A 57320-nucleotide genomic window follows, 5' to 3' on the forward strand; every position below is an offset into this window, starting at 1 on the left:
TTGCGATCCAGCCGGCTCGACTTCGCGATCGGGAACCTGCCGTCCCTGCTGCCGCGCACGCGCCATAGCCTGCTGTTCGAAGAGTCATACGTATGCATGACGCGCAAGCGCCGCGACTTGCCGGCAGGGAACACGCTGAAGCTCGACCAGTTTCTTGCCGCGTCACACGTGCAGGTGCGCTCGCTCGAACACAGTCACCATGCGCTCGACGATGCGCTGCGAGCGCAAGGCGTCGGACGCAATATCGCGCTGGCACTGCCGCACTTCGTTGCCGTGCCGGGCGTGCTCGCTGCAACGGATCTGCTCGCCACGCTGCCCGAGCGGCTCGCGCACATCCTCAATCGAGGCGATGCGTTTCGCATCTATGCGCTGCCCGTGCCATTGCCGAAGGCTGCCGTGACGATGCACTGGCACGAGCACTTTCACGAAGATGAAGGCATCGCCTGGATGCGCGACCTGATGGCCGAGCTCCTGGCGAACTTCGAGAAGATGTGATTCAGAGGTCGAGGACCAGCACGGGCGAGCGCGAACGCGAGATGCAACAGCAGATCACGCTGTTGCTCGCGCGCTCGGCCTTGCTCAGACAGTGGTCGCGATGCTCCGGCTCGCCGCTCATGACATCGACCATGCAAGTCCCGCACACCCCTTCGCCGCACGAGGTGTCCACTTCGATGCCGATCGACGCGAGCGCTTCCACGATGGAGGTCTTCGCATCCACGCGCACGGTTTGGCCCGTGCTCGCGAGTTGCACGTCGAAGCTGTCGAGCGGGTTGTCGGTGGCGGGCGCCGGTTCGGCCTTGAAACGTTCGAGATGGATGGCCTCTGCCGGAAGACGCGCCTGCGCCCGGTCGACCACCAGGTCCATGAAAGGCGCGGGGCCACATGTGTAGACGTGCGCGCCCGGACCCGCTTCGCGCAGGCACGCATCGAGTTCTTCCGGAAAGCCGTCGCGCTGCACGCCGAAATGCAGCTTGACGTGCTGGTCGAATGGCGCGCGTGCGAGCAGCGTCATGAATGCGGCATGCGTTTCGCTGCGGGCGAAGTAATGCAGCGTGAAGCGCGCCTGGCGGGCGGCGAGCCGATAAGCCATCGAAAACAGCGGCGTGATGCCGATGCCCGCGCCGATCAGGATATGCTCGCTTGCGCTTTCCTCCAGCCGGAACAGATTTCGCGGTGCGCCGATGGACAACTCGGTGCCGACTTTCACTTCCTCGTGCAGCGAGCGCGAGCCGCCGCGCGATTCAGCCTCTTTCTTCACGGCGAAGATGTGCGAATCCAGACGTTCCGGATCGCCGCACAGCGAATATTGACGCGTAATGCCCGATGGACTCGTGACGTCGATATGCGCGCCCGGCTCATAGCGATCGAAGGGCCGCCCATCGAGGCGCGAGATGCTGAATGACCGGACGCCATGCGCTTCCTCGCGCAAAGCGTCCACCCGAACTTTCAGGGTCTGAGCTTGCATGATCAATTGCCTTCCGGTGTGTCTTTGGGGACGATGCGTCGAGGTTAGCGCCGTCGAGCGAATAAGTGAAATTGGTTAAAAAGCCTTGGACACATCAGCCGGATTTATTTCTCTGCCGTCTGACACGGCGATATCCGATGCTTCTGCCGTCACGCGCGACTCAAGCGCCTCGCGTTCGAGACTCGCGCGATAGTGTCTGCACCCACGGAAGAGCAGGACCACGGCGAGCGCGGTCGCGATGGCGTCGATGATCGTCATCGACTGCCCGACCGCGAGCGGCGAGCCGAACACCTTGTCGGTGATGAGCGCGACGGCCGTCGTGCCGAGGCCCAGCCCGATGAGGTTCGACACGAGCAGTAACATCGCGGAGATTTGCGCGCGCATCTGATTGGGCGCAAGCGATTGCATCGCGGCGGCCGAGGTCGCGAGCGGGAACGACGCAAAGAACATCGCAGCGACCAGCCATGCGAGCGATGCGTTGAGGCTCGCTGTCTGCGCGAACGCAATGGCCGGAACGAACATGCACGCGGCGCCGATGAACGCGGCTCGCATGGGCGCATCCGCGTGACCGCGACGTAGCAGACGATCGCTCAGCCAGCCACCGCAGAACACGCCCGCCGTGTTGGCGACCAGCATCACAGTGCCGAGCGTGTAGCCTGCTTCGACCGGCGTAAGTCCGAAGCGGCGCATGTAAAACGCGGGGCTCCAGCTCATCAGGCAATACAGCGTCATGGCATAGAAGGAGAAGCCAAGGTAATGGCAGAAAAACGTCTTGCGATGAGATGCTATGAAACGTACGGAGTCCGCCATCGACACGCGCCTGACACGGCCCGCGCCGTCCTGCGCGAGGCCTTTGCGCGCGGGGTCATGCACCGTCAGCTTGAAAAGTAGCGCGATGAGGAGGCCGGGCAGCCCGACGATGAAGAACGTGATCTGCCAGGCGCGAACCTCGCCGAGCAGCGGCAGCGTAAATACGCTCGCATGCTTGAGCAATGCAATCACATATCCGCCGACGAGAAACGCGATACCGCCTCCGATGAACGAGCCCAACGAATACACGCCTACCGCACACCCGAGTTTCGATTTGGGGAAAAGGTCCGCGAGCATCGAGTAGGCGCCGGGCGACAGCGCGGCCTCGCCGACACCCACGCTCATGCGCGAGATGAACATGTGCGCGAAGTTCTGGCTCATTCCGCACGCGGCGGTCGCCACGCTCCACAGCGCGATGCCGCTGGCGATGATGCGCGGACGCGCGAAGCGGTCGGCCAGATAAGCGATCGGCATGCCCATCACCGCGTAGAAGAGGGAGAAAGCAAAGCCGTGAAGAAGGCTGAATTGGGTATCGGTAAGATGCAGGTCTCGCTTGATCGGCTCGATCATCAACGCGAGCACTTGCCGGTCGATGAAGGAAAAGATGTACGCCAGCATGCAGATGAGGACGACATACCACTCATAGGTATAACGCTTGCCCGCGGGCTTCGTCAGGGGCGACGGGTTCATGCTGTCTCTCCGGTATGGATGTGCGAAAGCACTCGCGACGGCGCGGGCCGCGCGAATGCAGATCGATGTGTGTTGGATGAAAAGGGAAGCGGCGTTACTTCTGATGCGTTTCGCGCGTGAATTTCAACGTCACGACGGTGACGAGGCTGAGCGCGATCAGAAAGAGGGAGACAGGCCAGTAAGCGTGGTAACGCGAGAGCAGCGCTATAGCAATGAGGGGCGACAGGCCACCCGCGAAAATCGACGCCACTTCATGACCGAGCGCGACGCCGGAATAGCGCACCTCGGTGTCGAAAAGTTCGCCGACGAGGGCGGGCAGCGTGCCGATCATCGCGCCGTGACACACGGCCGTGCCGAGCACGAGCGCAAGCCAGACGAGCGGAGTGGAATGCGTGTCGAGCAGCCAGAAGAACGGGAACGCCATCAGTGCGAGCGAGATTGCGCCGATCATGTAGACGGGCTTGCGTCCGATGCGGTCCGAGAGTTTGCCCCATGCGAGCATCGCGCCCATTTCGACCACCATCGCCAGCATGACGCCGGTGAGCATCGTCGAGTTGGGAATGCCGGAGAACTTGCCGTATACGAGCGAGAACGCAAGGAAAATATACGCGCCGCCGTTTTCCGCGACCCGCAAACCCATCGCCATCAGAATCTCTTTGGGATGCCGGCGGATCGCTTCGAGCACGGGCATGTGCGACGTGGTCCCCGCTTTCTCCGCACTCGCGAACTCGCGGCTTTCCGGCAGCCTGCGGCGGATGTACACGCCGATCGCGAAGATCAGGATGCTGGCGAGAAACGGCAGACGCCATCCCCACGAAATGAACTGATCGTGCGGAAGCGCCTGCACAGCGAGAAACGCGGCCGAAGAAAGCACGAACCCGCCGCCCACTCCCAGTTGGCTCCACGCCGCGTAATAACCGCGCTTCTCGGGTGGTGCGCTCTCACTGATCATCAGCACACCGCCGCCCCATTCACCGCCGGACGCGATGCCTTGCAGCAATCGCAATGCAACCAGCGCGGCAGGCGCCCACAGGCCGACGTGGTCGTAGGTCGGCAACAGGCCGATGCCGAAGGTCGCAAAGCCCATGATGAGCAGCGTCCACACGAGCGAGGCGCGGCGTCCGTAGCGGTCGCCGATATGCCCGAACACGACGCCCCCGAGCGGTCGAGCGATGAAGCCCATTGCGAACGCGGCGAACGCGCCTAGCGTACCGATCAGCGGGTCTGCGTTGGCGGGAAAAAACAATTGTCCGAACACGAGCGCGGCCGCCGTGCCGTACACGAAGAAGTCGTACCACTCCATCGCATTGCCCGCGACAGACGCCACGACGATACGTTTGAGTGCGCGATCCGGCATCGCGGTGCCGTACTCGGCACGGGCGGAGGATTGAACCGTAGACATGTCTGCTCGCATTGGAAGAAGTAGGGCATGCGGCCTTTCAGAAGGCTTTTGCATGTCACGCAGTGTCGAGTCGACAGATATCGGCGTCAAATTGGCCGAAAAGACCTTCGGGTATCAGTGCGGCAAATGGGCGCTAGGCGGGCTGATCAAACATCGCGTGAATGGTTTCGCGCAGCCAGGTGATGCCGGCGTCCGATGCGAATTGCGTATGCGAGTGCACCTGAATTTCGATCGGCGGCAGCGCGAACGGCAGCGGCAGGATGCGAAACGCCTTGCCGCGATTGAAGCGCCGCGCGATGCTCTTCGGGAAGATCACGGCGAGATCGGTATTCATCACAATCTCCGGGGCGACGACGAAATGCGGCAAGCGTAGTACGACATCGCGCTTGAGGTTCAACTCGTCGAGCCACTGTTCGACCATTCGATGACCGGTTGCATTGGTGCTCGCATAGACATATCGCAACGCGGAAAGGTCTTCGCGGCTCGGCTTTGCCTTGCGCAGCGGATGACCCGCGCGCACCACGCACACGTGCTCATCGACGAAGAGCGTCTGGCTCACGCAGCCCGCATCGAGACCGGGAACGTAGCCGAGCGCGAGATCGATTTCGCCGGCGCGCATGGAGGCGCTCACCGATTCGACGGGAATATTGACAACGTCGATGCGAATACCGCGCGCTTCACGATCGAGCAGCGCGATGAGCGGCGGGAGGAAGTAGAACTCCGACATGTCCGACATCGACACGCGGAAGACGCGCTGCGCGGTCGCGGGATCGAACTTCGCGAGTTGCTGCATTGCTTCGTTGATGATGGCGATGGCTTGCGCGAGCGGCGGATAGAGACGAAACGCGGCATCGGTCGGCACCATGCCGTTCGGCGTGCGCACGAACAACGGGTCTTCGAAGAGATTGCGCAAACGGCGAAGCGCGTGGCTCACCGCGGGCTGAGTGAGACCCAGACGATCCCCGGCGGCGGTGAGGCTGCGCAAGTCCCAGATGGCGAGGAACACGCGCAGCAGGTTCAGATCGGCGATGCCGGGATTCGACTTGTTCATGCGCGTCTCTCGCGAACGTGGGGCATATCGCGTCATGCGCGACGGCCGGTCAGTGTGTCGCGAGATTAACGTAAGTGCTGCGCATTGCAAAATGCGGAGTCGCGCCGCTGTAGGGCGGCAGCGCCTGGAAGTCGCGCCGCATCGCGTCCCGCACGGGGGAGGCGAGTGCATCGGCGAGTGCGCTGAAGTCGTCGAAAACGACCTTGTTGCGCTGCATGGCTCGTGCCGGCTCGAACGGCAGGCAGTTCGCGCAGTCGATGTGCGTGTAAATTTCCAGTTCGCGCAACGCGGGCAATTGCAGCATCAGCGGCGGATGATGCCGCAGATAATGCGCGAGCCACGCATTGAAGTCGTCGGCGGGGCCTTCATAGGCGACGAGATAAGTGCACCGTTTCGCGTGCTCGCGCATCGGAGCGGCGTGCGGCGGCGCGAGCGTGCGCACGGCCATGATCTGCTGCGTGAAGAATGAAGTGCTCAGTGCCGTGTGCGCCGCGGAGTGCAACGCGCGATGAATCGCGCCATCGGCTTCGAGTGCGGCTTCGAGCGGTGCGAGTTCTTCGAAGTACCACTGCAGCACGCACGACGGCGCATCCTGCTTCTGCGTGATACGTGGATCGACCTCGCCGGCGACCGGTTCATGCACGATCAGCCGGCTCAGGCCGTCGATTCGAGCCGCGTTCTCCTGCAATGCAAAGATATCGAGCGAGCCTGCGGTATCGCGCTCGCTGAACAGAAAGAGACACGCTTGCATGATCAGGCGGCCTCGCGTGCGAGCTGATGAAACTGTCTGCCGAAGTAGACGAGTCCATCGCCGTCATCGCGTGTGGCGATGCTTTCGATCTGCACGAAAATCACCGAGTGCGATCCGACCGTCTTGCTGTCGATGATTTTGCCTTCGAGGTTTGCAATTGCATCGTCGAGGACCGGCGCGCCGAGCGGGCCGCGTTGCCACTCACATCGGTCGAACCTCTCGTCCATCGAGCATCCGGTCATGCCGGCGAACACGCGCGCCAGTTCCTGAGCGCGCGCGCCGAGTACGTTAATGCAGACACGCCCGTTGCCTTGCAGTACATCGTGAACATAGCTCGATTGATTGATGCACACGAGCATGATCGGCGGTGTGTCGGTCACCGAGCAGACCGCGCTCGCCGTGATGCCGCAGCGGCCGTGCGAACCGTCCGTCGTGATCACATTGACGGCCGCCCCGAGAGAGGCCATTGCGTTTCGAAACTGCGTGCGTGTGTCGTCGTGGTTCATGGCTGTTGCTCCTGGTCGATCAGGGATAGGGCGTCACCGGCGCAATGCCGACGAACAGCGCGCCCGAAGCGTCGTACGTGCCTTCGCCGAGAAACGCATGCTGCGTGACGACGATCGAGTCACGCACGAGCCGTTGCATGCGGCTCTCGCGATAGATGGCGCCGATGCCCGCCATCTTGTACGCCTGCATGACGACCTCGGCGCAGGTGTGCGCGGCGTGCGTCGCGGAGAGGCGAAGCAGATTGGCTTCGTCGGGCGTGACGGGATCGCCATTCAGCACCGTGCGCCATGAGGTTTCCGCGGAATCGAAGAAGAAAGCCCGCGCGCTGCGCAGGTTCGCTTCGGCTTGCGCGAGGCCGGTGCGATAGTAGGCGCGGTCGGCGAGCCGCGGTGCGCCCGTCGTGGTCGTGGTCACGCCGGACATGCCGGCAAGCAGGTCGAGCGCCGCACGCGCAAGGCCGATGTTCACCGCCGCATGCACCTGCGCCTGATAGGCGACGGCGGGATAGCGATAAAGCGGCTCATCGATCAACGGCACACCGCCCCGGATGAAGGTCCATTGCGCGTCGACGAACTTGTTCGCGAGGCGCAGATCGTGGCTGCCCGTGCCTTGCATGCCGACCACGTTCCAGTTGTCGACGATCTCCACTTCGCTTGCGGGAAAGACCGCGGTGAAAGGCTTGCCCGCATTTGAACCATCAGCGTTGCCCGGCGCCCCGCCGATGCCCACGCCGATCCAGTCCGCGCCTTTGCAGCCGCTAGCAAAGCGCCATTGTCCGGAGACCAGAAATCCGCCAGGCGCGCGTTCGGCTTTTTGCAGCGGATACAGGCCGCCTGAGAAGACCTGATCCGGCCCGGACGCATAGATGCGCGCCTGGGTTTCGACGGGCAGCGAGGCGAGATACGTGTTCGCGGAACCGAATGCGGCGACCCATGCGGCCGAGCCATCGGCGATCGCGATACGTTCGAGCATTTCCAGAAAGCGCGGCGGCGGCAGGGCATCGCCACCAAAGCGCTTCGGCGTGCTCGCGCGAAAAATCCCCGCCCGCTTCATCTTCGCGACCATGTCACGCGGCACGTGCGAGAGCCGATCGAATTCGTCGCGGCGACGCTCGACTTCGACGACGAGTTCGTCCAGAGAGAGCGGGCCCGCGTACTCGGGATAGTCGTCCTGCATATCGATGATTCGTGCGTTGGCGGCGCAAGCGCCGGCGCTTGCGGTATGAATGGCGTGCATGCGCGATACCTCTTGTTGGTGAATGGGAGTGGGCGATGTCATTTGGAAGCCTGGCGATCCGCGATACGCATCGATTTCGGATACGTCTCGCGGGCGAGCAGCGTGGCGACGACGGTGATCAAGCCGAGCGCGCCCAGATAAAGCGCAACCGGCACGGCACTGCGATAGTGCGCGAGCAGCGCGGTGGCGATCATCGGCGAGAGGCCGCCGCCGAGCACCGATGAAATCTCCCGCCCGACGCCGAGTCCCGAGAAGCGCAGATGCACCGGCAGCATCTCGCTGATGAAGGCAGGTTGCGCGCCTTCGAGAATGCCGAGCGTGATGCTGTTGGCGAGCACGAGCGCGGCGACGATCTTCCAGTATTCGCCGGAGCCGATAAGGGCGAAGTAAGGCCATGCGACGAGCACCATCGCTATTGCGCCGGCCAGGTAGACGGGCTTGCGTCCTACCTTGTCCGTCAGGTAACCGAAGAACAAGGAGACCGGGATCATCAGCAGCATCGAGAGCGTGAGCCCACTGAGTATCCAGTTCGATTTGATGCCGAGAAACTGGCCGTATGCGATAGAGAACGCGAAGAAGAGGTACGACGCGCCGCCTTCGCCGAAACGAAGACCAAAGATGGTCGCGACTTCACGGGGGCATTGCCGCAACACTTCGATAACGGGCATGCGGCTTTCATGGCGCGTCGCCTTCACTTCAGCGAATGCGGTGCTTTCGCCCACCGAACGGCGCATCCACAATCCGAGCGCGACCAGTGCGACGCTGCAAAGGAACGGAACGCGCCAGCCCCAGCTCAGGAAGTCAACGGACGATAGATTTTGAACCAGCAGGAACGCGCCTGTCGACAGCACGAAGCCGAGCGCTGCGCCGCACGGGCTCCAGGCCGCGAGCGCGCCGCGTCTCGACCGAGGCGCATTTTCATGAATCAGCAGGATGCTGCCGCTCCATTCGCCGCCCGCGGCAAGTCCCTGAAGGATGCGCAGCAACACCAGCAGGACGGGCGCTGCGATCCCGATCTGGTGATACGTGGGCAGCACGCCCATCAGCGCGGTGGCAGTGCCCATCGTGAGAAGCGTGAGCATCATGACGACCTTGCGGCCGTAACGATCGCCGATATGCCCGCACAGAACGCCACCGATAGGCCGGGCGATAAACCCTACGGTGAACCCGCCGAACGCGGCGATGGTCCCGGTCAGTGGATCGCTGCCGACAGGAAAGAACAGCTTGCCGAATACGAGCGCAGCGGCGGTTCCGTAGAGAAAAAAGTCGTACCACTCGAGTATTTGTCCGAGCACGGCGGTGGTGACCGCGCGACGTACGTTGCTCGCGGAACGAACGGTTCGTTGTGATGCGAGCGGCATGCTCAGATCGGAATTCACGGCGTCAGGATTCATGGAAGTGGGAAGCTCGAAAGTTGGATTCCCGCTTCCGATGAGCCGGAAGGAGCGGGGCGAATCACATCGACATGACATGGGTCGAACGATATGAGCCACGCCAAGGCCGGTCAAATTCGAGCCAAAAATGCCCGATATGAATGCCGTGAATGGAGCGTGCGTGCTAAGCCTGCATGAGCGCGTGCATGGGACGTCGCATCAGCGGCGCTTATCGACGCACACGCTTTTGGCTGATTTGCAGCGTGGAATATGGGATCGCAGACTTCGACGCCAACAGATTCCATCCCCGCAATGGCCTTTCATTGCGTCAATTCATCGAAAGACTCGTTAGAAGGAAGTTGCACGTATGAGACTCACCTTGAGCGCATCGCTAGCGCTGTTGGCAGTGGCAGGCACGGCCCAGGCACAGAGCGCGGTAACGATGTATGGCATCGTCGACGACGGTTTCAACTGGACCTCCAATTCCGGCGGCCACAATCTCTACAACATGTCGAGCGGTGTCCTCCAGGCGAGCCGCTGGGGTTTGCGCGGCAATGAGGATCTCGGGAGCGGGCTTGCGGCGGTGTTCGTGCTAGAGAACGGTTTCGACCTCAACAACGGCTCGCTTGCGCAAAAGAATCGCGGAAGCACGCAAGGCCTGATGTTCGGCCGTCAGGCCTACGTGGGTCTGGCGAGCGCGTACGGCTCGGTGTTGCTCGGCCGGCAATACGATTCGGTGGTCGACTACGTCGGTCCGTTCGAATCGGGCACTCAGTGGGCCGGCTATATCGGCGCGCATCCGGGTGACCTGGACAACCTCAACAACGCGTATCGCGTGAACAACGCCATCAAGTATGCGAGCAAGCCATATAACGGATTCAGGTTCGGTGGCGTGTACAGCCTCGGCGGCGTGGCGGGCGAAGCTTCGCGCAACCAACTGTGGTCGCTGGGCGCGGCTTATGCGAACGGACCGCTCACGCTCGGCGTCGGTTATCTGAACGCGCGCAATCCGAACGTCGGCTTCTTTGGTGACAACGGCGCGAGCACAGCGGCCACGGCCAGCGCGAACTTCATTTCGTCGCCGGTGTATAGCGGCTATGCATCGGCGCGCACTTACCAGGTGATGGCGGCGGGTGCGGCTTATGTGTTCGGCGCAGCGACGGTCGGCGCGACATATTCCAACGTGCAGTTCAAGAACCTCGGCGAAACCGTCGCTTCGGGCCCGAACCCGCGTGGCTATAGCGGCAATGCGAATTTCAACAACGCGGAAATCAACTTCAAGTATCAGCTCACGCCGGCGTTGCTACTCGGAGCGGCATTCGACTACACGAAGGGTGGCGACGTGGATTCGTCCACCGGCGTCAATCCGGGCGCGAAGTATTACCAGGGTGCGATCGGCGCGGATTATTACCTGTCCAAACGCACCGACGTTTATCTGATCGGTGTTTATCAAAAGGCGTCTGGAACCGATTCGACTGGCGCAACGGCGGTGGCGGCCATCAACAACCTCACGCCATCGACGAGCGATCGTCAGAGCACAGTGCGCGTGGGCATCCGGCACAAGTTCTGAAGCAGGCGAGAACGGTGCAAGGCTGTATTCCGCGCGTGTTTGCGCGGAGAGCAGCCTTGCCGGTCGCATGCGTCGATCAATGCGATGGATGACGACGGCCATATATGATTGATTTGACCGATAAGACAGCGTCCATTAATTTTGTCGAAACGCAGGGACGCACGGTGTAGCAAGCACTTGAGCGTCCCGCATCAACGAACCCCGGAGACGCATCTCGTGCATGCCCCACACGTCTCGATCGAAGCGATCGAAACCATTCTCGTCGATGTTCCGACCATCCGCCCGCATCGCCTGTCCGTGGCGACGATGAACTGCCAGACGCTCGTGCTCGTGCTCGTGCGTTGCGCGGATGGCATCGTCGGCGTCGGCGAAGGCACGACGATCGGCGGACTCGCCTATGGCGAGGAAAGCCCGGAGAGCATCAAGGTCAACATCGATACGTATTTCGCGCCCTTGCTCAAGGGCATGGACGCCACGCGTCCCGGCGCGGCGATGTCGAGGTTGCGCGATCTCTTCCAGGGCAACCGTTTCGCCAAATGCGCGGTGGAGACCGCGCTTTTCGACGCGCAGGCGCAGCGCATGAACGTGCCGCTCTCGGAACTCTTCGGCGGTCGCGTGCGCGATTCGGTCGATGTTGCATGGACGCTCGCGAGCGGCGATACGAAGCGTGATATCGAGGAAGCCGAGCAGATGCTGGAGATGAAGCGTCATCGCGTGTTCAAGCTGAAGATCGGCGCGCGTGCGCTGGCGGCGGATGTCGCGCATGTCATCGCCATCAGGCACGCGCTCAGCGATCGCGGCGAAGTGCGCGTCGACGTGAACCAGGCATGGAGCGAATGCGACACCGTCTGGGCCGCGAAGCGCTTCGCCGATGCAGGCGTCGGCCTGATCGAGCAGCCGATCGATGCAACGAATCACGCGGGCCTGAAGCGTCTCACTGAACTGGCGCTCGTGCCCGTCATGGCCGATGAAGCGCTGCACGGTCCCGCCGATGCCTTCTCGCTGGCGAGCGCGCGCGCTGCGAATGTATTCGCTGTGAAGATCGCGCAGTCCGGCGGGCTGGCCGGCGCGGCGAGCGTCGCGGCCATCGCGCGCGCGGCAAACATCGATCTCTATGGCGGCACGATGCTCGAAGGCGCGATCGGCACCATCGCTTCGGCGCAACTCTTCAGCACGTTCGATGAGCTCAAGTGGGGAACCGAACTGTTCGGCCCGCTGTTGTTGACCGAAGAGATCCTGACCGAACCGCTTCGCTACGAGAACTTTGCATTGCATCTGCCGCAAGGCCCGGGTCTGGGCGTCACGCTCGACTGGGAACGCATCGGGCGCTTGCGGCGCGATACGAAGCGCGGCGCGACCGTCGCAATGAATTGAGTCGTCTTACCCCCACATACACAGATTCACGGAGACACGGACATGAACAAGCAAACCATCGACGCGCTGCTGCAAAAGATCAACGACAGCGCGACGAGCGAAGGCAACGCCCGCACGAAAACCATCGTCAATCGCATTGTGCGCGATCTGTTTCATACGATCGAAGATCTCGACGTCACGCCGAGCGAGTTCTGGACCGCGCTGAATTATCTCGGCGAAACGGGACAGAGCGGCGAGTTCGGTCTGATCGCGGCGGGCCTGGGCTTCGAGCATTTTCTCGATGCGCGTCTCGACGAAAAGGAAGCGAAGGCCGGTCTCGAAGGCGGCACGCCCCGAACGATCGAAGGGCCGCTCTATGTGGCGGGCGCACCCGAATCAGTGGGTCACGCGCGCCTTGACAATGGCACCGATCCCGGCGAAACGCTCGTGATGCGTGGCCGTGTGCTGAGCGATGACGGCAAGCCGCTCGCGAATGCGCTGGTCGAGGTGTGGCACGCAAACCATCTCGGCAATTACTCGCACTTCGACAAGTCGCAGTCCGCGTTCAATCTGCGTCGCTCGATCCGCACCGACGCCGACGGCAAGTACGCTTTCACGAGCGTGGTGCCGGTGGGCTATAGCGTGCCGCCGGGCGGCAAGACGCAACAACTTCTGGATCTGCTGGGCCGTCATGGTCATCGGCCGGCGCATATCCACTTCTTCGTGTCGGCGCCGGGTTATCGCAAGCTGACGACCCAGATCAACATCGATGGCGACCCGTATCTGTGGGACGACTTCGCGTTCGCGACGCGTGAAGGGCTCGTGCCCGAAGTGAAGAAGGCAGAAGGTGCGGAGGGCAAGCCCTACGGCGTGCAGGGCAACTTTGCGCTGATCGACTTCGACTTCACGCTCGTCAGCGAACGCAGCGACGTGCCGACGACCGAAGTGGAACGGCCGCGCGCCGCGGCCTGACCGCTACCGACCAACCAGCCTCCGCTTCGACTGCGGAGGCTTTCACATTCAAGGATTACCGATGCTGTTTCATGTCGAGATGACGGTCATTCTGCCGCCGGAAATGGACGCCGCGCGGGCGGCGGCGTTGAAGGAAGAGGAGAAGGCCATGTCGCAGCAGTTGCAGCGCGAGGGCGTGTGGCGGCATTTGTGGCGTATTGCGGGGCGATATGCGAACGTCAGCCTTTTCGATGTCGAAAGTCCGGCGCATCTTCACGATGTCTTGAGCCGTTTGCCGCTCTTTCCGTACATGACGATGGAAGTGACGGCCCTTTGCCGTCATGGCTCCTCGATTCGGGAGAGCGACCAGTAGCGATTCTTCGTCCAGACCGATACAAGCCGCTGGTCTGGGGCGACGCAGACTCATCAACGCCGGCCCAACACTTACCCGATGCATTGGCGTTGTGCTGACTGATTTTATCCTAGGGGAAAACCCTTATCTCTGTTACAATTGCGGCGGAAATCAGGAAAACCGCCATGCCACACCGATATTTCATCCTCGAACGAATCGCTTTCGTGCTGTTCACGCTGTCCGCAGTCGTCGACGCCACCTACATCAGCTACGAGAAAAGTCCCAATTTCCGGGACAATCTCCAGGAAATCGTCCGCATCAGCAAGGACGTGTCCCGGCTGTACCCGGCGGCTGCCGTCGACCCGTGGATGCCGCTCGCGATCAGCTGAACCGGAACGCGCTTCACCTTTCGGTGCGCGCCACTCCGGCACGCCCGCGCGCCGTTTCGGCCTGACGTTCGCTTCATCCCCGCTTCATCCCATCCGGGCACGGTCGCCCCGGCGCCGCTTCGTCCCTTCATCTGATAGCCGGTATTCACGTCGCCATCGCCTGACTGGTGCGCGCTGGCTTATCCTTGCGGCTCGACTTCAGTGTCCTCACAGGCTGTCAGCCTGGCGAGCGGCGCTCTCCGCTCGGGTGCGCATCGCATGTCCGCAATTCTCCTTGCCGGTTCCGATACCAGCGAATCGCTGCGCGGCTTCGCGCGCAGTATCGGCCAGATCGTCCTGCAACGGCACGCCGCGACGGGTGCGCTGCTCGTGGCGGCCGTCTGTTCGTTCAGTCCACGTCTCGCCTGCGCGCTGCTGATCGGCGCGCTGACGGGCAATGTGATCGCCTACATCGTCGAGGACGCCGGTTCGCCCGCGATGCGCGAGGACCTCTACGGCTTCAACGGCGCGCTCGCGGCGCTCGCGGCCTTTGGATTCATCCGCGACGATTCGCAGGCGGGCGCTGTCGCCATCGTCTCGGCGATGCTCGCCACTGGCCTGTCGTTCCGGCTCGGCCGCGCGTTGGAGCACTGGCCGCTGCCGGCGTATTCGAGTCCGGCCGTGCTCGTGACGTGGTGCTGGCTGCCGCTTTTCGCCGATGCGCCATCGGGCGCGGCTGCGGCTGCCACGGTCTCAACGGCCGCGCCGGCCTCCTGGGCGTCCGCCATCGTGGCGGGCTTCTCGCCGATCGTCTTCACCACGGGTTTCGTCGCCGGCGCGCTGATCCTCGTCGGGCTCGTCGCGGCGCAACCGGCACGGCCGGTCAGCGCGGCGTGGGCGCTCACGGGCAGCACGCTCGGCGTCGCGCTCCACGCGCTCGCCGGAACGCCCGCCGCGGTCGTACTGAGCGGGGGCTGCGGCTTCAATGCGACACTTACGGCACTCGCCACATCAAAATTCGGCGTGAAAGGCGTGCTAGGCGGCGGCGTCGTGTGCGTGCTCGTCGAGCGCGTGGCTGCGGCGCTTGGAATTCCCGCGCTGACCGCGCCTTTTGTTCTCGCATCGTGGGCCGTGCAGGCGTTCGTCCAGCGCCTGGAGACGCCCGCCAACAATGGAGATTCGCATGTCGTTCACCCACCAGCCTGAGCGCCGTATCGCGGCCACCGGCGCCATGTCCGACGAAGAACGCGCGGTGCGCATCGATCTTGCCGCCGCGTATCGCCTGGTCGCGTTGAACGGCTGGGACGATGTCGTCTACACCCACATTTCCGCGAGCGTCCCCGGCGAGGCGGGCCGTTTTCTGATCAACCCGTTCGGTCTCGCGTTCGACGAGGTCTCTGCATCGAACCTCGTGAAGATCGACATCGACGGCAACGTGATCGGCGATAGCGAGCATCCCGTCAACGCGACCGGCTTCGCGCTGCACGGCGCGGTGCACCGCGCGCGCGAAGACGCGATGTGCGTGATGCATCTGCACGTCGCGCAGGCGATCGCGGTGTCGGCGCAACCGGCGGGTCTCTTGCCCGCTTCGCAGCACGCGATGCGCTTTCACGGCCATCTCGCGTATCACGATTACGAAGGCCTTGCGTTCACGCCGGACGAAGGCGGGCGGCTCGTCGCGAGTCTCGCGGACAAGCGCGCGATGCTCCTGCGCAATCACGGGCCGCTGACGCTCGGCAGGACGATCGCCGAGGCTTATGTGCTGATGGACATGCTCATCAAGGCATGCGACATTCAATTGCGCGCGCTTGCGGGCCAGACGCGGCTGGAAGTGCCTGCGGACGCGGTTGTCGAGCGCACGGCGCGCCAGCTTCACGATAACGACGCCATCGAAGGCGGCCTCGAATGGCCGGCACTGCTGCGCAAGCTCGATCGCATCGATCCTTCTTATCGCGACTGATTTCTCAACCCTCAACGACTGACATCATGCCGACTTTCAACATCCAGCTTTTCGAAGGCAGAACGCTCGAAGAAAAACGCAAGTTCGTCGAAGCGATCACGCGCACGACCTGCGAAACGCTCGGCTGCACGCCGGGTTCGGTGGACATCATCCTGACCGACGTGAAGCGCGAGAACTGGGCGACGGCGGGCAAGCTCTGGTCCGACGAGTAAGCGCAGCAAGCCGCTTCATTCGTCGCGCTGTCCGGTTCGCAGGCTCATCGGCAACTCTTCGGCGAGTTGCCGCTCGACTTCCTCGGCCGTCTCGCCGCGATTGAAGAACGCGTTCAGGCCGATCGAGAAGATCGCCGCGAGCGTGATGCCGCTGTGCGTGACGGGCCCCGCCCACGGCGGCATCTGATGGAAGAAGGTCGGCGCGACGAGCGGTATCGTGCCGACGCCGAGACTGATCGCCACGATCAGCAGGTTATTCTTGTTCTCGTAGTTCACCTTGCTGAGTATCTTCACGCCCGTCGCAGCGACCATCCCGAACATCGCGATTCCCGCGCCGCCGAGCACCACGACGGGAATCGACGCGATGAAATTCGACAGCTTCGGCAGAAGGCCGAGCAGCATCAGCAAAACGCCCGACACGACCACGACCCAGCGGCTTCGCACGCCCGTGATGCCGACGAGCCCGATGTTCTGCGAAAACGACGAGTGCGGAAACGTGTTGAAGATGCCGCCGATCAGCGTGCCGAGGCCGTCGGTGCGCAGGCCGCGCGAGGCGTCGTCCCGCGTGACCGGGCGGCGCGCGAGATCGCCGAGCGCGAGGAACATGCCGAGCGACTCGACCATGATCACCACCATCACGAGGCACAGCGAGGCGATCGCGGCGACGTCGAAGGTCGGCATGCCGAATGCGAACGGGCGCACCGGCGCGAACCACGCGGCGCGGCCGACGCCTGAGAAATCGACGAGACCGAGCGGCAGCGCGATCAGAAAGCCGATCACCATGCCGAGCAGCACGGAGATGTTCGCGAGAAAGCCCTTGAGGTACTTGTTGATGAGGAGGATGGCGAGCAGCACGACGGCGGCGATCATGAGGTTGTGCAGATCGCCGAAAGTGGGCGAGCCGCGCCCGCCGCCCGCCCAGTTGATCGCGACCGGAAACAGCGTGACGCCGATCGTCAGGATGATCGTGCCGGTAACGATCGGCGGAAAGAAGCGCATCAGCCGTCCGAAGAACGGCGCGATCAGGATCGCGAAGACGCCTGCCGCCATCGTCGCGCCGAAGATGCCGGTCAGGCCCGCGCCGGAATTCGCCATCGCCACCATCGGCCCGACGGGCGCGAAGCTCACGCCCATGATGACCGGCAGCCGGATGCCGAACTTCCAGATGCCGATGCACTGGATCAACGTGACGACGCCGCACGCGAAGAGATCGGAGCTGATGAGAAACGCGATCTGATCCTTCGGCAGCTTGAGCGCCGCGCCGATGATGAGCGGCACGGCAATCGCGCCCGCATACATGACGAGCACGTGCTGGATGCCGACCGCGAGCATTTGTCCGAAAGGCAGGACTTCGTCAACGGGATGCGTCGATGCAACCATGTTCCACTCCGTGCATTGGGCCGTCAGGGTGGAGCGAGTATTACATCGATGCGCGCCGGAAAAATATTGGGCGGCTGATGTGCGGGATCAGGTGTCCGGCATCAGCCGGCGAGTTCGTACGCAGTGCTGCGTCCGCCGCCGTGCGCCCGGCGCAGCACGCCGAGCGCGATCAGGTCGTTGATGTCGCGCAGCGCGGTATCGGGCGAACACTTCGCGATGGCGGCCCACTTGCTGCTGGTGAGCTTGCCGTCGAAACCGTCGAGCAGGCGGTCGAGCAGTTTCGTTTGCCGCTCGTTCAGCGGCGTGCCCGCTAGCCGCTGCCAGAAGCGCGTCTTCGCGAGCACGTTGTCCAGCACGCCGTGCGCGGTCTCCAGCGCACGCCGCAGGTTTTCGAGGAACCACGCGAGCCACGCCGTGACATCGAGCGATCCTTTTTGCGTGCGTTCGAGGATCTCGTAGTACTCGCGCCGTTCGCGCTGGATCTGTGCTGAAAGGCTATAGAAACGTTGCGGGCTCTGGTCGGCGCGCGCGAGCAGCAGGTCGCCGATCGCACGGGCGATGCGGCCGTTGCCGTCGTCGAAAGGGTGGAGCGTCACGAACCACAGATGCGCGAGGCCCGCTTTGATGACCGGATGATCGTCGTGATTTTCGTTGACCCACGCGATGAAGTGCGCCATTTCGGCGTCGAGCGCGCTGGCGGGCGGCGCCTCGAAATGGACACGCTGACGGCCGAGCGGCCCCGAGACGACCTGCATCGGGCCGTTCGCGTCGTCGCGAAAGCCGGCGACGCGAATCCGCGAAAGCCCGCTGTAGCCGGTAGGGAAGAGCGCCGCGTGCCAGCCCCAGAGACGTTGTTCGGTGAGCGTGTCTTCGCAGCGCAAGGTGGCGTCGAGCACCATCTCGACGACGCCTTCCACGTGCCGGTCCGCCGCGGCGAGCGCGCCGATGTCGACGCCCAGTCGCCGCGCGATCGACGATCGCACCGAGGCGGGGTTGAGCCTTTCGCCTTCGATTTCGCTTGTCCGGAGCACGTCTTCGGTCAGCGCGAGCAGGCTTGCTTGATCGCGCAGCGCAAAACCGACGTCCGCGAGCCGTCCGAGCAGCAAACCCTGCGCGCGCGCGACGTCCGCGAGCGCTGCGGTGAGCGTCGCGAGGTTGTAGTGCCAGTCCGGCCAGTCGCGCGACTGCCAGATATAAAGACAATCTCCGCTTTCCATGCGGAGATTGTGCGACGTATTCGTTGCAAAGACAAGCCTATTCGCCGCATTTCATGCGGCGAATAGGCGGTTCAAACTCCGCAAGCGCGGCTCAGACCTTCTTCGCCATCAGCCGGAACTTGTGCAGCAGCGGCTCGGTGTAGCCGCTCGGCTGCGTGCGTCCTTCGAACACGAGCGCGCACGCCGCCATGAACGCGAGCGACGAGTCGAACGCGGGCGCCATCGGCTTGTAGTACGGATCGGAGGCGTTCTGCTCGTCGACGACCACGGCCATGCGTTCGAGCGTCTTCCTCACCATCTCCTCGTCGACGACACCGTGACGCAGCCAGTTCGCAATGTGCTGGCTGGAAATGCGCAGCGTCGCGCGGTCTTCCATCAGGCCGACGTTGTGGATGTCCGGGACCTTCGAGCAGCCGACGCCCTGGTCGACCCAGCGCACCACGTACCCGAGAATGCCCTGCGCGTTGTTCTCGATTTCGCTCTTGCGCTCGTCGTCGCTCCACTCGGCTTTCGCTACAACCGGAATCGTGAGCAGCTTGTCGAGCAGTTCGTCGCGCACGGAGTTGTAGTCGATGCTCTCCATCTCCTGCTGGACCGACTGCACGTCGACCTGGTGATAATGCAGCGCGTGCAGCGTCGCCGCTGTGGGCGAGGGCACCCACGCGGTGTTCGCGCCGGCCTTCGGATGCGCGATCTTCTGTTCGAGCATCGCGTGCATCAGGTCGGGCATCGCCCACATGCCCTTGCCGATCTGCGCGCGGCCGCGCAGCGACGTGTCCAGCCCGACGAGCACGTTGTTGCGCTCATAAGCCGCGATCCACGCCGACGACTTCATGTCGCCCTTGCGCATCATCGGGCCGGCTTCCATCGACGAATGCATCTCGTCGCCGGTGCGATCGAGGAAGCCCGTGTTGATGAACGCCACCCGCGCCGATGCCGCCGCGATACACGCCTTGAGGTTCACGCTGGTGCGGCGCTCCTCGTCCATGATGCCCATCTTGAGCGTATGGCGCGGCAGTTTCAGCAGGTCTTCGACGCGCGTGAAGAGTTCGTCCGAGAACGCCACTTCGGCGGGACCGTGCATCTTCGGCTTCACGATGTAGATCGAGCCCGTGCGCGAATTGAGCTTGCGCTGCAGGTCGTGCAGGGCGCCGAGCGTGGTCATCACCGCATCGAGGATGCCTTCGGGAATCTCGTTGCCATCGCGATCGCGCACGGCGGGATTCGTCATCAGATGGCCGACATTGCGGATGAAGAGCAGCGAGCGTCCATGCAGCTTCAGCGTGCCGCCATCGGGCGTCGTGTATTCGCGGTCCGCGTTCAGCTTGCGCGTGAAGGTCTTGCCGCCCTTCGACACTTCTTCCGCGAGATCGCCCTTCATCAGGCCGAGCCAGTTGCGGTAGAGCAGGACCTTGTCGTTCGCATCGACCGCGGCAACCGAGTCCTCGCAGTCGATGATCGTGCTCACCGCCGCTTCCATCAGGATGTCCTTCACGTGCGCCGCATCGGTCTTGCCGATGGAATCGTTCGCGTCGATCTGGATCTCGAAATGCAGGTCGTTGTGCTTGAGCAGCACCGCCGACGGCGCGCTCGCGTCGCCCTGGAAGCCTGCGAGCTGCTCGGGATTCGAGAGCCCCGTGGGGCCGTCCTTCAGCGTGACGACCAGCTGGCCGTGCTCGACGCTGTAGCGCGTCGCATCGGCATGCGAGCCGTCCGCGAGCGGCGCGGAGTCGTCGAGGAACGCCCGCGCGTGGGCAATCACCTTCGCGCCGCGTTTCGGGTTGAACTGCGCGGTCTTCCCGGCGCCGTCGGTATCGGGGATCGCATCGGTGCCGTAGAGCGCGTCGTAGAGGCTGCCCCAGCGCGCGTTCGCCGCGTTGAGCGCGTAGCGCAGGTTCGAGAGCGGCACGACGAGCTGCGGGCCGGCCTGCTCGGCAATTTCGCGATCGACATTCGACGTGGTCGCGATCACCGTGGCCGGCGCGGGCACGATATAGCCGATGCTTTCCAGAAACTTGCGATACGCGCGCACGTCCTTGACCGGGCCGGGATTCGCGCGATGCCAGTTGTCGAGTTCGGTCTGAAGACGGTCGCGCTCGGCGAGCAGCGCGCGATTCTTCGGCGCGAGATCGTGCACGAGCGCGTCGAATCCTTTCCAGAACGCGGCGCTGTCGATGCCCGTGCCGGGCAACGCTTCTTCTTCGACGAACTGCTTCAGGTTTGCTGCAACTTGCAGTCCTTCCTGCTTGATGACTTCACTCATGGGGGCTCCCTGGGCTTGGCTGATGGTATGTCTGTTCTTTTTTGCGTCTGGGTACGGCGGGCTGGACGCGTGACCTTATGTTATAGCTTCTTCGGCGAGTTCGATCCAGTGGCGTGGCAAGGCGTGCCGCATCGCGGTGCATCGCGCGCGTTCGGCGTGCGAGCTGGCGGGCAAACGACGGGCTACGCGCGCGGATTCAGCCTTCGATGGACTCGACGAAGAGACGCGCGACCGCTTCGAGTCCCTTGCGATCCTCGTCGTCGAAACGGGCGAGCTTCGGGCTGTCGATGTCGAGCACGCCGACCAGTTCGCCCGCTTTCGTCTGCAGCGGGACCACGATTTCGGATCGTGAGGCGGCATCGCACGCGATGTGATCCGGGAACGCGTGGACGTCGGGGACGAGCTGCGTTTCGCGTGTTTGCGCCGCGCGTCCGCATACGCCGCGCCCGAGCGCGATGCGCACGCAGGCGGGCTTGCCCTGGAACGGCCCGACGACGAGTTCGCCGTCGGTCATGAAGTAGAAGCCGGCCCAGTTGAGGTCCGGCATCGAGTGATAGAGAAGGGCGGAGAGATTCGCGGCGTTGGCGATGCGATTCGATTCGCCCGCGAAGAGCGCGCGTGCCTGCATCGCGAGTTCCTCGTAGAACGCGGGCTTCGGCAGCGTGGCGGAAATGGTGCCTTCGAACATGAATTGGGTCCGTCGCTTGGTCGGTTCCGCGCGTTGCGTCGAATCGGGCTCGGTCGCAATGCGCGGGAACCGGTCATGATACGTCGATGGCCACCCCGTTGCACGCGAACGGCCATCGGTCGCGTCACAGGCGCAAAAAAAGGCGAGCCTCGGCGGCTCGCCCTCGAACGAAGCAGGCGCTTTCAACCCGCGCCGAGCAGATCCTCGATCATCACCGGCAGCTTGCGCACGCGCACGCCGGTCGCGTGATGCACGGCGCCCGTGATTGCCGACGCAATTCCCGCAAGCCCGATCTCCGCGATGCCGCGCGCCCCGAGTTCGTTGAACACCGGATCGGGGTGATCGAGAAAGGTGACGTCGAGCGCCGGTGTATCGGCGTTCGACGCGATGATGTAATCGGCGAGGTTGTTGTTGATCGGCGCACCGTTGCGCGGGTCGTAGCTCGTGTGTTCGAAGAGCGCCATGCCGACGCCCATCACCACCGCGCCTTCGATCTGGTTGCGCCCCGCATGCGGATTCAGGATGCGTCCCGCATCGATGACGGTCACGACGCGGCTCACGCGCAACTGCGCGATCTCCGGCTGCCACGTCACTTCGGCGAAGTGCGCGCCGTAGGAATAGATCGAATATTTCTTCTTGAGCGGATCGTCGAAACCGCCTTTCGCGCTGCCAGTTCCCGACGCCGCATGCATCTGCGCGGACTTGAGGATCTCGCCGAACGGCACGCCGCTTGACGCCGCCTCGCCCTTGCGGTGCACACGGCCCTCGCTGAACGCGAGTTCTTGCGGCTTCGCGCCGGAAAAAGGCGAGCCTTCGAGCGACGTCGCACGCGCGAGCACCGCCTTGACCGCCGCGCGCGCCGCGTCCGACACCGCCGGAATGACCGACGCCGTCGCTGCAGAGCCGCCCGAAATCGGGCCGAGCGGCAGCGCCGTGTCGCCGAGGCCGACTTCGATCCTGTCGAGCGCGATGCCGGTCTGCGCCGCGACGAGCTGCGCGAGGATCGTGTAGGTGCCGGTGCCGATGTCCTGCGTGCCGCAGACGACGCGCGCCGTGCCGTCCGCTCTCAGGTCGACGGTGGCGTCGGCGGAAAAGCGGATGCCCGGCCAGCTGCATGCGCCGACGCCCCAGCCGAGCGTCAGCCCGTCGCGCTTCATCGAGCCGATTTCGGGCATGCGTTTCGCCCAGCCGAACTTGTCCGCGCCGGTGCGCAGGCACTCAACCAGATTGCGCGACGAGAACGGCAGGCCGGTGCTTTCGTCGACCTTCGGTTCGTTCATGATGCGGAACTCGACCGGGTCGATGTTCAGCTTGAACGCGAGTTCGTCCATCGACGATTCCAGCGCGAAGAGGCCCGGCACGGCGCCCGGTCCGCGCATCGCGGTGGGCGAGCCGACATTGCGTTTCGCCGTGCCCGACGTGACGCGCAGGTTCGGCGTGCTGTAGAGCACCGGCGTGGCTTCGCCGCAGCTTTCCGAATAGTCGTCCAGCAGCGCGCGATGGTTGAGGTAGTCGTGACGGACCGAGGTGAGCATGCCGTTCGCATCGGCGGAAAGGCGCATGCGCTGCTGCGTGACCGGCCGGTGCCCGACATTCTGGAACATCATCTTGCGGTTCAGCACGAGCTTCACGGGCTGGTTCGTGTGGCGCGCGGCCGCCGCGGCGACCAGCGAATGCGGCCACATCCACAGCTTGCCGCCGAAACCCGAGCCGAGGTAGCGCGAGATCACGCGCACTTTTTCCTTCGGCAGGCCGAGCATCTGCATCAGCGTGCCCTGATGGTTCGAGATTGCCTGCGTGGTTTCGTAGAACGTGTAGCCTTCGCCGTCCCATTGCACGACCGTCGCGTGCAGCTCAATCGGATTGTGCGTTTCGACCGGCGTCACATAGGTTTCGTCGATGGTGACGGAGGCGCCGTCGAAGGCCTTCGCCGCGTCGCCGCGTTCGCTTTCGACTTTCGGTTCGCTGTCCGGTTCGAGGTGGTCGCTCACGTCATGCTGCGTGACGTCATAGCCGACTTTCACGGCGACGGCCGCCGCGGTCGCGGCCTCGAACGTCTCGGCGACGACAAGCGCGACGTACTGGCCGTAATAGCGGATTACGTCGTCGTCGAACGGCGGGCGTGCTTCGTCGACGAAGCCCGTGTCCATCGAATTGCCGGCGATGCGAAAGAACTTGCCGATGTTGCCGCGATGCAGGATCGCGCGCACGCCGGGCATGCGTTCGGCGGCGGCGAATTCGAGCGACGTGATGCGGCCGCTCGCGATGGTGCTGCATACCGGCACGGCGTGCAGCAATCCGGGAAACACGACATCCGACGTGTAGGTGGCGCGGCCGCTCACTTTCAGCGGCCCGTCGATGCGCCGTTGCGGCTGTCCGATGACGGACAGCGGGGATGCGATCGTAGTGGACATGTGAAGGTTTCCTCAGGCGGGCGCGGTGGCGAGCTTCAGCGCATGCACGAGGCAGCGCTTCGCGAGTTCGACCTTGAAGCCGTTCTGGCTCTGCGGCTTCGCGCCGGCGAGGGCGGCGTCGGCGGCGCGGGCGAAAGCGTCGGCGTCGGGCGCGGTGGAGGCGAGCGCGGCTTCCGCTTCGCGCGAGCGCCACGGCTTCGTACCGACGCCGCCGAGCGCGACGCGCACATGATCCAGCTTGCCGTTCACGACGCTCGCCACCACAGCCGCCGATGCCAGCGCGAACTCATACGAAGCGCGATCGCGCAGCTTCAGATACACCGACCGGCTGCCCGACACGGGCGGCGGCAACGTCACGTGAGTGATCAGGTCGCCGGGTTCGAGCACGGTTTCGCGCTCGGGCGTGTCGCCGGGCAGCAGGAAGAAGTCGTCGATGGCCACCGCGCGTTCGCCGCGCGTGCCCTGGATGTGAACGGTCGCGTCAAGTGCCATCAGCGCGACGTTCATGTCCGACGGATTGCTCGCGATGCACTCGTCGCTCACGCCGAGAATCGCCTGAGTGCGGTTGAAGCCGTCGATTGCCGAGCAGCCGGAGCCGTGATCGCGCTTGTTGCAGGGCATCGTCGTATCGCGGAAATATACGCAGCGCGTGCGTTGCAGCAGGTTGCCGCCAGTGGTCGCCATGTTGCGCAGTTGCGCCGACGCGCCCGCGAGCAGCGCCTGCGACAGCACTGCGTAACGTTCGCGAATCAGCGGATGCTGCGCGAGGTCCGCGTTGCGCACCGTTGCGCCGATCTTCACGCCGCCGTCGGCCGTCGCTTCGACCTTGTCGAGCGGCAGGCGCGTGATGTCGATCACGCGTCTCGGGCGTTCGACGTTGAGCTTCATCAGGTCGAGCAGCGTCGTGCCGCCCGCCAGGAAGCGCACGTCGGCGCCCTGCTGCGCGGTACGCGAGGACGCGCCCGCGGCAATCGCGTCGCGCACATCGCTCGCGCGGGAAAGCTGGAAGAGTTCCATGTCGGCGCTCCTCAGGCTTTGCCGCGCACGGCCTGAATCGCCATGACGATGTTCTGGTACGCGCCGCAGCGGCACAGGTTGCCGCTCATCGCTTCGCGCACGTCGGCATCCGAGGGGCCGACGGGTTCGTCGAGCAGCGCAACCGCCGACATCAGCTGCCCGGACGTACAGTAGCCGCACTGGTAGCCGTCGCATTCGACAAACGACGCCTGCATCGGATGCAGGTTTTCCGGGCTGCCGATGCCTTCGATCGTCGTGATCTGGTCGCCTTCGTGATTGGCCGCGAGGCACAGGCACGAATTCACGCGGCGGCCGTTCACGTGCACCGTGCACGCGCCGCACTGGCCGTGATCGCAGCCCTTTTTCGTGCCGGTCAGGTGCAGATGGTCGCGTAGCGCGTCGAGGAGCGTCGTGCGTGGATCGAGCGACATCGAATAATTCTTGCCGTTGACGGTTAGTTCGACGGGCGTCGTCGGTGCCGAAGCCGGCGCGACGGGCGGCGCGAGCACTTCGGCGGCGTGGCTGCCGTTGATTCCTTCGGCTCCTTCGGGTGCGGCTGACTCGCGCGCCTTCGTGTCGGGTGCGGGCGGCGTGCGGGATTTGCTGGCGTTGCTGGTTTGGGGGACGTGCTGTTGCATTGTGCGATTCTCCTGGCAGGACGAGGCTTGGAGAGAAATGCAGCCGCTTTGCAGCGATTGCAGCGCGCGGGGGCGCCGAAAGCATGCCGGCAGACCGGCTCCGGGTGCGCAAGCCGTGGGCGATACGGGGACGCCGACATCGAACTACTCAGCCAGTATAGGCACTACCCGTGACGTTCGCAGAACCGGCCGACCGCGCTTGCGCGAGCGCTCGGCGCGCACGTTCCATGCCCGGTCGGCCGGCTCACAGGCCGCGCAGGAACGCGACGATCTCGTCGTTCACGCGCTCCGGCATCTGACGATGCGGAGAATGACCGCAGCCTGGCAGTTTCGCCAGTTTTGCCTGCACAACCCGCTGCGCAATCATGTCGATCTGCGCCATCGACGCGTATTCGTCCCCCTCGCCCTGGATCGCGAGCAGCGGACACATGATGGACGCCAGTTCATCCGTGATGTCCCAAGCACGAAACGCCGGGTCGAGCCAGATTTCGTTCCAGCCGAAGAACGCCGAATCGACGTCCTCGTGATAGCGCGCGAGCTTCTCGCGCAAACCGGACGATTGATAGGCGTGTCGCGTGGCGCCGATTGCTTCGATCGACATCGGTTCCACCGTCACGTGCGGCGCGAGCACGACCACGCCCGCAAGCGCGTCCGGAAACGCCGCCGCGTACAGCAGCGCGATCGAGCCGCCGTCGCTGTGCCCGATCAGCCACATGCGACGCCGCTCGGCTGCGTCGACGCCAAGCGTGTCGAGCAAGGCGGGCAGCACGTCGTCGGCCTGGCGGTGCATGAAATCGACCGACCACTTCACGTCGGCCGCGCGCGGGGTCGAGCGTCCGTAGCCGGGGCGCGAATAGACGATGCCGCGCAAGCCGAGCGCATCGCAGAGCGACTGCGGCCAGTCGCGCCACATCGCGATCGAGCCGAGCCCTTCGTGCAGGAACACGGCGATGGGCGCATCCGCGCGCCCGGCATTGAGCCCGCGATATTCGACGCGCAACCCGTCGCGCGTTGCAGTGGCGGGCAAGTCGGCGAAGGAGGCGGCGCTCGTGGTGTCGGCGGGGCGATTCATGGACGATGAAGTTTGGTGAGCTCGGGTGTCGATCATAGCGCGCGTTCGCCGCGCTCCGGCGGGCACATCCCGCGCCGGTTAGACTGATGGCTCATGACCAACCAGCAACACGGGGTATCGATGAAAGTGGACGAAGGCGTGGTCGCCGCAATCGATTCGCGGCGCTCGGTTCGCGCATTTCTTCCCGATCCGGTCGACGATGCGACGCTCGAATCGATCTTCGGGCATGCGTGCCGCGCGCCATCGGGAAGCAACATCCAGCCATGGAAAGTCTACGTGCTGACGGGCGACGTCAAGGACCGGCTGTCACGCGCGATCCTCGACGTCTATAACGATCCCGAAACCGACCGCCTGCACGAAGAGGAATACGCGTATTACCCGAAGACATGGGCGTCGCCGTTCATCGAACGCCGTCGCGTGCTCGGACTCGAGTTGTATTCTCTGCTCGGACTTACGCGCGAGAACAAGGCGGGCATGAAGGCGCAGATGGGGCGCAACTTCGAATTCTTCGGCGCGCCGGTGGGCATCATGTTCACGACCGACCGCAACATGGAACGCGGGTCGTGGCTGGACTACGGCATGTTCATACAGAACGTGATGCTGATGGCGCGCGCATTCGGACTCGATACGTGTCCGCAGGCCGCGTTCAACCGCTATCACCGCATCATCGCGGAGCATTTGCGATTGCCGGAAAACGAGACGGTCGTGTGCGGGATGAGCATCGGCCACGCCGACCTGTCGAAGCCGGAGAACCAGCTTGCAAGCGAGCGCGAACCGGTGGCGAGCGTCGTGCGTTTCCTGCGCTGACAGCGACGACGATTAAGCGTGCGCAAACAACCGGGCGACGACGGAAAGCGCCGCCGCTCCGCCTGCGACAAACACGACGAGCACGATGGTCGTAATGCAGAGCCGCAAGAGTGTCTTCACAGGGATCGGCCAAAAAAGATGGCCGCCGAGGCGGCCGGAAGGAGGGGATTCGCGGAGTGATTCGAAACCAAGATTAGGCTGCTTTCCTTAACCGGGGCTTAAGACACCGCGCCCGTCCTCGCTACGGCGAAACCTGCGCCGATTCCACCGTCACTTCGTCCCTGAGCGTGAAGTCCGTGAGCGCGGGCGCATCGCGCGGCGCGTCGGTCACGAGCGTCCAGTCGCGTTCGAGCGGCGTCCAGTGCTGCTGGCTCGCGCGGCCGAGCTTGTTCGACGTCACCAGCACGAACACGCTCGCCGCCTGCCGGATGATGCATTCCTTCAGAAACGCCTGCTCCGCCGTGGCCTCGCACAGTCCCCGTCCCGCGACGACGCCGTCCGCGCCAAGAAACGCCTTGTCGACGGTGAGGCGCGACAGCGCGATCTGCGCGAGCGGCCCGAGCGTGCTCATGCTCGACGGACGCACGTCGCCGCCGATCAGCGTCACCGGCACGTCGGCGGGGGAAAGCAGGCTCACCGCGAGCAGGTTGTTGGTGATCACGTGGATACCGTCGCGGCCCGCGAGGCAGCGCGCGAGCGCGGCGGTGGTCGTGCCGCCGTCGAGGAAGATCGTGTCGCCGTCCTGCACGTGCGCCACCGCCGCGCGGGCAATCGCTTCCTTTTGCTCGCGAAAGCTTTCGCTGCGCATATCGAGCGATTCCTCCGGCTCGTGCATGCCCACCGACGCCGCCGACGCCGCGCCGCCATAGGTGCGCACGATGCGACGTTCGTCCGCGAGGGCGCGCAGATCGCGCCGCACGGTCGCCTCCGACATGCCGAAATGCTCGCACAGCGCGCTCACGTCGTTCATGCCCGAGAGCACGGCTCGCAGCATCGCCTCGCGGCGTTTCGCAACTTTCATGGAGTCCCTGTGAATGTGGTTGTGATCCGGGCGGGCGCACAGTGTAGCGAATCGCCGCATGCGGACCAAAATGCGGGCGCGCTGAATGCTCTCTCGACCACGACGTGCCGGTCAGTCGCAAAAAATGACTGATTCGATCATTTCATTCGAAATATGACTGAAGCATGATCGGTAGAAACCCCGATGTCGATCAATTTGCGCGATTCGTGCAGAACGCCTACACTCCGATTTGATTGATTCAGTCACAAAATGATCGATTCACGCACGTAACTCGAGTGGGAGACACGGATGGCTCAGATTTACATCAAGCGCGCAGTGGAGCGCGTGCCCGGCGGCATGATGATCGTGCCGCTTCTGATCGGATCGCTGGTCGCAACTTTTCTGCCCGGCATGCCGAAGTTCTTCGGCTCGTTCACCAACGCGCTTTTCACCGGCGCGCTGCCGATTCTCGCAGTGTTCTACGTCTGCATGGGCGCGAGCATCAACGTCAAGGCGACTCCTTATCTGCTAAAAAAAGGCGGCGCGCTCTTTGCCTCCAAAGTCGGCACGGCGATCGTCGTCGGCGTGGCGCTCGGGCATTTTCTCGGCGAGCAGCCGGTGTCGTCGGGATTGTTCGCCGGCATTTCGACGCTCGCCGTCGTCGCCGCGATGAACGACACCAATGGCGGACTCTACATGGCGCTGATGGGCCAGTACGGCAAATCGGAAGACGTGGGCGCGTACACGATCATGTCGCTCGAATCCGGTCCGTTCCTCACGATGGTGACGCTCGGCGTCGCGGGCCTGTCGGCGTTTCCGTGGCCAACGCTCGTCGGCAGCATTTTGCCGCTCGCTCTCGGCATGCTGCTCGGCAACCTCGACCGCGAAACGCGCGATTTCCTCGCCAAAGCGGTGCCGGTGATGATCCCGTTCTTCGCGCTGGCGCTCGGCGCGAGCCTCGATTTGCACAAGGTCTGGCAAGCCGGGCTGCTTGGCATCGGGCTGGGACTCGCGGTGGTCGTCGTGACCGGCATTCCGCTCTATTTCACCGATCGCCTGACGGGCGGCACGGGCGTCGCGGGCATGGCGGCGGCGAACACGGCGGGCAACGCCGCGGCCGTGCCGGCGCTGATCGCGGCCGCCAATCCGGTCTACGCTGAAGCTGCAAAGAGCGCGACCCTTCTGGTTGCGGCGTGCGTCGTGGTCACGGCGATCGTCTCGCCGATGCTGACGGCGGCGGTGGCGAAGCGCGTCAGCGAACGGCGCATCACCCGCGAGGCGACGCAATGAACGGCGCAAGTTCGGCTGGAATGACTGCCGGCCTCCTCATCATCGCCGACGACCTGTCGGGCGCCGCCGACTGTGCGATCGGCTTCGCGGGCGCGGGCCGGCGCACGGTCGTGACGCTGGACGCGTCGAGCGCTGAGTCAGGCGCCGACAAGAGCGCGACGGTCATCGCCGCCGATACCGACACGCGCCGTCTCACTCCCGCCGAAGCGGCGGAGCGCACGGCGGCTGCATGGCGCACGTTGCAGTCGCCCGGACGCAGGCTATACAAGAAGATCGACTCGACCTTGCGCGGCAACTGGACCGCTGAAGTGGCCGCGCTGCAACCGCTCGCGGGCCTGGCGATCGTCGCGCCCGCGTTTCCGGCGACCGGCCGCACGGTGCGAGAAGGCCGCGTGCTCGTGCATGGCGCGCCGCTCGAATCGACCGAGACGTGGCAGCTTGAAAACGCCGGCCGCGACGCGGGCCTCGCAGCGCTGCTGCAAGCCGAGAACCTGCGCACGGAGGTGCTTTCCGTCGACGCCCTGCGCGGCGCGCCCGAAGCGCTGCGCGAGAAAATCGCGGCGGCAGCATCGACCGGCATCGAGGCGCTGATCGTCGATGCCGAAACGAGCGACGACCTGAACGCGCTCGCACGCGTCACGGCTTCGATGAGCGAGCCGCTGTTCTGGGTCGGCTCGGGCGGCCTTGCGCGCGAACTGGCCGCGCTCGCGGATCTCTTCGACGGTGACACGCTGTCCGCGAGGCAGGTCGCCAAGGCGTCGGGCGCCATCCTGATTCTCGTCGGCAGCCTGTCCGCCGTTTCCGAGCGCCAGTGCGCGATGCTGCGCGAGCGCGTTGGCGTGACCGAACTGATCGTGCCGCCCGCAGTGCTGCGCGAGGGCGCGAGTCATCCGGCGTGGGGCGAGTGGCTGGGCCGTATCGGCGCGCGGCTGGAAGCGGGCGCGGACCTGATCGTGCGTATAGGCCGGGACAAGGCCTTCGATCCCGCCGAGGGCGCCCATCTCTCGACGACCCTCGCCGCGCTCGTCGCGCCGCATTTCGCGCATCTCGACGGCCTGATCGCAACCGGCGGCGAGACCGCGCGCGCGATGCTCGCGGCGGTGAACATCGGCAGTCTGGAGTTGCTCGCGGAAGTCGAGGCGGGCGTGGCCGTCGCGCGGCCGGGCACGGCGCTCCTGCCGGCGATCGTCACGAAAGCGGGCGCGTTCGGCAGCGAGCACGCGCTCTATGGCGCCTATCTGCACCTGCGCGGCGCGCCGGAACCCGAACGAAGCGCAGCGGCCACCGTCGCCGCGCGCTGAGAAACCCAACCGAATCGAAACGACATCATGAGCAACTATCTTCCCGTAATCGGCATCACGATGGGCGACGCGACCGGCGTCGGTCCGGAAATCATCGTCAAGAGCCTGACGCACGACGCCGTCTACGCCCAGTGCCGCCCGCTCGTGATCGGCGATGCGCGCCGGCTCGAACGCGCGAATGAGATCGTCTGCGGCACGGCGAAGGTGCGTCGCATCGAAGCGGCGTCGGAGGCGCGGTACGAGCCGGGCACGATCGACTGCATCGACCTCGGCCTGATTCCCGACGACCTGCCGTTCGGCGCCTTGTCTGCGGTGGCCGGCGACGCCGCGTATCAGTACATCGCGCGTGCGGTGAAGCTCGCGCAGGCGAACGAGATCGATGCGATCTGCACCGCGCCGCTCAACAAGGAAGCGCTGCACGCGGGCGGCCACAAGTTCCCCGGCCACACGGAAATGCTTGCGCAACTGACGGGCATCGACGAAGTGTCGATGATGCTCGTCGCGCCGCAACTGCGCGTGATTCACGTGACGACGCACATCGGCATCATCGACGCGATCCGCAAGATCGAGCCGGGGCTCGTAGAGCGCACGATCGAGCGCGGCAACGCGACGCTCGTGAAGGCGGGCATCGCGAAGCCGCGCATTGGCGTGTGCGGGATCAACCCGCACGCGGGCGAGAACGGTCTCTTCGGCTACGGCGAGGAAGAGGAGAAGATCATCCCGGCGGTGAAGGTGCTGCAGGAACGCGGGCTGGACGTGACCGGGCCGCTTCCCGCCGATACGCTGTTCTACCGCGCGGGACGCGGAGACTTCGATCTCGTCGTCGCGATGTATCACGATCAGGGGCACGGACCGGTGAAGGTGCTCGGGCTCGAAGCGGGCGTGAACGTGACGGTCGGACTAGACGTGATCCGCACGTCGGTCGATCACGGCACCGCGTTCGACATCGCGGGCAAGGGCATCGCCGATGAAGGCAGCTTGCTCGAAGCGCTGCGCCAGGGCGCGGAACTCGCGACCCGGCGCGGCTGATAGCTCTCTACCGCAGCGCTTCGCTATATCGGTCGCGCAGCGGCAAAAGGGTCGCCAATGCCACCGCGCTGCCGAAGATCACGTAATAGCAGATCGAGAGCGCATCGCCGGTGGTCATCGTGAGCCACTGGACGATGGCGGGCGCGAAGCCGCCGAAGATCATCACCGCGACGTTGTAGCTCACCGAAATGCCCGTCGAACGTACGCTCGACGGCAGCAGTTCCGCGATGAACGCCGGATAGCAACCCTGGAAGATGCCGAGGTAGAGCATCAGAAGTGCCTGGCACGCGATCAGCATCGGCAGGCTCGGATGCGCGGTCAGCACCGCGAAGATCGGATACGCGGTGATGATCGACAAGACGAGCGCCGTCAGCATCAGCTTCTTGCGCCCGATTCGATCCGACAGCGAGCCGAACACCGGGCAGCACACCAGATAGACGAGCGCGCCGACCGTCGAGCTGACGAGGCCGTCGGTGAGCGGCATGTGCAGCACGCGCGTCGCGTGCGTCGGCAGATAGAGCAGGAAGATGTACGTGCCGATCGTCCCGAACACCGTCAGGCCGAAGCCCGCCGCGACCTGCACCCAGTGCTTGGTCGCGGTATCGCGGATCGGTGTCGAAGTCAGTTCGTTCTTCTCGCTTTTCTCGACGAACACCGGCGATTCATCGAGCTTCGAGCGCAGGTAAAGCCCGACCGGCACGATCATCAATCCGATCACGAACGGAATGCGCCAGCCCCAGCTGCTCAGGTGCTCGGGGCTGAGCGAACGCGTCAGCACGGCGCCCAGAAGCGATCCGCACAGGCTCGCCACCGCCTGCGCGACCATCTGGTAGCTGCCGAAATAGCCGCGCCGGTTGGCCGGCGCATATTCGACCAGAAACGCCGTCGCGCAGCCCACTTCGCCGCCCGCCGAGAAACCCTGGATCAACCGGCCGATCAGCATGAGGATCGGCGCGGCAATGCCGATCGACGCATAGGTCGGCGCGAATGCGATGAACGCGATGCCTACCGCCATCAGCGAAATGGTGAGCGTGAGCGCCGACTTGCGGCCGACGCGATCCGCGACCGCGCCGAGCACGATGCCGCCAAGCGGCCGCGTCATGAAGCCGACGCCGAACGTCGCCCAGGTGGCGAGCAGCGAGATGGTCGGGTTGGTGGCGGGGAAATACAGCTTGGAAATGATGACGGCGAAAAAGCCATAGACCATGAAGTCGAACCATTCGAGCGCGTTGCCGATCGTGGAGACCACGATCGCGCGCCGGCCGGAAAGGCTCTTGAGAAGCTCGTGCTCGCTATCGGCTGATGCGCTTGCTGCGGGTAGAACAGTGCTCATCGGAATCACTCCCTTTGCGCGGGTTGGCAAAAAAAGCGTGCTCTTGTAAGCACGTCGTATGGATTCCATCCACTCCGCGCCATCCGATCCGGATCAGCGCGGTCGCTGCAACCCGGAAACGCTACACCCGCCTGAAAGAGGAAAAAAATAGAATTTTCGAAGCGAGGTTCAGGAAAACGCATCGGACAATCGGGTCACGAACCGCTTTCCTCGCATGTCTTCGAGCGGTACCCGTGTTGAGGCTAAACTACGCGCATATCGTCCGCGTCCCCGGAACTCATGTCCCCTCGCGAACACCGTAGCGTCCAGACGCTTGCCTCGTCCCCCGCCGCGGCCAGCGCCGGTCAATTGCAGGATCCGGCGCTGCTGCGTCGCCTGCTGCGCGCGAAAGACCGCATGGATGCCGCCTCGCACGAGGCGTGGCCCATCGAACGCCTCGCCGCGGTCAGCGGTGTCTCACAAGCCCATTTTGCCCGCTCCTTCAAGCGGGCCTTCGGCATCCCGCCGCATCGCTACCTGCTGACACGGCGCATCGAGCAGGCCATCGGCCTGCTGCGCGACACAGGACTCAGCGTCACCGAAATAGCGTTCGCCACAGGCTGGGAGAGTCTCGGCACCTTTGGCCGCATCTTTCGCGACATCACCGGCCGAAGCCCCGGCGCCATGCGCATGGAGGCGCAGGCGAGCATGCCTCAGCTGGACCGCGTGCCGGCCTGTGTCCTGAAGGCCGCGCAGCGTCCCGATCTCACCATCGCAGTTTTGGAGAAGCGCCGCCGCCTGGCCGAAGGTACATTCACGCCACCAACCAAGGAGGTGTCATGAACGAGGGTATCAATGTGGTGGGCTTGTACGTCGACGATCAGGATGAAGCGCTCACGTTCTACGTCGACAAACTCGGATTCCGCGTCCATACGGACGTACGCAACGGTTCCTACCGATGGCTCACGGTCCAGCATCCGGATCAGCCTTCGTTCCAGCTCGGCCTGTTCACACCCGGTCCACCCGTTCACGACGATGCCACCGCGCAAACCCTGCGCGCCATGGTCGCCAAGGGGGCCATGCCGCCGCTGGTCCTCTCGGTATCCGACTGCCGCGCCAGCTACGCCCGGCTCAAAGCAAGCGGCGTGGAATTCACGCAGGAGCCGGTCGACCGCTTCGGCAGCGTCGACGCCGGTTTCCGCGACCCCGCCGGCAACGGCTGGAAGATGATTCAGGCCGCGCGGAGCTGACGGTTCGCTTTCGGACTTCTCTGCGAGACGGGCTGGCGACCGATCACGGGCTTCGAGCCGTACTTCGGGCGCGCTTGAATTAGCGACTTCACGTAGCTGCGAGTGGCGCGTGCTCAAACCGGCGCCGAGGTCGCCGCCAGCGCGGCGCCGGACTCGTCGCGCGACTCTTGCTATTTTCACGAGCGAGTATCACTGTCGTAGAGTGATCGTTCCTGGCCCGTGCGCCAGCGCTCGCTAAGGAGCACGCAATGAGGTCCGTCGTCGACACTAACGGTCCAGACCGGCAACTGCTGCCGTTTCGCGAATCGCTGCTCGCCATGCTCGGCATTGCGTTCGTCACGATGCTGGTCGCGCTCGACCAGACCATCGTCGGCACGGCGTTGCCCCGTATCGTCGCCGACCTGAAGGGTTTCGATTACTACACATGGGTCGCGACGTCCTACATGCTCGCGTCCGTCATCACGATTCCGATCTTCGGGCGCCTAGGCGACCTGTTCGGTCGCAAGCCGTTTCTTCTCGCGGCGATCGCCCTGTTCACGCTAGCCTCCGTGTTCTGCGGGCTGGCCGTCAACATGCTGTCTCTCGTGATCGCACGCGGCTTGCAGGGCATCGGCGGCGGCATACTCATCGGTACGGTGTTCGCGACGGTGGCCGATCTCTTTCCTGATCCGAAGCTGCGTCTGCGCTGGCTGGTGTTCGTCACGTCGTCGTTTGGCGTCGCCAACGTGATCGGCCCGACACTCGGCGGCATGCTCACGCAGATGCACGGCTGGCGGCTTGTGTTCTTCGTCAACGTGCCCGTCGGCATCGTCTCGCTGCTGTTTGTTCAGATGTTCGTGCCGAACCTTCGTCCGATGGTCGCGCGACGCGGAGCGATACAACTCGACTGGCTCGGCGCGTGCGTCGTCGCGGTGGTGTTCGGCGCTTTGCAATTGCTGGTCGAACTGTTGCCGAAAGAGGGCGTGAGCGGAAGGACGATCCTGCTGTTCTCGATCACGATGGTGTGCGGCATGACGCTGTACTTCTGGGAAAAACGCATGGGTTATCCCGTCGTGCCCATCGATGTGCTGCTTGATCGCAGGCTCGCTGCCCTGTTTGCCATTTCGGTGCTCGGTGGCTTTGCGCTCTTCTCGATGGTGTTTTACGTGCCGTTGCTGTTCCAGGGCGGCTACGGCATGTCGCCGCACGATTCGGGCATGCTGATCACGCCGTTGCTGCTCGGCACGACGGTCGGCAGCGTGCTCAACAACCGGATCGTTACGCGCATTCGCCGCGCGAACGACCTCATGTATATCGGCTTTTCGCTATGTGTGATCGGCTGTCTCGCGCTCGTCTCGCTCAACGGCAACGAACCGCATCCCGTGTGGATGGCCTGCATGGGCGCGAGCGGACTCGGACTCGGCCTCGTGGCGACGAACCTGACGATCTGCTCGCAACAGATCGTCGCACGAGATCATCTCGGCGCGGTGACGGCGTTGCTGCAGTCGCTGCGTATTTTTGGCGGGATACTCGGCACCGCGATCACGGGCGCGCTGCTGGAGCATCTCTACACCCGGAGCGTGCATCGTTCGCTCGATTCGTATCAGGCGACGCAGTGGCTCAAATCGTTTGCGAGCCCGGATGTGCTGATCGACCGCGCGGAGCAGTCCGCGCTGATCGAACGCCTGGTAAGCGCCGGCCATTCGGGCGACGCGATGATGCACTCGGCTCGAGACGCGCTCGTCGTGTCGATCCATATCGGTCTGGTCGTCGCCGCACTGGCAGCCTTCATCGGCTTGTGTCTCGCGTGGTTCGTGCCCGCCGTGCGGATCGTGTACGGCGACGCCGAAGGCCGCAGCACATGACTAGCCGCGCAGGACTTTGCTTGCCATCCTGGCGTCGCTCCCCGTGATCCTTGCTCGACGGGCGTTTTGCACCCGCGCAGCCGTTGATAAAACCGCATTGCCAGAGTGCCAATTGATCTACTCTATAGAAATAGCGATCGGGAGCAAGGCGGCCATCTGTGCGGAAATGATCCGTACCGACTGCCGCGCGAAGTGGTCGCAGATGACGAATGGGGTCCGGTCTGCGAGTCCAACGACGGTGATCTGGAGAAGATGGCGTTGTTCGCGGACGAGTCGTCGGCGCTCGTGCGCCCGTGTCGTCGTCCCGCCGGCGAGGGGGCCGCTACGCTACACGACATTCAACAATCTGCCGTAAGCTGTCGGGGAGAGGGCCGGGCTTCGGGCGCCCGGAGAATGACGGGTGCATTCCTTGCCGGCAATGGCGGCGGCGCGCCGGCGAGTTGATCTTCCGCCGCCAGACGCCGCCTTGAACGCAGCCGGTAGCATCCCGGGCAACGCCTGTCGCATCCTGTTTCGACCTTGCCATCCGCAAATACACAGCAGTGAATGGAGGCTTCGAAATGAACAGAAAAAATGCCGCGGCCATCTGGATTCTGATCGCGATGCTGGTGGGCATCGGGATCGGCTACATGATCTACTCGAGTTTTCCGGACAGGAAGGTTGCCACCGAGATCGCGGGCTACATCTCGCTGGTGTCGGACGTGTTCCTGCGGCTGATCAAGATGGTGATCGGCCCGCTCGTCTTCTCGACGCTGGTCGTCGGCATCGCGCACATGGGGGACGCGGCCTCGGTCGGGCGCGTGTTCGCGAAAGCGCTCGGGTGGTTCGTCACCGCTTCGCTGGTCTCGCTGCTCCTCGGCCTTCTGATGTCCAATCTCCTCAAGCCTGGCGAGAATCTCGGACTGCCGCTGCCCGACATCGGCGCGTCGGCGAATCTGGCGACTTCCAAGTTCACGCTCAAGGACTTTGTCGGTCACATGATCCCGAGGTCCTTCGCCGAGGCGATGGCCAACAACGAAATCCTGCAGATCGTCGTGTTCTCGATGTTTTTCGGCGTTGCGCTTGCCGCGCTGGGCGAGAAGGGCAAGATCCTCGTGGCGGCCATCGACCAGCTCTCGCACGTCATGCTGAAGATCACCGGTTACGTGATGAAGCTCGCCCCGCTGGCTGTGATGGCAGCGATGGCCGCTACCGTGGCGGTCAACGGGCTGGCGATCCTGCTGAAGTTCGCGGTCTTCATGGGAGATTTCTACCTCAGCCTGTTCCTGTTGTGGGTGTTGCTCGCGTCGGCCGGCCTGCTGTTCCTCGGACAGCGCGTGTTTAAGCTCCTCGTGCTGATCAAGGAGGCGTTCATGCTTTCGTTCGCGACCGCGAGTTCCGAGGCCGCGTATCCGAAGATCCTCGACGCGCTCGACCGATTCGGCGTGAAGCGCAAGATCTCCAGCTTCGTGATGCCGATGGGGTACTCGTTCAACCTCGACGGCTCGATGATGTATTGCACGTTCGCGACACTGTTCATCGCCCAGGCGTACAACATCCACCTCCCGCTGGGTACGCAGCTGACGATGCTGCTGATCCTGATGCTGACGTCGAAAGGGATGGCTGGCGTGCCGCGCGCGTCGCTGGTGGTGATCGCCGCCACGCTCAACCAGTTCGGCATCCCCGAGGCAGGGTTGCTGCTGATCCTCGGCGTGGATACGTTCCTCGACATGGGCCGCTCGGCCACGAACGCGGTCGGCAACTCGATCGCGAGCGCGGTGGTCGCGAAGTGGGAAGGCGAACTCCTGTCGGAAGCCGATGCCGAGGCCAACGCGGCGCGCATCGAAACCGAGCTCGAGTCGACGATCGCTCATCCGGCAGAGACCTGACGGGGAGCGAGCCATGAAGACGCCGCGATTCTGGTCGATGCTGGCCATCGCAGGGTTGCTGATCGCCTGCTCCGCAGTGAGAGCGGACGACGCGCAGCCATCCCGCCCGGTTCCCGACAACGTGGCGCCCGCCGCGCTGACCGGCACGCTGTCCAAGGTACGGGCTTCGGGCACCATCGCGCTGGGTTACCGCGAGGCCTCAGTGCCGTTTTCCTATCTGAACGCGCGCAACGTGCCGATCGGCTATTCGATCGAGCTGTGCAAGGCACTCGTGTCGGCGATCGAGGACGCGGTCAACCGAACGCTGACCATCCAGTGGGTACCGGTCACGCCCGACAACCGCATCGATGCGGTGGTCGGCGGCCGTGTCGATCTGGAATGCGGCTCCACGACGAGCAATCTGGAACGCCAGAAACGCGTGGCCTTCTCGCCGATCTTTTTCGTGGCCGGCACGAAGGTGATGGTAAAGAAGGGCTCACCGATTGGTTCGTTTCGCGACCTCGCGGGCAGGAAGGTCGCAGTGACCGCCGGCACCACTAACGAGAAGGCGCTGCGCGATCTGGACCGGAAGTTCAGGCTTGGCATCCGGTTGCAGGTAGTGCCTGACCATGCACAGGGCTTTGCGCAGGTGGCCGACGGCCAGGCCGACGCGTTCGCCACCGACGACGTGCTGCTGTACGGCCTGATCGCGGAACATGCCGGCGCGGGGGGCGAGTATCGCGTGGTCGGCGACTATCTCTCCTACGACCCGTACGGCATCATGTTCCGCAAGGACGACCCGCAACTAGCGCAGGTGGTGAAGGATGCTTTCCAGGAACTCGCGGCGGATGGAGAAATCGATCGTCAATACAAGCGCTGGTTCTTGCGCCGCCTGCCGTCGGGTACGAGCCTCAACCTGCCGATGAGTGCGCAGCTCGAAACCATCATTCAGACGATGGCCGGCGGCGAGGCGCAGTGAGCGCCGCGCTTGGGGCGTTTTGACGAGGCTATTCCGGGGCGCTACGTTGCGAAATCGCGCAACGCATGGGATGTGGTCATTCACCTGAGCGTGGGTCAGGCGGTCATTCGTCGGCGCCGCTTTGCATCCGGACAGCCGACTCCGAGATCAGCGTTGCTTCGACGCGCTCGTGCAACCGGAAGTACGTCCCCCACTCATAATCGACGCTGTCCGGCCGAAGCTGAAGTACACCTGCGCCCGGCGTGAAGGTGAGTTCGCCAAAGTAGACCCTGCCTCGCGGCGAATACAGGTCGACCCGCACATATTCGAAATCTTCCGCCAGCCGTTCCCCGATATCCAGCAGCATCGAAAGGTTTTCCGGGCGAGGATCGGGAGACTTGCTGCGCTCGAAATGGCCGATACCGATGTCGAGCAGATTCCATTGGGCGTCGTAGAAATCGCCGCGCGGGTGATCGTTGAACCGGTCGGAGATCACGCAGATGAACACGGTCCTGCGCCCGCCGGCGCCCGCGAAAATATGCAGCTTGTAGTCTGCGGGCACGTCGCCGCGCTCGTCGAGCAACAGGGTTTCGAAATAGATTCGATGCTTGATCGCGTGGTAGTGTCGCTCGCGTGCCACGCGATAGAAGTCCTTCGATAACCATTGGTCGGCGAGCGCCGTCAGTTCTTCGAAGCTGGTCGTCGACTTGTCCTTGACCACCTTGACGAAGCTGCTTCCATGATTCGCCTTCATCACAAAGGCCGAGGGAAGCGAGTCGAATACGTCTCTGTCGAACGAGTCGGGCTCGGCAATCAGAGGGATCAGATACTCTTCACCTATCTTGGACTTCACATAGTCGCGGACGGTGAGCTTGTCGGTCAGGTCCGCGTATCGCGGATCAGGATGGAGGCAGCGGTAAAGGATCTTTTCGTTGAATGTGGTGGGCTTTAAGAGGTTCGGGAAGCGTCCGATCTTCTGACGATGAGACATGCTCAAGAATACATAGTCAGGCAACAGATCCTTGGCACCGCCGAGAAGTGTTTTTGGCAACTGCATGTTTGGGGCTCCGCTATGCGCCCGTCGGGAAGGGATCCGGCGTGCCGAGTGAACGCTTGCACGCTACGGAACCCGCTCCGACATCGCGGCGCGATGTCGCTTCAAACACGCCTCCCTGGTTCAATTCACCAGAATGGGGAGCGAGTTGGCCGGGACAAGGATAGCCATGTTATTAGTATTGCGTATGAGGGTTTCCACTTAACAAAACAAACTTTCGACACTGCATTGCAACAAACAATGCAGTGAAAGAAGCGCATAGCTTGTCGAGTCGCATCTCACGCATGGACGCCCACTGCGTCAAGTAGTGCTCCTGAATGGACCGTTTCTTTCGATGACGTGCGGGAACCGCGCGCAACTACGAGACGCGCGCGGCGCAACACGCACGCCTTCGCTAGAATGGCCACTTCCCATCCGGCGAAGGTGGACCATGCTCGATTTCAACCGGCACGCGAAGACATCGAAGCTCGACATCGCTTATGCCGAGGCCGGTCCACCCGATGGTCCGCCTGTCCTTCTGTTGCACGGCTGGCCCGACGCCGGCCGCGCCTGGGAACCGGTCGCGAGCCGGCTGAACGATGCGGGACTGCGCACGATCGTCCCCGAACTGCGCGGCTTCGGCGCCACGCGCTTCCTGCATGACGACACCGTGCGCGACGGCTCGGGCGTCGCGCTCGCGCAGGACGCAGTCGATCTCGCGGACGCGCTCGGTCTTCGCACGTTCGATGTCGTCGGTCATGACTGGGGCGCCCGGGCCGCCTACACGCTGGCGGCGCTCTTTCCGCAGCGCGTGCGGCGCATCGCTGCGCTGGCTCTTGCTTTCCAGCCGCGTGGCGCATTCGAACTGCCGGGCTTCTCGCAGGCGCGGAAGTTCTGGTATCAATGGTTCATGACGCTCGACGATGCACCCGCGGTCATCCGCGCCGATCCTAAGGGCTTTGCGCGCATCCAGTGGGACACGTGGTCGCCGCCCGGCTGGTTCGACGATGCCGAATTCAACGTCACGGCGCGTGCCTTCGAAAATCCCGACTGGGTGCCGATCACGCTGAACGGCTATCGACGCCGCTGGCGCAAGGACGAGCCAGCCGACCCCGACTACGACGCGCTCTACGCGCGGTTGCGCGGTATCGACCGGATCGGCACGCCGACGCTGATGCTGCAAGGCGCGGTCGATCTGTGCGACGAGCCGGAGTCGTCGGCGGGACAGGACGCCTGTTTCACCGCGGGATACTCGCGCGTGCTGCTCGACGGCGCCGGTCATTTTCCGCCGAGAGAAACGCCCGATCAGGTAGCGGACGCGGTGATTGCGCACTTGCGATGAGCGGGGCGCTCTTGCGATCGATGATGGAGACGCGTGCTTAGCGCGCCGAACGCGAGCGTAGCGTCACACGATGCGGGCACGCCGCAGGCGACTGACCACCTCGGCCCCGAACTTTTCGGCGAGCGTCGCATAGCCGTCGCTAGTGGGATGGATTTCGTTTTCCCACGACGCATCTTCGCCATTTTTCGCGGCCGCCGCCGGTTTCAGCGCGCCATGAAAATCGACGGCGAGTATGTTCGGATACTCGACCGCGTTGCCCCTCGCGACGAGCGCGTCGTTCAGTTGTGACTGGAACACGTGCATTTCGTCGAGGAAGTAGTGGACCAGGCCGATGTGATCCTCGGGCGGAATCTGATGCCGGTTGAACGGCTCCCAAAGCCAGGTCCCGAACTTCTTCGGACCGACGAACACCGGCGCGTCGCGCGGCGTGGCGTAGTCGTAGGAGTGGGTGAAGATCGGGATGCCGCGGTTGGGCGTCTTGCCGTCGCCGTCGCCCCGGTCGCGCCATTGGAGCAGCGTGTCGTAGTAGCCGGTGAGACGGTCGGTGAAGCGCTTCCAGCCGTCCGCATCCACGTAGCGCTCCGGACCTTGCCCGGACCATTGGTCCTTGGTTTTCAGAAGGCGTCGAGGCTTGAGGTTTTCATCGCCGGTCGCCGGGTCGATGCCGATTGCGTTGATGAAGTCGTTTCCGCCCGCGGACAGGAAGATCGCATCGAATTCATGGGCGAAGCGTCCGCTAATCAACCGCTTGAAATGGACCTCCCAATCCGGATCGACCATTTTCTCCAGCGTCTTTCCCGGATAAGCCGAGTTCACGATGATGGAGGAGTCCGGAAGTTTGAACCAGAACAGCACACTGCCGTTCGGAGGCAGCACGTCGGGCGGCACCGCCAGCGACGCGCCCAGCGAGAACCATGAATCGCCCTGTGCAAGAAAGCGCCACGTATAGTCGTTGATCGACTTCTCGTGATTGCCGCCGATCTCCCGGCTGCCGACGATCACCGCTTTTTGCAACTCGCTCATGACACGCTCCTTTGCGACCGGAATTGGCGACTGCAAATCACTGTAGTACTGGCGAACGGCCCTTCCCATTCAGGGCAGTGTTTTATGTGCGCTAGCGCGCGTTGCCCCATGGCATCGCGAGAAAGCGCTTCGCGCACGGCCATAAGCGACCCGGGAGTTCATGAGCGTCGCACTTGTAGACCGCGCAAAACGAACCATAATGAAGAGCCTGCTCGTTCGTTCTCCCATTGGATGCGTGGCAGCCCGGCCGACCGCTTTCTGCGCGAGCGGAACGGAGGTCGAGCCGACCGATGTGCGATCATCAGGAGACCGGAAATGGATACGACCGCCAGACTGGAACCCGAAACCGAGCCGGAGCCGTCGACGGAAAGCACCTTCACCGGGCGTCCGCTGGAGCAGATCGTCGTCGCGATTCACGGCGTCGGCAATCAGCGGCGCTTCGATACGATCCGCACCGTCGCTCACCGGCTCGGCAAGCTGAGCGACCCGCCGCTTCCGGTAATGCCGCTCGGCTTCTTCAGCGTGGGCAGCAGCGGGCAGGTGTACGTGAGCCAGCTCGACGTCGACAAGAAGCACCCGCTCTGGAAAGTCGGCTTCGCGGAAGTCTACTGGGCGGACGTGCCGCGCGGCGTCGTGACGATGGGCGATACCCTGGAGGAGAGCAAGGCCTGGGGGCGGACGATCGTCGGCCGCGCGCAGGCGCTCTACCGCGGACAGGTCGAACAGACCGTGTGCCAGGTGTCGGGCGCCGATTTCGACATGGTAGCGGGCGTCACCGAGGAAATCGTCGAAGCTGTCGACGTGATGGAGAACCTGCTCTGGGTCGCGGGGAAAGCGGGCATCTTCAAGTTCGACCTCGCGCCGCTTTTGACCGATTACATCGGCGATGTCCAGCTCGTCGCGGAGTTCCAGTCATATCGCAAGGAGATCGTCGATCGCTTCCATGACGTGCTCACCAAAATCGTCGAGCATTTCCGCGACCACTACGCGGGCAGTCCCGAGATTCACGTCATCGCGCACAGCGAAGGGACGGTGATCAGCTTCCTCGCGATGCTCGACGCGCTTTCGTCCGCGCCGGGACAAGGCCGCCACCAGTATGGCTGGATCGAATATGTGCGCGGCTTCATGACCATCGGTTCGCCGATCGACAAGCACATCATCCTGTGGCCGCGCCTGTGGCCGAACCCGATCCCCGGCGGCAACCTGGAAACCGATGCCTTCGAGAAGTGGAGCGCCGACAAGCCGGTGCTGCTCAAGGCGGAAGACGGCAGCACCCGCGTGCGACTGCCGCAGCCGATCAAGTGGCGCAACTACTACGACTTCGGCGATCCCATCGGCTTTCAGCTCGACACGGCGCGGCGCTTCCTGCGCGAAGCGCGCTGCGGCGCGTTCCAGTTCGGTTTCGACGACGACTACGGATTCAGCCGCTATCCGCTGCCCGGCAAGGCGCATACCGACTACTGGTCGGACACGGACCTGTTCCGGCATTTCGTCGACGATGTCGTGTTGCCGAACGCGTCACTGGCTGCGGCGGGCGGTCCGGCCTTGAAGCCGCCGGGCAACAAGCCGCTCATGAGCGTGGTCAGCCCGTCGATTCCGTATCTGCTGGCGGTCGCGCTGCATGTCGCGGCGGTGTACGTGATGTTCAAGGGAACCACGGAGTTCCTGTCGCAGAAGGGCTGGAGCATGGCCGATGTCGTCCATACGGTGATCGCGCTGGCGGCGTTGCTGACGGGCGTGACTGTCGCTAGCCGGTTGCCGCGCCTCGTTCAGCAATCGCGGGGGCGCTGGCTCGTCCTGTCGGTCGGCATCTTCGCGCTGGGCGCGGCTCTCTGCTTATATTTGGTGCCTCCGCAAGTCAGCGCGTTCCTTGCAGCACCGTTCCTCGAACGCGGCAATCCCACGCCGCTATTCGGTATCGCGCCGGGCGGCGCCTTTCTCGTGACCGTCGCGCTCCTTCCGGCGTTCGTCTGCTGGCTGCTGCCGCGCCGGCCGCGTCTGGGCCGGCGCGTCATGATCGGGATCGGCGCGGCGATCACTGCGCTGGCGATCCTCCATGCCTATCCCGGATCGTCAAGCGCCGATCCGTCGCCGCCGCTGTGGCCGTTCGTGCTGGCCTCACTGATGTTTCTCTACCTGTGGTGGCTGGCCATCCTGACCTTCGATCTCAGCTTCATCTGGCATCGGTACATTCGCAACTCGGTGGCGCTCGATACACTGCGCGACTGGCGCGAGAAGAAGGACACGAAGCCACGGACGTTTCGCCCCAGGAAGCCGAAGGACTGGTGAACCGCCGGTACCGGGCGCTTGTTTTGCTATACGGACTTCTGCGACAGGGCACGTGCTTCTCCGCCGCGGGGCAATCGTCTTGCCGGCCGCGGTCATTGCAGCGCACAACCGCGCACGCGCCGGTTCGCATCAGCCACACGATGCGGCATGGGCGGTGCCCTTTCATGTCCTTCATCGGGTTTTGCCTCATCGTAAGGCGGAGAAGCAAGCGAGATGATCGGAAGGCTGCTCGTTTCATTGTTTTCCCGCTCCGTCGATGCCCGGAGCACGCTCACGAACGGACGGAAGGCAAGCAAAGGCGGATCGCCCGTGGTAAAAATCCGCCCCAGTAGTATCAAAGCGTCGGCCTCAGAAGCCGGTCCACCGATTCTCAAAGCAATTAACTTGCATGAGACCAGAGTAAGGCGCTGAATGCCAACCCTGGTCGACACGGAGACAACATGGAAACGAAAACGCTGTCGGCCGGCGGGCCGGACGCCCCGGACGACCATCATCGCAAGCAGACCAAGAAGGCGACGGCGAGCGGCTGGATCGGCTCGGCGCTCGAATACTACGATTTCTTCATCTACGCGCAGGCCGCCGCGCTCATCTTCCCGCAACTGTTCTTTCCATCAGGCAATCCGAAGATCGCGATCGTCGCGTCGCTTGCGACGTATGGCGTCGGTTACGTGGCGCGGCCGATCGGCGCGTTCGTCCTCGGTCACTGGGGCGACACGCACGGCCGTAAAACCGTGCTGTTGATCTGCATGTTCATGATGGGCGCATCGACGATGGCAGTCGGCCTCCTGCCGACCTATCACCAGATCGGCATGGGGGCTCCGGCGCTGCTCGTGGTGCTGCGCCTGATCCAGGGTTTTGCCGTGGCGGGCGAAATCTCCGGCGCCAGTTCGATGATTCTCGAACACGCTCCGTTCGGCCGTCGCGGTTATTACGCAAGCTTTACGCTGCAAGGCGTGCAGGCCGGGCAGATCATGGCCGCCGCGGTGTTCCTGCCGCTTGCGTACTTCATGCCGGAAGATTCGTTCAATTCGTGGGGCTGGCGCATTCCGTTCCTGATGTCCGCCGGCGTGCTGTTCGCCGGCTACATCATCCGCCGCGAAGTCGACGAAACGCCGGCCTTCGCCAAGGAAGCAGATGCGTCCGCCGTGCCGAAGTCGCCGATCAAAGAGGCGTTCAAATATAGCTGGAAGGACATGCTGCGCGTCGTCTGCATGGCGCTGATGAACGTGATCCCGGTCGTCGCCACGATCTTCGGCGCGGCCTATGCGGTGCAGCCGTCCTACGGCATCGGCTTTAGCAAGAGCGTGTATCTGTGGATTCCGGTGGTCGGGAACATCGTCGCGGTGCTGGTGATTCCCTACGTCGGCGACCTCTCGGACCGGATCGGTCGCAAGATCCCGGTCGCGGTGGGCGCGATCGGTTCGGGGCTGCTCTCGTTCGGCTATCTTTGGGCGATCAGTATCCATAGCGTGCCGATCGCGTTCGTGATGTCGCTCCTGATGTGGGGCGTGGTGTACCAGGGCTACAACGCGATCTTCCCGAGCTTTTATCCGGAGCTGTTCCCGACCCGCTCGCGCGTCTCGGCGATGGCGATTGCGCAAAACGTCGGGACGCTCATCACGGCGCTCTTGCCGGCGCTCTTCGCCACGGTCGCGCCGCCGGGATCGAACAATATCCCGATGACGGTCGGCTCGATCGCGCTGGCGGTGACGGTCATTGCAGCGCTGGCGGCATGGAGCGCCCGCGAAACGTACCGCATTCCGATGAGCCAGCTCGGCGAACCCGACGCCGTGCCGATCGAGAAAACCGAGTACGACCGGCTGCGCGCGCAAACCGTCGCCGACGAGAAGCTGGCGAAGGTCTCCGCGTGACATACCGGCCGCGTCGCGCCGCCCGGCGGCGTGACGCGGCCGGGCGCCTTTCGGAGCGGCGGCAAGCACCGCGCGTTCCGTTCCCCTTCCCCACGAGACTTTCGACCAGCGCGCTCTGGGCGCATTAAAATGCGCCAGTCGCAGCGCGCGGCGCGCGCCCGAGCCGTTCACCCGATTCCAGTCCGTTCAACCGAAGGAAATCCCATGAAAAAGATCGTGATGCTGCACGGCATCAACCACAACATGTTCGGCAAGCGCGACCCGGCGCAGTACGGCACGGTGACACTCGCCGAAATCGACGCGAAGCTGCAGGCGCTCGGCAAGGAACTCGGCGTGGAAGTGGAGAGCTATCAGACGAACAGCGAAGGCGACATGTGCGAGCGCATCCACCAGGCGTACACCGACAACGCCGCCGCCGTGCTGATCAATGCCGGTGCATGGACCCACTACAGCTACGGTATCCGTGACGCGCTCGCGATCCTGACGGTGCCGGTCGTCGAGATTCACATGTCGAACATCCACGCGCGCGAGGAATTTCGCCACAAGTCGGTGTTCGCGGAGATCGTGAAGGGGCAGATTTGCGGATTCGGCGTCGAGAGCTACCTGCTTGGCCTGCGGGCCGCGCTCTCGGCGATGTGAGAAGAGAGTGAAAGCCGCGTCGCCCGACGCGGCTTTTGAACTGAAGCTTGACCCGAAGCGCCGGCGTCGCCGGCGCTTGCCCTTCAGGCGCTGTACTCAGTCCGGCTGGTAAGAGCGGGCGCGGCCGAGTGCGAAAGCATCGGCGCCGTCGCTGTCTGCCGGCGCTTCCGCCTTGCGGCTGATGACCGGATCGCGCACCTGCGCGCCACGGATGAACAAAACGACGCAAAACGCGAACATCATCCAGATTCCGACAATGATCATCCAGTAGTTCATTTGCTTTCCCCGAAGCGTGGCTGGAGCGCGGTGGGCGCCCGGTAATCTGTGGTCAGTGGCGGACAGGCGCGGCCGGCAAGGCCAGCAGACGATCGATGATCGTGTGGGCCAGCGCGCGCTCCCGGGCCATCGCGAGTTCGTCTGCGCGGGCTTCGACTGCCTCGGGTGCGCTCGCGCGAACCTGACCGGCAAGCCGCATGATGTTGTCCGATGCGTTTTGCAGCGCCCGCAGAAGCTCGGCCTGCGTCATCGGCAGTTCGGGGAAGGACGCCGTCGATGCGACGATCGACGCGTGGTGGCTGGCGGCTGCACTGCACGGCGCCGTATCGGTTGCGACTGCGAGACTTGCGATACCGGCGATTCCATCAATGATCTGCGACATGTCGGCGTCCTCGTGAGTGGATGAGGCTCAGTGTGAGGGCGCGACCGGGATTTCAATCGTCCGAACAAGGGCGGTTTTCCCGCCTAATTCATCGCTATTCGTCGTACCGGAAAATCTGACCGCCAGCGAATCAGGCGTCGAGCGGCATCGCGCTCGTGCCCTTTATTTCGTCGAGACAGACGATAGACTGCACGCGGCTCACGCCGGGGATGCGCATCAGCGTGTCGAGCAGGAATTCGGATAACGCCTTCAGGTCCCGCGCGACCACCTTCAGCACGTAGTCGATATCGCCGGTGACGGAGAAACATTCCTGAATCTGCGCGAGTTTCTCGACGAATTCCTTGAATCGCAGCAGGTCGCTGACATGGCCGCGCTCCATCGTCACCTGAATGAACGCGACGACTCCGAAACCGAGGCTTTCTGCGTCGAGCCGGGTTTCGTAGCGCCGGATCACGCCCATTTCCTCGAGCCGCCGGTGACGCCGCAGCGTCTGTGCGGGGGAAAGCTTGATCGTCTGCGCGAGTTCGAGGTTGGACATCCTGCCGTGCTCCTGCAGAACGGCGAGCAAGCGAAGGTCGATGCGGTCGAGAGCCAGTTTCTGCACTTTTGTTTCCTTTAAGGGGGATTAAAAGAAATCTTAGTGCATGAGCTAGGGTTTGCCACTGCGTCTTATGCAATCCTATTTTGCTATCTCGAATATACACTGGGAGCCGCTCGGGAAAGGGGCGTCGGCTAGAATTGCGATCTTCGGGCGGCCATGCAGCACGATGGTGCGGAAATTAAATTTCGCGCTGACGAAATGAAGCAAGCGACACGCCCGACACGACCGCCGCGTCACAAACGCGGACGGCTCGCAGCGCGCTGCACGGATCCATACAGGGACCGAAAGCGCGCCCGATTCAACGAGAACTAGGGAGACACCCACTGATGGTTTCAGGCAACCAGGTCAAAGAGGGCAGTGAAGTCGCACAAGGCGACGAGCTCAAGCGCGGGCTCAAGAATCGTCATATTCAGTTGATCGCGCTTGGCGGCGCGATCGGTACGGGGCTTTTCCTCGGCATCGCGCAAACGATCAAGATGGCGGGGCCGTCCGTGCTGCTCGGCTACGCGATCGCCGGCGCCATTGCGTTCCTGATCATGCGGCAGCTGGGCGAGATGGTCGTCGACGAACCGGTGGCGGGTTCGTTCAGCTATTTCGCCGACAAATACTGCGGCCACTTTTCGGGTTTCATGTCGGGCTGGAACTACTGGGTGCTGTATGTCCTCGTGAGCATGGCGGAACTATCGGCGGTCGGCATCTACGTCCAGTACTGGTGGCCGGGCATTCCCACCTGGGTCTCGGCGCTCGTGTTCTTCGGCGTCATCAACGCGATCAACCTGACGAGCGTCAAATCCTACGGCGAGATGGAATTCTGGTTCGCGATCGTGAAGGTGCTCGCGATCGTCGGCATGATCGCGTTCGGCGGCTATCTGCTCGCGTCCGGCCACGCAGGTCCGGAAGCCAGCATTGCGAACCTCTGGCAGCGCGGCGGCTTCTTTCCGAACGGCGTCTCCGGCCTCGTCATGGCGATGGCGGTCATCATGTTCTCGTTCGGCGGGCTGGAACTCGTCGGCATCACGGCGGCGGAAGCGGACGATCCGTCCCGCAGCATCCCGCGCGCAACCAACCAGGTGATCTACCGGATCCTGATTTTCTACGTGGGCGCGCTCGGCGTGCTGCTGTCGCTTTATCCGTGGGAGAAGGTCGTTACCGGCGGCAGCCCGTTCGTGCTGATTTTCCAGGCAATGAACAGCAATGTTGTCGCGCACGTGCTCAACATCGTCGTGCTGACGGCGGCGCTCTCCGTGTACAACAGCGGCGTCTATTGCAACAGCCGCATGCTGTTCGGCCTCGCGAAGCAGGGTAACGCGCCGCGCGCGCTCCTGAAAGTGAACCGGCGCGGCATTCCGCTCGCTGCGCTCGGCGTGTCGGCGCTCGCGACCTTCATCTGCGTGCTCGTCAACTACTTCATGCCCGGCCGTGCTTTCGAACTGCTGATGGGCCTCGTGGTGTCGGCGCTCATCATCAACTGGGCGATGATCAGCATCATTCACCTCAAGTTTCGTAGTGAAAAGCGCAAGGCCGGCCAGTCGACGGCGTTCCGCAGCCTCGGCTATCCGTTCACCAACTATCTGTGCCTCGCTTTCCTGGCGGGCGTTCTCGCCGTCATGTACGCAACGCCCGGTCTGCGGCTGTCCGTGTACCTGATCCCGGTCTGGCTCGCGGTGCTCGGCGTCAGCTACCGGTTCCGTCCGCACGCGGCGGGCGGATCGGCGGCGTCGGCGGGAAGGGCGCGCGCAGCCGTTACGGCACCGAAGGCCGTCGTGGCCGATAATCGTTGATAGACACCGGCGCCGCGTGTCGTTTGCGCGGCGCTTTTCCATCGGCGGCTGCCGGCCGGCCGCCGTTCCGCTCACCCGCTCCGGTTGCTCAACATCATGTTCGAACACATCGACGCCTATCCTGGCGACCCGATCCTCAGCCTCAACGAGGACTTCCAGAAGGACCCGCGCACGAGCAAGGTCAATCTGTCCATCGGCATCTATTTCGACGACAACGGCCGCCTGCCGGTCATGCGCGCCGTTCACGAAGCGGAAGCGGCGATTCTGAACGAGCCGGGTCCGAAGCCGTATCTGCCGATGGCCGGTTTCGCGCATTATCGCGACGCGGTGCAGGCGCTCGTCTTCGGCGAAGCCAATCCGGCGCGCGCGGAAGGACGCATCGCGACCGTGCAGACGCTCGGCGGCTCGGGCGCGCTGAAGGTCGGCGCGGATTTCATCCGTCGCTACTTTCCGCAATCGCAGGTGTGGGTGAGCGATCCGACGTGGGAAAACCATCGATTCATCTTCGAGCGCGCCGGTTTCGAGGTGAACACCTACCCGTACTACGACGAAGCGACGGGCGGCCTGAAGTTCGACGCGATGCTCGCCGCCATCGACGCGTTGCCGGCCCGCAGCATCGTGCTGCTGCACGCGTGCTGCCACAACCCGACGGGCGTTGATCTGGACCGCGCGCAGTGGGAGCAACTGATCGACGTGCTTCAGGAGCGGGACTTGCTGCCTTTCGTGGATATGGCGTATCAGGGCTTTGGGGCCGGACTCGACGACGACGCCTTCGCCGTGCGCGAACTGGCGCGGCGCGGCATTCCGGCGTTCGTCGCGAATTCGTTTTCGAAGAGCTTTTCGCTGTACGGCGAGCGTTGCGGCGGGCTGCATGTGATTTGCGAGGATGCGGGCGCGGCTCACCGCGTGCTCGGGCAACTGACCGGCTCGGTGCGCTCGAATTACAGCAATCCGCCGACGCATGGCGCGAAGATCGTCACGCGAGTGCTGAACACGCCCGCGCTGAAGGAATCGTGGCAGGCCGAACTGGCGGCGATGTGCCAGCGCATTGCGCGGATGCGCGTCGCGATTCACGACGGCCTGCGCGATCACGTCCACGGCGAGGCGCTGACGCGTTATGTGAAGCAGCGCGGCATGTTCACGTACACGGGCCTCTCGGCGGCGCAGGTCGACCGGCTTCGCGAGGAATTCGGCGTGTACATCCTGCGCTCGGGGCGGATGTGCGTCGCGGGGCTGAACGAGAAGAACGTCGGCACGGTGGCCGAGTCGATTGCGAAAGTGCTCGCGGACGAAAAACGCGGGCAATGAGACTGGGCGTCGAGCGGCGCCCGCAAGCAAGCTTGCATTCGGCCAGAGCAGCAGAAAACCCTGGCCGACGGGAGACGTCGATGACCAGACTTATAGCGATGATGTGCCTCTTGGGTGCGTGCATGGCGGGCGCCGCGCACGCGGAACTCAACGACCGCACGAAGAAACTACTGCAGACGCAGGCGCTGAACCGCCCGCAGCAGCAGTCGACGACCCGTAACCCCAATACGGCAGCCGACGACGAAGCGCGCAACGGTGCGCGAACGTCGGGCGGCACGGCGGGAACGGGCGCAGGTTCGCAGTCGCCGGCGCGTGGCGCGGCCGGCAACAGCCCGACGCAAAGGCCTTAGACCGGGCCGCTCAAAGCGACGGACAGGACAGCACCTGCTGACGCGGCAACACTCCGGGGCCTTGCGCGACCGGCGATCCGCGCGGCGGCGTCGCAACGAGGCGCACGCTGTTCTGTTTTCACCTGCCGTCGCCAGAACGTACAACTCCGCGCTTCCCTGCGGCTGCCAGTACACGCGATACACCGCGTCATCACGATAGACGTGCAGCGCGCCGTGCACGCGGCGGCTTTCGCGCACCAGATCCACCGGCTCACCTTCCTTTAGCGCAAACGCGCCGCTCGCCGTATCGGTCGCGGATGCCGCTGCGGCGCTTTCCAATGTGCCGCAGGCGGTATCGGCGGCGATCGCCGCATTTGCAACCGAAAACGAAAGGCACAGCAGTGTCGTCGCCAGGGTGCGTCTCATGGGTGCTCGCTTCGTGATGGACCGCCGATCATCTCATACGCGCCGCCTTCATCTTCCGGCAGGCCGTCGGCGCGTGTGCTACTTTGAAAAGGGAAAACGTGCGAAACAGGAGGCGTCCCATGTCAGTGATCGCGCCGGACGAAAAGGCCGACTTCGTGACCATCCTGCACCGGCACCGCCTGTCCGAGGACGATTTCGTGCTGCAGGAAACGGATACGACCGATATGGTCGACGATGTCTATCCGTTGCAGGGCCACTTGACGATAGTCCGCAAGTCGACGCTCAAGGAGCGGGCGTATCGCATAGGACACGGCACCAGGTGGACAACCGATTTCGAGAAGGACCTGAATAAGGGCGCGTTCGGCTGAGATTCGAATCGCCTCGCGTGCCTGAGCACAGCGGGAGGCCGAACGACAGCCGGGCGTCACAAATTGACGGCCTCTATGGCCGGGTGCATTCTTCAATGACTCGTTTCCCACCGCGGAGCCGCCGATGCCCAACTACGATTTCGCATCCTTCCGAGCCCAGCTGGCGATGCTGCTGCGGGACTTGCCGGCCGGCACGACCGCCGAGCTGACCGAGGTAACGGTCGCGTACTGGAACGGGACATGCATCGTCGGCGCGTATCTGCGCGACGGCGGCCGGCTCGACGAGGAATTCGATTTCGACGAAAACGCGTGGGGCAACTGGCGCGACGAGTTTATTTTCTGGCTGGCGGCGCCGCGCTTTGCGGAGCGCGGCGATCTGAGGGCGTGGCTTCAGGGCGAGGGTCCGCGGGCGGTTCGTGCGCTGTGATCGGGGCCTGTGCGCAAGCGGCGCGGCCGCCGCGGCTCGAAGCGCGAATCGCAAATCATGTGCAAGGGCAGGAACGCGCATTGCTGCCGAACCAGGAGGAGTGGAGCAAATTCCGCATACGGAATAGATCGAGGATCTGTCCCTGACACCAGAAGTCCGCGGCTGTCCAAGAATTAAAAATAAGACACGCGGCGCACATACACCGGCCCCATGCGCAGACGCCGGTGAAAACATTCTCCGGACGGCGCGTGGCCGCTCATCGGACCCGATCATGAACACCGAAAAGTCGCAGGCGGCCGAAGCGGAACAAGCCGGAGGCGCGCCCGACCGGGCAACCCTGAATTTTCCGGTGATCGGCATTGGCGCGTCGGCGGGCGGCATCCAGGCGCTGCTCAAATTTTTCGAGCACATGCCGAGCGACAGCGGCATGGCCTTCGTGATCGTGCTGCACCTGTCGCCTAAGCACGAAAGCCGCGCCGACCAGGTCCTGCAGCGCGTGACACAGATGCCCGTACATCAGGTGCTGAAGCCGACGCCGATCCAGCAAAACGTCGTCTATCTGATTTCGCCGTCGAACGATCTCGCGATGACCGACGGCTTTCTCAACGTCACCAGCGCCGAGCGCGCGCATGGCCGGCCGGTCGCGATCGATCTGTTTTTCCGCAGCCTCGCCGAAAATCACCGCGAGCGCGCGATCAGCATCGTCATGTCGGGCTCCGGCAGCGACGGCGCGGTGGGCATCGGCAGGATCAAGGAGCAGGCGGGCGTCACGATCGTCCAGAGCCCCGACGACGCCGAGTACGACGAGATGCCGAAGAGTGCCATCGCGACGGGACAGGCGGACATCGTGCTGCCGGTCGCGGCCATGCCGCAGAAACTGATCGAGTTGTGGCACAACGCGCGCCGGATTCGCCTGCCTGAGGCGCCGGAATTGCGCGCCCCGCACGAATCGGCGATCGACTCCGAGCAACTGCTGCGCGGCATTCTCACGACGCTGCGCGCCCGCACCGGCCACGACTTCTACCACTACAAGCGCGCGACGGTCCTGCGGCGCATCGAGCGGCGCATGCAGGTGAACGCGCTCGCGGACTTGCGCGCATACCGGCAGTTCGTCGAAGAGCACGCCGAGGAAACGTCGCTGCTGTTGCGCGACTTGCTGATCGGCGTGACGAATTTCTTTCGCGACCGCGAAGCGTTCGAAGCGGTCGAGCGCGAAATCGGGCCATCGCTGCTCGAATCGAAGAGGCACGACGACCAGATTCGCATCTGGGTGCCGGGCTGCTCGACGGGCGAGGAAGCGTATTCCCACGCGATGCTCTTCACGGAGTTGCTTGGCGCCGGCAACAGGCTGCCGGTGCTGCAGATTTTCGCCACCGATATCGACGAGCACGCGATCAACATCGCCCGTGCGGCGGTTTATCCGGAGTCGATCATCGCGGACGTGCCGTCTACGCGCCTGCGCAGCTTCTTCACGAAGACCCACGGCCACTATGTGCTCGACAAGCAGTTGCGCGAGAAAGTGCTGTTCGCGACCCACAATATCCTGCGCGATCCGCCGTTCTCGCGGCTCGACATGGTGTCGTGCCGCAACCTGCTCATTTACATGGACCGCTCGATTCAGCGCCAGGTGCTGCAGACCTTTCACTTCGCGCTGCAGCCCGCTGGCTATCTCTTTCTCGGCAGTTCCGAATCGGCGGATCTCGCCGACGAACTGTTCGTCGCCGTCGACAAGAAGCATCGCATCTATCGCGTGAAAAGTTCGGCGGTGCTCACGCGCCCCGCCCCGCCGCCGCTTGCGAGCGAGGCGCGCGCCGCGGGTGCGCGGCCGGCCGCGGAGGCCGAGAGTTCGCGCCGTCCCGGCAGCCTGTCGCTCGCGGTGCTGCATCAGCGCGCAGTCGAGCATCACGCGCCGCCGAGCGTGATCATCGACCGCGATGGCGAAATCCTCCACATGTCCGACGAAGCCGGCCGCTTCCTGCGCTACGTTGGCGGCGAGCCGTCGCATAACCTGCTCAAGCTCGTGCATCCCGACCTGCGGCTGGAATTGCGCGCGGCCCTGTCGAAGGCGGCGCTGTCCGGCGGCAATGCCGACGTGGATCGCGTGCGCTTCATGCGCGGCGAGACGGCGTCTCTCGTCGATATTTCCGTGCGCCCGTATCGCGACGACACCTCGGGCACCGACGTCGTGCTCGTGCTTTTCGACGAAACCCCCGACGTCACGCTCTCGGGCACGGACCAATCCGGCGACGCGCGCGACTCGACAGTCGTACAGATCGAGGAGGAGTTGCACCGCACGAAGGAACAGTTGCAATCGACGATCGAGCAGTCGAACACCTCGACGGAAGAGCTGAAGGCGTCGAACGAGGAGTTGCAGTCGATCAACGAGGAACTGCGCTCCGCCACCGAGGAACTCGAAACCGGCAAGGAAGAACTGCAGTCGGTGAACGAGGAACTGATCGCGGTCAACAGCGAACTGCAGGAAAAAGTCGAGGAAACCGACAAGGCGAATGACGACCTGCAGAACCTGATCGCGTCGACCGGCATCCCGACGGTGTTCGTCGACCGCGCGATGCGCATCAAGCGCTATACGAGCGCGGCCGTGAGCATTTTCAACATCATTGCGTCGGACATTGGCCGGCCGCTGCTCGACCTGACCCATCGCCTTGACTATCCCGAACTTGCCGACGACGTAGCCGCCGCCTTCGAAGATCTCAAGCCGACGCAGCGCGAAGTGAGCGCGCGGGACGGCGGCTGGTACGTGGCGCGTGTGATGCCGTACCGCACGGGCGACGATCGCATCGACGGCGCCGTGCTGACGCTCGTCGACATCAGCGCGCGGCGTCGTGCGGAACAGGCGGCGCACGCGAGCGAAGAACGGCTGAAGCTCGCGGCGCAGAGCACGGACGACTACGCGATTGTCGTGCAGGACCTCGAAGGCATCGTCGTCAGCTGGAACAAGGGCGCGGAGCGTGTGTTCGGCTTTCGAGAGGACCAGATGATCGGCAAGTCCGCCGACCTCATCTACACCGTCGGCGACCGCTCGGAAGGCGTGCCGGCCGCCGAGCGGCAGCGCGCGAACGACGAGGGCCGCGTGGAGGACGAGCGCTGGCACACGCGCCGCGACGGCCGCCGGGTGTATTGCAGCGGCGTCACGACGCTGATTCGCACGGACGGTTTCAAGGGCTTCGCCAAGATCGCGCGCGACGTGACCGAAAAGCGCAGCGCCGAAGGCATGGCGCGCGCGCAACTGAACTTCGAGCGCACGGTGCGCGCGCAGGCGGAGGCCGCGAACCGGCTCAAGGACGAATTCTTCGCGGTGCTGTCGCACGAACTTAAGAATCCGCTCAACCTGATCCACGTGAAGGCCGAGTTGCTGACGCGCGCCTTCGAGTGCCGCGACATTCCTCTCGTGCAGAGCGCCGCCGACGCGATCCGCCGCTCGGTGATCGGGCAGTCGAAGATCATCGACGACCTTCTCGATCTTTCGCGCGTGCGCACCGGCAAGCTCGCGCTGCAAGTCGCGCCGGTCGACGTCGCCGCCGTGCTGCATACCGTCGTGGAGGCGAGCGCCATCGACGCCCGCGCGAACGACATCACGCTCACGGTGACGGGCGCGGACAGCCCCGCCATCATCGAAGCCGATCCGGTTCGCGTTGAGCAGATTCTGTGGAACCTGGTGCGCAATGCGATCAAGTTCAGCTTCCGGGACGGCGAGGTGAGTCTCGCGCTCACGTGCGACGGAAGCTTCGCGTGCGTCGATGTGATCGACCGCGGACAGGGCATCGCGCCCGATTTCCTGCCGAAGATCTTCGACATGTTCAGCCAGGCCGAAGGCGCGGGACGGCGC

The 57320-nt window shown here is 63.9% G+C and carries 51 protein-coding genes (2 of these 51 only partly in view); 28 read left to right on the plus strand and 23 right to left on the minus strand.

The window, feature by feature from the left end; all coding sequences use genetic code 11:
• Positions 1 to 495 carry the 3' portion of a LysR family transcriptional regulator gene (locus tag AWB81_RS01960; protein ID WP_062632211.1) on the plus strand. The gene continues 426 nt to the left of window position 1, outside the view, so the window shows 495 of its 921 coding nt (coding positions 427–921); its start codon lies beyond the left edge, outside the window; it ends in the stop codon at positions 493 to 495.
• A gap of 1 nt (position 496) precedes the next feature.
• Here the strand turns inward: AWB81_RS01960 and AWB81_RS01965 are convergent, their stop codons facing one another.
• From AWB81_RS01965 to AWB81_RS02000, 8 genes are all read right to left on the minus strand, one after another.
• Entirely contained in the window at positions 497 to 1465 is a 969-nt protein-coding gene (locus AWB81_RS01965) for a PDR/VanB family oxidoreductase (RefSeq protein ID WP_062632212.1), read from the minus strand.
• Between the two features lie 75 nt (positions 1466 to 1540).
• Positions 1541 to 2965: a spinster family MFS transporter gene (locus tag AWB81_RS01970; RefSeq protein WP_062632213.1), complete on the minus strand. Its 1425-nt coding sequence runs from the start codon at positions 2963 to 2965 to the stop codon at positions 1541 to 1543.
• A 94-nt stretch (positions 2966 to 3059) separates the two neighbouring features.
• Positions 3060 to 4367 (minus strand): MFS transporter, encoded by a 1308-nt coding sequence (locus tag AWB81_RS01975; RefSeq protein WP_062632214.1) that lies wholly within the window; start codon positions 4365 to 4367, stop codon positions 3060 to 3062.
• A gap of 133 nt (positions 4368 to 4500) precedes the next feature.
• Positions 4501 to 5418: a LysR family transcriptional regulator gene (locus tag AWB81_RS01980; protein ID WP_062632215.1), complete on the minus strand. Its 918-nt coding sequence runs from the start codon at positions 5416 to 5418 to the stop codon at positions 4501 to 4503.
• 49 nt (positions 5419 to 5467) lie between these two features.
• Positions 5468 to 6169: an EthD family reductase gene (locus AWB81_RS01985; protein WP_062632216.1), complete on the minus strand. Its 702-nt coding sequence runs from the start codon at positions 6167 to 6169 to the stop codon at positions 5468 to 5470.
• 2 nt (positions 6170 to 6171) lie between these two features.
• Positions 6172 to 6675, minus strand: coding sequence for a 4-hydroxyphenylacetate 3-monooxygenase, reductase component (hpaC, locus tag AWB81_RS01990; protein ID WP_062632217.1), 504 nt, complete (start codon positions 6673 to 6675; stop codon positions 6172 to 6174).
• 19 nt (positions 6676 to 6694) lie between these two features.
• The gene (locus AWB81_RS01995) at positions 6695 to 7852 is read right to left on the minus strand and encodes an acyl-CoA dehydrogenase family protein (RefSeq protein WP_235025698.1); all 1158 of its coding nucleotides are present in this window, start codon (positions 7850 to 7852) and stop codon (positions 6695 to 6697) included.
• Positions 7853 to 7950: 98 nt separating this feature from the next.
• Entirely contained in the window at positions 7951 to 9273 is a 1323-nt protein-coding gene (locus AWB81_RS02000; RefSeq protein WP_087134767.1) for an MFS transporter, read from the minus strand.
• A 379-nt stretch (positions 9274 to 9652) separates the two neighbouring features.
• Here AWB81_RS02000 and AWB81_RS02005 point away from each other — a divergent pair, with 379 nt between their 5' ends.
• From AWB81_RS02005 to AWB81_RS02040, 8 genes are all read left to right on the plus strand, one after another.
• Positions 9653 to 10855: a porin gene (locus tag AWB81_RS02005; protein ID WP_062632220.1), complete on the plus strand. Its 1203-nt coding sequence runs from the start codon at positions 9653 to 9655 to the stop codon at positions 10853 to 10855.
• A 216-nt stretch (positions 10856 to 11071) separates the two neighbouring features.
• Entirely contained in the window at positions 11072 to 12229 is a 1158-nt protein-coding gene (locus AWB81_RS02010; protein WP_062632273.1) for a muconate/chloromuconate family cycloisomerase, read from the plus strand.
• A 42-nt stretch (positions 12230 to 12271) separates the two neighbouring features.
• Positions 12272 to 13180, plus strand: coding sequence for a catechol 1,2-dioxygenase (catA, locus tag AWB81_RS02015; protein WP_062632221.1), 909 nt, complete (start codon positions 12272 to 12274; stop codon positions 13178 to 13180).
• A gap of 61 nt (positions 13181 to 13241) precedes the next feature.
• Positions 13242 to 13532 carry a muconolactone Delta-isomerase gene (catC, locus tag AWB81_RS02020; RefSeq protein ID WP_062632222.1) on the plus strand — a complete coding sequence of 97 codons (291 nt, stop codon included), beginning with the start codon at positions 13242 to 13244 and terminating at the stop codon, positions 13530 to 13532.
• Between the two features lie 164 nt (positions 13533 to 13696).
• The gene (locus tag AWB81_RS02025; RefSeq protein WP_062632223.1) at positions 13697 to 13900 is read left to right on the plus strand and encodes a hypothetical protein; all 204 of its coding nucleotides are present in this window, start codon (positions 13697 to 13699) and stop codon (positions 13898 to 13900) included.
• A gap of 258 nt (positions 13901 to 14158) precedes the next feature.
• On the plus strand, positions 14159 to 15085 hold the full coding sequence (locus AWB81_RS02030) for an urea transporter (protein ID WP_062632224.1): 927 nt from the start codon (positions 14159 to 14161) through the stop codon (positions 15083 to 15085).
• Positions 15063 to 15839, plus strand: a complete 777-nt coding sequence (locus AWB81_RS02035; RefSeq protein WP_062632225.1) for a class II aldolase/adducin family protein — start codon at positions 15063 to 15065, stop codon at positions 15837 to 15839. The genes AWB81_RS02030 and AWB81_RS02035 overlap by 23 nt, the downstream gene beginning before the upstream one ends.
• A gap of 26 nt (positions 15840 to 15865) precedes the next feature.
• Positions 15866 to 16051, plus strand: a complete 186-nt coding sequence (locus AWB81_RS02040) for a 4-oxalocrotonate tautomerase (RefSeq protein ID WP_062632226.1) — start codon at positions 15866 to 15868, stop codon at positions 16049 to 16051.
• Positions 16052 to 16066: 15 nt separating this feature from the next.
• On the opposite strand, the gene AWB81_RS02045 is transcribed toward AWB81_RS02040, so the two are convergent.
• The 8 genes from AWB81_RS02045 to AWB81_RS02080 form a co-directional block, all read right to left on the minus strand.
• A complete protein-coding gene (locus AWB81_RS02045) occupies positions 16067 to 17431 on the minus strand; it encodes a nucleobase:cation symporter-2 family protein (RefSeq protein ID WP_062632227.1) in 1365 nt (454 codons plus the stop codon).
• Positions 17432 to 17532: 101 nt separating this feature from the next.
• Positions 17533 to 18648: a Fic family protein gene (locus AWB81_RS02050; protein WP_062632228.1), complete on the minus strand. Its 1116-nt coding sequence runs from the start codon at positions 18646 to 18648 to the stop codon at positions 17533 to 17535.
• A gap of 91 nt (positions 18649 to 18739) precedes the next feature.
• Positions 18740 to 20911: a malate synthase G gene (locus tag AWB81_RS02055; protein WP_062632229.1), complete on the minus strand. Its 2172-nt coding sequence runs from the start codon at positions 20909 to 20911 to the stop codon at positions 18740 to 18742.
• A 196-nt stretch (positions 20912 to 21107) separates the two neighbouring features.
• Positions 21108 to 21599 (minus strand): free L-methionine (R)-S-oxide reductase MsrC, encoded by a 492-nt coding sequence (gene msrC / locus AWB81_RS02060; RefSeq protein WP_062632274.1) that lies wholly within the window; start codon positions 21597 to 21599, stop codon positions 21108 to 21110.
• Positions 21600 to 21781: 182 nt separating this feature from the next.
• Positions 21782 to 24013, minus strand: a complete 2232-nt coding sequence (locus tag AWB81_RS02065) for a xanthine dehydrogenase family protein molybdopterin-binding subunit (RefSeq protein ID WP_062632230.1) — start codon at positions 24011 to 24013, stop codon at positions 21782 to 21784.
• Positions 24014 to 24025: 12 nt separating this feature from the next.
• The gene (locus tag AWB81_RS02070; RefSeq protein ID WP_062632231.1) at positions 24026 to 25030 is read right to left on the minus strand and encodes an FAD binding domain-containing protein; all 1005 of its coding nucleotides are present in this window, start codon (positions 25028 to 25030) and stop codon (positions 24026 to 24028) included.
• An 11-nt stretch (positions 25031 to 25041) separates the two neighbouring features.
• Positions 25042 to 25668 (minus strand): (2Fe-2S)-binding protein, encoded by a 627-nt coding sequence (locus tag AWB81_RS02075; RefSeq protein ID WP_087134742.1) that lies wholly within the window; start codon positions 25666 to 25668, stop codon positions 25042 to 25044.
• A gap of 244 nt (positions 25669 to 25912) precedes the next feature.
• Entirely contained in the window at positions 25913 to 26740 is an 828-nt protein-coding gene (locus AWB81_RS02080; RefSeq protein WP_062632232.1) for an alpha/beta fold hydrolase, read from the minus strand.
• A 93-nt stretch (positions 26741 to 26833) separates the two neighbouring features.
• On the opposite strand from AWB81_RS02080, the gene AWB81_RS02085 reads away from it, so the two are divergent.
• Positions 26834 to 27547 carry a nitroreductase gene (locus AWB81_RS02085; protein WP_062632233.1) on the plus strand — a complete coding sequence of 238 codons (714 nt, stop codon included), beginning with the start codon at positions 26834 to 26836 and terminating at the stop codon, positions 27545 to 27547.
• Between the two features lie 241 nt (positions 27548 to 27788).
• Here AWB81_RS02085 and AWB81_RS02090 read toward each other — a convergent pair whose 3' ends face one another.
• Positions 27789 to 28568, minus strand: coding sequence for a DeoR/GlpR family DNA-binding transcription regulator (locus AWB81_RS02090; protein ID WP_062632234.1), 780 nt, complete (start codon positions 28566 to 28568; stop codon positions 27789 to 27791).
• Between the two features lie 288 nt (positions 28569 to 28856).
• On the opposite strand from AWB81_RS02090, the gene AWB81_RS02095 reads away from it, so the two are divergent.
• From AWB81_RS02095 to pdxA, 3 genes are read left to right on the plus strand one after another with little or no spacing between them, the layout of a single operon-like run.
• Entirely contained in the window at positions 28857 to 29837 is a 981-nt protein-coding gene (locus AWB81_RS02095; RefSeq protein WP_062632235.1) for a 2-keto-3-deoxygluconate permease, read from the plus strand.
• Positions 29834 to 31138 (plus strand): four-carbon acid sugar kinase family protein, encoded by a 1305-nt coding sequence (locus AWB81_RS02100; protein WP_235025695.1) that lies wholly within the window; start codon positions 29834 to 29836, stop codon positions 31136 to 31138. Before AWB81_RS02095 ends, AWB81_RS02100 begins: the two co-directional genes overlap by 4 nt.
• A 27-nt stretch (positions 31139 to 31165) precedes the next feature.
• Complete coding sequence (pdxA, locus tag AWB81_RS02105) at positions 31166 to 32167, plus strand: 4-hydroxythreonine-4-phosphate dehydrogenase PdxA (RefSeq protein ID WP_062632236.1); 1002 nt, start codon at positions 31166 to 31168, stop codon at positions 32165 to 32167.
• Positions 32168 to 32174: 7 nt separating this feature from the next.
• On the opposite strand, the gene AWB81_RS02110 is transcribed toward pdxA, so the two are convergent.
• The gene (locus tag AWB81_RS02110) at positions 32175 to 33500 is read right to left on the minus strand and encodes an MFS transporter (RefSeq protein ID WP_062632277.1); all 1326 of its coding nucleotides are present in this window, start codon (positions 33498 to 33500) and stop codon (positions 32175 to 32177) included.
• Between the two features lie 279 nt (positions 33501 to 33779).
• On the opposite strand from AWB81_RS02110, the gene AWB81_RS02115 reads away from it, so the two are divergent.
• The 5 genes from AWB81_RS02115 (at position 33780) to AWB81_RS02140 (ending at position 39399) form a co-directional block, all read left to right on the plus strand.
• Positions 33780 to 34322, plus strand: coding sequence for a helix-turn-helix domain-containing protein (locus AWB81_RS02115; protein ID WP_087134744.1), 543 nt, complete (start codon positions 33780 to 33782; stop codon positions 34320 to 34322).
• A complete protein-coding gene (locus AWB81_RS02120; protein ID WP_062632238.1) occupies positions 34319 to 34729 on the plus strand; it encodes a VOC family protein in 411 nt (136 codons plus the stop codon). Before AWB81_RS02115 ends, AWB81_RS02120 begins: the two co-directional genes overlap by 4 nt.
• A gap of 248 nt (positions 34730 to 34977) precedes the next feature.
• Entirely contained in the window at positions 34978 to 36573 is a 1596-nt protein-coding gene (locus tag AWB81_RS02125; protein WP_062632239.1) for an MFS transporter, read from the plus strand.
• 560 nt (positions 36574 to 37133) lie between these two features.
• The gene (locus AWB81_RS02135) at positions 37134 to 38441 is read left to right on the plus strand and encodes a dicarboxylate/amino acid:cation symporter (RefSeq protein WP_062632240.1); all 1308 of its coding nucleotides are present in this window, start codon (positions 37134 to 37136) and stop codon (positions 38439 to 38441) included.
• Between the two features lie 13 nt (positions 38442 to 38454).
• Positions 38455 to 39399, plus strand: coding sequence for an amino acid ABC transporter substrate-binding protein (locus tag AWB81_RS02140; protein WP_062632241.1), 945 nt, complete (start codon positions 38455 to 38457; stop codon positions 39397 to 39399).
• Between the two features lie 103 nt (positions 39400 to 39502).
• Here the strand turns inward: AWB81_RS02140 and AWB81_RS02145 are convergent, their stop codons facing one another.
• Positions 39503 to 40435 carry an ATP-grasp fold amidoligase family protein gene (locus AWB81_RS02145; RefSeq protein WP_087134748.1) on the minus strand — a complete coding sequence of 311 codons (933 nt, stop codon included), beginning with the start codon at positions 40433 to 40435 and terminating at the stop codon, positions 39503 to 39505.
• Positions 40436 to 40862: 427 nt separating this feature from the next.
• Here AWB81_RS02145 and AWB81_RS02150 point away from each other — a divergent pair, with 427 nt between their 5' ends.
• Positions 40863 to 41753 carry an alpha/beta fold hydrolase gene (locus AWB81_RS02150; RefSeq protein WP_062632242.1) on the plus strand — a complete coding sequence of 297 codons (891 nt, stop codon included), beginning with the start codon at positions 40863 to 40865 and terminating at the stop codon, positions 41751 to 41753.
• 63 nt (positions 41754 to 41816) lie between these two features.
• Here the strand turns inward: AWB81_RS02150 and AWB81_RS02155 are convergent, their stop codons facing one another.
• Positions 41817 to 42776 (minus strand): SGNH/GDSL hydrolase family protein, encoded by a 960-nt coding sequence (locus AWB81_RS02155; RefSeq protein WP_062632243.1) that lies wholly within the window; start codon positions 42774 to 42776, stop codon positions 41817 to 41819.
• Between the two features lie 315 nt (positions 42777 to 43091).
• Between AWB81_RS02155 and AWB81_RS02160 the strand changes: the two genes are divergently transcribed.
• The 3 genes from AWB81_RS02160 (at position 43092) to aroQ (ending at position 47575) form a co-directional block, all read left to right on the plus strand.
• Complete coding sequence (locus tag AWB81_RS02160; RefSeq protein WP_062632244.1) at positions 43092 to 45065, plus strand: hypothetical protein; 1974 nt, start codon at positions 43092 to 43094, stop codon at positions 45063 to 45065.
• Between the two features lie 440 nt (positions 45066 to 45505).
• Positions 45506 to 46936: an MFS transporter gene (locus tag AWB81_RS02165; RefSeq protein WP_062632245.1), complete on the plus strand. Its 1431-nt coding sequence runs from the start codon at positions 45506 to 45508 to the stop codon at positions 46934 to 46936.
• Positions 46937 to 47140: 204 nt separating this feature from the next.
• Positions 47141 to 47575, plus strand: a complete 435-nt coding sequence (aroQ, locus tag AWB81_RS02170) for a type II 3-dehydroquinate dehydratase (RefSeq protein WP_062632246.1) — start codon at positions 47141 to 47143, stop codon at positions 47573 to 47575.
• Between the two features lie 96 nt (positions 47576 to 47671).
• On the opposite strand, the gene AWB81_RS02175 is transcribed toward aroQ, so the two are convergent.
• The 3 genes from AWB81_RS02175 to AWB81_RS02185 all read right to left on the minus strand — a co-directional run bounded on the left by AWB81_RS02175 (position 47672) and on the right by AWB81_RS02185 (position 48837).
• Positions 47672 to 47851, minus strand: coding sequence for a hypothetical protein (locus tag AWB81_RS02175; RefSeq protein ID WP_062632247.1), 180 nt, complete (start codon positions 47849 to 47851; stop codon positions 47672 to 47674).
• 52 nt (positions 47852 to 47903) lie between these two features.
• Complete coding sequence (locus tag AWB81_RS02180; RefSeq protein ID WP_062632248.1) at positions 47904 to 48233, minus strand: hypothetical protein; 330 nt, start codon at positions 48231 to 48233, stop codon at positions 47904 to 47906.
• Positions 48234 to 48363: 130 nt separating this feature from the next.
• Positions 48364 to 48837, minus strand: a complete 474-nt coding sequence (locus AWB81_RS02185) for an Lrp/AsnC family transcriptional regulator (RefSeq protein WP_062632249.1) — start codon at positions 48835 to 48837, stop codon at positions 48364 to 48366.
• 323 nt (positions 48838 to 49160) lie between these two features.
• On the opposite strand from AWB81_RS02185, the gene AWB81_RS02190 reads away from it, so the two are divergent.
• From AWB81_RS02190 to AWB81_RS02220, 6 genes are all read left to right on the plus strand, one after another.
• Positions 49161 to 50615, plus strand: a complete 1455-nt coding sequence (locus AWB81_RS02190; RefSeq protein ID WP_062632250.1) for an amino acid permease — start codon at positions 49161 to 49163, stop codon at positions 50613 to 50615.
• 96 nt (positions 50616 to 50711) lie between these two features.
• Positions 50712 to 51923, plus strand: coding sequence for an amino acid aminotransferase (locus tag AWB81_RS02195; protein WP_062632278.1), 1212 nt, complete (start codon positions 50712 to 50714; stop codon positions 51921 to 51923).
• An 80-nt stretch (positions 51924 to 52003) separates the two neighbouring features.
• A complete protein-coding gene (locus AWB81_RS02200; protein WP_143753704.1) occupies positions 52004 to 52273 on the plus strand; it encodes a hypothetical protein in 270 nt (89 codons plus the stop codon).
• A gap of 524 nt (positions 52274 to 52797) precedes the next feature.
• Positions 52798 to 53046, plus strand: coding sequence for a hypothetical protein (locus AWB81_RS02210; RefSeq protein ID WP_062632252.1), 249 nt, complete (start codon positions 52798 to 52800; stop codon positions 53044 to 53046).
• A 124-nt stretch (positions 53047 to 53170) separates the two neighbouring features.
• Complete coding sequence (locus tag AWB81_RS02215) at positions 53171 to 53473, plus strand: hypothetical protein (protein ID WP_062632253.1); 303 nt, start codon at positions 53171 to 53173, stop codon at positions 53471 to 53473.
• 271 nt (positions 53474 to 53744) lie between these two features.
• On the plus strand, positions 53745 to 57320 hold the 5' portion of the coding sequence (locus AWB81_RS02220) for a CheR family methyltransferase (protein ID WP_062632254.1). The gene runs 549 nt beyond the window's last position; the window shows 3576 of its 4125 coding nt (coding positions 1–3576); the start codon lies at positions 53745 to 53747; the stop codon falls past the right edge of the window.

It is taken from the genome of Caballeronia arationis, from assembly GCF_001544975.2.
Taxonomy (GTDB): Bacteria; Pseudomonadota; Gammaproteobacteria; order Burkholderiales; family Burkholderiaceae; genus Caballeronia; species Caballeronia arationis.

Excerpts from the sequence above, each read along its gene's own strand:
- AWB81_RS02055 (WP_062632229.1), bottom strand. The coding sequence starts at position 20,911 with ATGAGTGAAGTCATCAAGCAGGAAGGACTGCAAGTTGCAGCAAACCTG.
- AWB81_RS01980 (WP_062632215.1), bottom strand. The coding sequence starts at position 5,418 with ATGAACAAGTCGAATCCCGGCATCGCCGATCTGAACCTGCTGCGCGTG.
- AWB81_RS02045 (WP_062632227.1), bottom strand. The coding sequence starts at position 17,431 with ATGGTTGCATCGACGCATCCCGTTGACGAAGTCCTGCCTTTCGGACAA.
- AWB81_RS02115 (WP_087134744.1), top strand. The coding sequence starts at position 33,780 with ATGTCCCCTCGCGAACACCGTAGCGTCCAGACGCTTGCCTCGTCCCCC.
- aroQ (WP_062632246.1), top strand. The coding sequence starts at position 47,141 with ATGAAAAAGATCGTGATGCTGCACGGCATCAACCACAACATGTTCGGC.
- AWB81_RS02150 (WP_062632242.1), top strand. The coding sequence starts at position 40,863 with ATGCTCGATTTCAACCGGCACGCGAAGACATCGAAGCTCGACATCGCT.
- msrC (WP_062632274.1), bottom strand. The coding sequence starts at position 21,599 with ATGTTCGAAGGCACCATTTCCGCCACGCTGCCGAAGCCCGCGTTCTAC.
- AWB81_RS02160 (WP_062632244.1), top strand. The coding sequence starts at position 43,092 with ATGGATACGACCGCCAGACTGGAACCCGAAACCGAGCCGGAGCCGTCG.
- AWB81_RS02125 (WP_062632239.1), top strand. The coding sequence starts at position 34,978 with ATGAGGTCCGTCGTCGACACTAACGGTCCAGACCGGCAACTGCTGCCG.
- AWB81_RS02210 (WP_062632252.1), top strand. The coding sequence starts at position 52,798 with ATGTCAGTGATCGCGCCGGACGAAAAGGCCGACTTCGTGACCATCCTG.
- pdxA (WP_062632236.1), top strand. The coding sequence starts at position 31,166 with ATGAGCAACTATCTTCCCGTAATCGGCATCACGATGGGCGACGCGACC.
- AWB81_RS02145 (WP_087134748.1), bottom strand. The coding sequence starts at position 40,435 with ATGCAGTTGCCAAAAACACTTCTCGGCGGTGCCAAGGATCTGTTGCCT.
- AWB81_RS02090 (WP_062632234.1), bottom strand. The coding sequence starts at position 28,568 with ATGAAAGTTGCGAAACGCCGCGAGGCGATGCTGCGAGCCGTGCTCTCG.
- hpaC (WP_062632217.1), bottom strand. The coding sequence starts at position 6,675 with ATGAACCACGACGACACACGCACGCAGTTTCGAAACGCAATGGCCTCT.
- AWB81_RS01965 (WP_062632212.1), bottom strand. The coding sequence starts at position 1,465 with ATGCAAGCTCAGACCCTGAAAGTTCGGGTGGACGCTTTGCGCGAGGAA.
- AWB81_RS02095 (WP_062632235.1), top strand. The coding sequence starts at position 28,857 with ATGGCTCAGATTTACATCAAGCGCGCAGTGGAGCGCGTGCCCGGCGGC.
- AWB81_RS02135 (WP_062632240.1), top strand. The coding sequence starts at position 37,134 with ATGAACAGAAAAAATGCCGCGGCCATCTGGATTCTGATCGCGATGCTG.
- AWB81_RS01985 (WP_062632216.1), bottom strand. The coding sequence starts at position 6,169 with ATGCAAGCGTGTCTCTTTCTGTTCAGCGAGCGCGATACCGCAGGCTCG.
- AWB81_RS02025 (WP_062632223.1), top strand. The coding sequence starts at position 13,697 with ATGCCACACCGATATTTCATCCTCGAACGAATCGCTTTCGTGCTGTTC.
- AWB81_RS02200 (WP_143753704.1), top strand. The coding sequence starts at position 52,004 with ATGACCAGACTTATAGCGATGATGTGCCTCTTGGGTGCGTGCATGGCG.
- AWB81_RS02100 (WP_235025695.1), top strand. The coding sequence starts at position 29,834 with ATGAACGGCGCAAGTTCGGCTGGAATGACTGCCGGCCTCCTCATCATC.
- AWB81_RS02165 (WP_062632245.1), top strand. The coding sequence starts at position 45,506 with ATGGAAACGAAAACGCTGTCGGCCGGCGGGCCGGACGCCCCGGACGAC.
- catA (WP_062632221.1), top strand. The coding sequence starts at position 12,272 with ATGAACAAGCAAACCATCGACGCGCTGCTGCAAAAGATCAACGACAGC.
- AWB81_RS02195 (WP_062632278.1), top strand. The coding sequence starts at position 50,712 with ATGTTCGAACACATCGACGCCTATCCTGGCGACCCGATCCTCAGCCTC.
- AWB81_RS02110 (WP_062632277.1), bottom strand. The coding sequence starts at position 33,500 with ATGAGCACTGTTCTACCCGCAGCAAGCGCATCAGCCGATAGCGAGCAC.
- AWB81_RS01995 (WP_235025698.1), bottom strand. The coding sequence starts at position 7,852 with ATGCAGGACGACTATCCCGAGTACGCGGGCCCGCTCTCTCTGGACGAA.
- catC (WP_062632222.1), top strand. The coding sequence starts at position 13,242 with ATGCTGTTTCATGTCGAGATGACGGTCATTCTGCCGCCGGAAATGGAC.
- AWB81_RS02040 (WP_062632226.1), top strand. The coding sequence starts at position 15,866 with ATGCCGACTTTCAACATCCAGCTTTTCGAAGGCAGAACGCTCGAAGAA.
- AWB81_RS02175 (WP_062632247.1), bottom strand. The coding sequence starts at position 47,851 with ATGAACTACTGGATGATCATTGTCGGAATCTGGATGATGTTCGCGTTT.
- AWB81_RS01975 (WP_062632214.1), bottom strand. The coding sequence starts at position 4,367 with ATGTCTACGGTTCAATCCTCCGCCCGTGCCGAGTACGGCACCGCGATG.
- AWB81_RS02080 (WP_062632232.1), bottom strand. The coding sequence starts at position 26,740 with ATGAATCGCCCCGCCGACACCACGAGCGCCGCCTCCTTCGCCGACTTG.
- AWB81_RS02215 (WP_062632253.1), top strand. The coding sequence starts at position 53,171 with ATGCCCAACTACGATTTCGCATCCTTCCGAGCCCAGCTGGCGATGCTG.
- AWB81_RS02180 (WP_062632248.1), bottom strand. The coding sequence starts at position 48,233 with ATGTCGCAGATCATTGATGGAATCGCCGGTATCGCAAGTCTCGCAGTC.
- AWB81_RS02005 (WP_062632220.1), top strand. The coding sequence starts at position 9,653 with ATGAGACTCACCTTGAGCGCATCGCTAGCGCTGTTGGCAGTGGCAGGC.
- AWB81_RS02065 (WP_062632230.1), bottom strand. The coding sequence starts at position 24,013 with ATGTCCACTACGATCGCATCCCCGCTGTCCGTCATCGGACAGCCGCAA.
- AWB81_RS02120 (WP_062632238.1), top strand. The coding sequence starts at position 34,319 with ATGAACGAGGGTATCAATGTGGTGGGCTTGTACGTCGACGATCAGGAT.
- AWB81_RS02030 (WP_062632224.1), top strand. The coding sequence starts at position 14,159 with ATGTCCGCAATTCTCCTTGCCGGTTCCGATACCAGCGAATCGCTGCGC.
- AWB81_RS02070 (WP_062632231.1), bottom strand. The coding sequence starts at position 25,030 with ATGGAACTCTTCCAGCTTTCCCGCGCGAGCGATGTGCGCGACGCGATT.
- AWB81_RS01970 (WP_062632213.1), bottom strand. The coding sequence starts at position 2,965 with ATGAACCCGTCGCCCCTGACGAAGCCCGCGGGCAAGCGTTATACCTAT.
- AWB81_RS02140 (WP_062632241.1), top strand. The coding sequence starts at position 38,455 with ATGAAGACGCCGCGATTCTGGTCGATGCTGGCCATCGCAGGGTTGCTG.
- AWB81_RS02085 (WP_062632233.1), top strand. The coding sequence starts at position 26,834 with ATGACCAACCAGCAACACGGGGTATCGATGAAAGTGGACGAAGGCGTG.
- AWB81_RS02190 (WP_062632250.1), top strand. The coding sequence starts at position 49,161 with ATGGTTTCAGGCAACCAGGTCAAAGAGGGCAGTGAAGTCGCACAAGGC.
- AWB81_RS02000 (WP_087134767.1), bottom strand. The coding sequence starts at position 9,273 with ATGCCGCTCGCATCACAACGAACCGTTCGTTCCGCGAGCAACGTACGT.
- AWB81_RS02050 (WP_062632228.1), bottom strand. The coding sequence starts at position 18,648 with ATGGAAAGCGGAGATTGTCTTTATATCTGGCAGTCGCGCGACTGGCCG.
- AWB81_RS02075 (WP_087134742.1), bottom strand. The coding sequence starts at position 25,668 with ATGCAACAGCACGTCCCCCAAACCAGCAACGCCAGCAAATCCCGCACG.
- AWB81_RS02155 (WP_062632243.1), bottom strand. The coding sequence starts at position 42,776 with ATGAGCGAGTTGCAAAAAGCGGTGATCGTCGGCAGCCGGGAGATCGGC.
- AWB81_RS02035 (WP_062632225.1), top strand. The coding sequence starts at position 15,063 with ATGTCGTTCACCCACCAGCCTGAGCGCCGTATCGCGGCCACCGGCGCC.